Annotated in this window: 38 protein-coding genes and 1 pseudogene (1 of these 39 only partly in view); 20 read left to right on the top strand and 19 right to left on the bottom strand. The window is 71.0% G+C overall.

What is annotated here, in order from left to right:
• Window positions 1–230, bottom strand: a pseudogene (locus OKJ99_RS06840) (hypothetical protein); the annotation flags it as partial.
• On the bottom strand, window positions 211–804 hold the full coding sequence (locus OKJ99_RS06835; RefSeq protein ID WP_326014877.1) for an RNA polymerase sigma factor: 594 nt from the start codon (window positions 802–804) through the stop codon (window positions 211–213). The pseudogene OKJ99_RS06840 and the gene OKJ99_RS06835, both read right to left, overlap by 20 nt.
• 120 nt (window positions 805–924) lie before the next feature.
• On the opposite strand from OKJ99_RS06835, the gene OKJ99_RS06830 reads away from it, so the two are divergent.
• On the top strand, window positions 925–1452 hold the full coding sequence (locus tag OKJ99_RS06830; protein ID WP_326014876.1) for a COG4315 family predicted lipoprotein: 528 nt from the start codon (window positions 925–927) through the stop codon (window positions 1450–1452).
• Window positions 1453–1511: 59 nt separating this feature from the next.
• Here OKJ99_RS06830 and OKJ99_RS06825 read toward each other — a convergent pair whose 3' ends face one another.
• Both OKJ99_RS06825 and OKJ99_RS06820 read right to left on the bottom strand, forming a co-directional pair.
• A complete protein-coding gene (locus OKJ99_RS06825; RefSeq protein ID WP_326014875.1) occupies window positions 1512–3311 on the bottom strand; it encodes an ABC transporter ATP-binding protein in 1800 nt (599 codons plus the stop codon).
• Window positions 3308–5173: an ABC transporter ATP-binding protein gene (locus OKJ99_RS06820; RefSeq protein WP_326014873.1), complete on the bottom strand. Its 1866-nt coding sequence runs from the start codon at window positions 5171–5173 to the stop codon at window positions 3308–3310. The genes OKJ99_RS06825 and OKJ99_RS06820 overlap by 4 nt, the downstream gene beginning before the upstream one ends.
• 190 nt (window positions 5174–5363) lie before the next feature.
• On the opposite strand from OKJ99_RS06820, the gene OKJ99_RS06815 reads away from it, so the two are divergent.
• Entirely contained in the window at window positions 5364–6116 is a 753-nt protein-coding gene (locus OKJ99_RS06815; protein ID WP_326014872.1) for a L,D-transpeptidase family protein, read from the top strand.
• A gap of 66 nt (window positions 6117–6182) precedes the next feature.
• Here OKJ99_RS06815 and OKJ99_RS06810 read toward each other — a convergent pair whose 3' ends face one another.
• The 3 genes from OKJ99_RS06810 to OKJ99_RS06800 all read right to left on the bottom strand — a co-directional run bounded on the left by OKJ99_RS06810 (window position 6183) and on the right by OKJ99_RS06800 (window position 11170).
• Window positions 6183–7640 carry a Gfo/Idh/MocA family protein gene (locus OKJ99_RS06810; protein WP_326014870.1) on the bottom strand — a complete coding sequence of 486 codons (1458 nt, stop codon included), beginning with the start codon at window positions 7638–7640 and terminating at the stop codon, window positions 6183–6185.
• Window positions 7641–7779: 139 nt separating this feature from the next.
• Window positions 7780–10713, bottom strand: a complete 2934-nt coding sequence (locus OKJ99_RS06805; protein WP_326014869.1) for an FAD-binding and (Fe-S)-binding domain-containing protein — start codon at window positions 10711–10713, stop codon at window positions 7780–7782.
• A gap of 13 nt (window positions 10714–10726) precedes the next feature.
• Window positions 10727–11170 carry a MarR family winged helix-turn-helix transcriptional regulator gene (locus OKJ99_RS06800; RefSeq protein ID WP_326014868.1) on the bottom strand — a complete coding sequence of 148 codons (444 nt, stop codon included), beginning with the start codon at window positions 11168–11170 and terminating at the stop codon, window positions 10727–10729.
• Window positions 11171–11223: 53 nt separating this feature from the next.
• Between OKJ99_RS06800 and OKJ99_RS06795 the strand changes: the two genes are divergently transcribed.
• Together OKJ99_RS06795 and mltG are read left to right on the top strand one after the other, a co-directional pair.
• Complete coding sequence (locus OKJ99_RS06795; RefSeq protein WP_407700654.1) at window positions 11224–13089, top strand: ABC transporter ATP-binding protein; 1866 nt, start codon at window positions 11224–11226, stop codon at window positions 13087–13089.
• A gap of 120 nt (window positions 13090–13209) precedes the next feature.
• The gene (mltG, locus tag OKJ99_RS06790; RefSeq protein WP_326014865.1) at window positions 13210–14043 is read left to right on the top strand and encodes an endolytic transglycosylase MltG; all 834 of its coding nucleotides are present in this window, start codon (window positions 13210–13212) and stop codon (window positions 14041–14043) included.
• Between the two features lie 542 nt (window positions 14044–14585).
• On the opposite strand, the gene OKJ99_RS06785 is transcribed toward mltG, so the two are convergent.
• The 6 genes from OKJ99_RS06785 to OKJ99_RS43735 form a co-directional block, all read right to left on the bottom strand.
• Window positions 14586–15719: an NAD(P)-binding domain-containing protein gene (locus OKJ99_RS06785; protein ID WP_407700653.1), complete on the bottom strand. Its 1134-nt coding sequence runs from the start codon at window positions 15717–15719 to the stop codon at window positions 14586–14588.
• 87 nt (window positions 15720–15806) lie between these two features.
• Window positions 15807–16976, bottom strand: coding sequence for an LLM class flavin-dependent oxidoreductase (locus tag OKJ99_RS06780; protein ID WP_326014864.1), 1170 nt, complete (start codon window positions 16974–16976; stop codon window positions 15807–15809).
• 4 nt (window positions 16977–16980) lie between these two features.
• Window positions 16981–18030, bottom strand: a complete 1050-nt coding sequence (locus tag OKJ99_RS06775) for an ABC transporter substrate-binding protein (protein ID WP_326014863.1) — start codon at window positions 18028–18030, stop codon at window positions 16981–16983.
• Window positions 18031–18119: 89 nt separating this feature from the next.
• The gene (locus tag OKJ99_RS06770) at window positions 18120–18914 is read right to left on the bottom strand and encodes an ABC transporter ATP-binding protein (RefSeq protein ID WP_326014862.1); all 795 of its coding nucleotides are present in this window, start codon (window positions 18912–18914) and stop codon (window positions 18120–18122) included.
• Window positions 18887–19795 carry an ABC transporter permease gene (locus OKJ99_RS06765; RefSeq protein ID WP_326014861.1) on the bottom strand — a complete coding sequence of 303 codons (909 nt, stop codon included), beginning with the start codon at window positions 19793–19795 and terminating at the stop codon, window positions 18887–18889. Before OKJ99_RS06765 ends, OKJ99_RS06770 begins: the two co-directional genes overlap by 28 nt.
• A 158-nt stretch (window positions 19796–19953) precedes the next feature.
• Window positions 19954–20037 (bottom strand): putative leader peptide, encoded by an 84-nt coding sequence (locus OKJ99_RS43735; RefSeq protein ID WP_407700656.1) that lies wholly within the window; start codon window positions 20035–20037, stop codon window positions 19954–19956.
• Between the two features lie 134 nt (window positions 20038–20171).
• On the opposite strand from OKJ99_RS43735, the gene OKJ99_RS06760 reads away from it, so the two are divergent.
• Window positions 20172–20594: a YjbQ family protein gene (locus OKJ99_RS06760; RefSeq protein WP_326014860.1), complete on the top strand. Its 423-nt coding sequence runs from the start codon at window positions 20172–20174 to the stop codon at window positions 20592–20594.
• Window positions 20595–20628: 34 nt separating this feature from the next.
• On the opposite strand, the gene OKJ99_RS06755 is transcribed toward OKJ99_RS06760, so the two are convergent.
• The gene (locus OKJ99_RS06755) at window positions 20629–21615 is read right to left on the bottom strand and encodes a helix-turn-helix transcriptional regulator (protein WP_326014859.1); all 987 of its coding nucleotides are present in this window, start codon (window positions 21613–21615) and stop codon (window positions 20629–20631) included.
• A 160-nt stretch (window positions 21616–21775) separates the two neighbouring features.
• Here OKJ99_RS06755 and OKJ99_RS06750 point away from each other — a divergent pair, with 160 nt between their 5' ends.
• Window positions 21776–23197 carry an aminopeptidase P family protein gene (locus OKJ99_RS06750; RefSeq protein ID WP_326014858.1) on the top strand — a complete coding sequence of 474 codons (1422 nt, stop codon included), beginning with the start codon at window positions 21776–21778 and terminating at the stop codon, window positions 23195–23197.
• Between the two features lie 34 nt (window positions 23198–23231).
• Here the strand turns inward: OKJ99_RS06750 and OKJ99_RS06745 are convergent, their stop codons facing one another.
• Window positions 23232–24224: an AraC family transcriptional regulator gene (locus tag OKJ99_RS06745; RefSeq protein ID WP_326014857.1), complete on the bottom strand. Its 993-nt coding sequence runs from the start codon at window positions 24222–24224 to the stop codon at window positions 23232–23234.
• 126 nt (window positions 24225–24350) lie between these two features.
• On the opposite strand from OKJ99_RS06745, the gene OKJ99_RS06740 reads away from it, so the two are divergent.
• The 9 genes from OKJ99_RS06740 (at window position 24351) to OKJ99_RS06700 (ending at window position 33427) form a co-directional block, all read left to right on the top strand.
• A complete protein-coding gene (locus OKJ99_RS06740) occupies window positions 24351–25325 on the top strand; it encodes a quinone oxidoreductase family protein (protein WP_326014856.1) in 975 nt (324 codons plus the stop codon).
• Between the two features lie 26 nt (window positions 25326–25351).
• Window positions 25352–26230 carry a TauD/TfdA dioxygenase family protein gene (locus OKJ99_RS06735; protein WP_326014855.1) on the top strand — a complete coding sequence of 293 codons (879 nt, stop codon included), beginning with the start codon at window positions 25352–25354 and terminating at the stop codon, window positions 26228–26230.
• A gap of 81 nt (window positions 26231–26311) precedes the next feature.
• Window positions 26312–27364, top strand: coding sequence for a BKACE family enzyme (locus OKJ99_RS06730; protein ID WP_326014854.1), 1053 nt, complete (start codon window positions 26312–26314; stop codon window positions 27362–27364).
• Between the two features lie 46 nt (window positions 27365–27410).
• The gene (locus OKJ99_RS06725; RefSeq protein WP_326014853.1) at window positions 27411–28724 is read left to right on the top strand and encodes an MFS transporter; all 1314 of its coding nucleotides are present in this window, start codon (window positions 27411–27413) and stop codon (window positions 28722–28724) included.
• A gap of 99 nt (window positions 28725–28823) precedes the next feature.
• Complete coding sequence (locus tag OKJ99_RS06720; RefSeq protein ID WP_326014852.1) at window positions 28824–29414, top strand: RBBP9/YdeN family alpha/beta hydrolase; 591 nt, start codon at window positions 28824–28826, stop codon at window positions 29412–29414.
• Window positions 29411–30175: a CoA transferase subunit A gene (locus OKJ99_RS06715; protein WP_326014851.1), complete on the top strand. Its 765-nt coding sequence runs from the start codon at window positions 29411–29413 to the stop codon at window positions 30173–30175. The genes OKJ99_RS06720 and OKJ99_RS06715 overlap by 4 nt, the downstream gene beginning before the upstream one ends.
• Entirely contained in the window at window positions 30172–30864 is a 693-nt protein-coding gene (locus OKJ99_RS06710; RefSeq protein WP_326014850.1) for a 3-oxoacid CoA-transferase subunit B, read from the top strand. The genes OKJ99_RS06715 and OKJ99_RS06710 overlap by 4 nt, the downstream gene beginning before the upstream one ends.
• A complete protein-coding gene (locus tag OKJ99_RS06705) occupies window positions 30864–32420 on the top strand; it encodes a long-chain-fatty-acid--CoA ligase (RefSeq protein ID WP_326014849.1) in 1557 nt (518 codons plus the stop codon). The genes OKJ99_RS06710 and OKJ99_RS06705 overlap by 1 nt, the downstream gene beginning before the upstream one ends.
• A gap of 80 nt (window positions 32421–32500) precedes the next feature.
• Window positions 32501–33427 (top strand): LLM class F420-dependent oxidoreductase, encoded by a 927-nt coding sequence (locus tag OKJ99_RS06700; RefSeq protein ID WP_326014848.1) that lies wholly within the window; start codon window positions 32501–32503, stop codon window positions 33425–33427.
• 48 nt (window positions 33428–33475) lie between these two features.
• Here the strand turns inward: OKJ99_RS06700 and OKJ99_RS06695 are convergent, their stop codons facing one another.
• A complete protein-coding gene (locus OKJ99_RS06695) occupies window positions 33476–35086 on the bottom strand; it encodes a serine/threonine protein kinase (RefSeq protein ID WP_326014847.1) in 1611 nt (536 codons plus the stop codon).
• Between the two features lie 175 nt (window positions 35087–35261).
• On the opposite strand from OKJ99_RS06695, the gene OKJ99_RS06690 reads away from it, so the two are divergent.
• Entirely contained in the window at window positions 35262–36065 is an 804-nt protein-coding gene (locus OKJ99_RS06690; protein WP_326014846.1) for an FHA domain-containing protein, read from the top strand.
• A 63-nt stretch (window positions 36066–36128) separates the two neighbouring features.
• On the opposite strand, the gene OKJ99_RS06685 is transcribed toward OKJ99_RS06690, so the two are convergent.
• The 3 genes from OKJ99_RS06685 to OKJ99_RS06675 all read right to left on the bottom strand — a co-directional run bounded on the left by OKJ99_RS06685 (window position 36129) and on the right by OKJ99_RS06675 (window position 39653).
• Window positions 36129–36368 (bottom strand): hypothetical protein, encoded by a 240-nt coding sequence (locus OKJ99_RS06685; RefSeq protein ID WP_326014845.1) that lies wholly within the window; start codon window positions 36366–36368, stop codon window positions 36129–36131.
• Between the two features lie 33 nt (window positions 36369–36401).
• The gene (locus OKJ99_RS06680; protein ID WP_326014843.1) at window positions 36402–38837 is read right to left on the bottom strand and encodes a hypothetical protein; all 2436 of its coding nucleotides are present in this window, start codon (window positions 38835–38837) and stop codon (window positions 36402–36404) included.
• 108 nt (window positions 38838–38945) lie between these two features.
• Window positions 38946–39653 carry a Crp/Fnr family transcriptional regulator gene (locus OKJ99_RS06675; RefSeq protein WP_326014842.1) on the bottom strand — a complete coding sequence of 236 codons (708 nt, stop codon included), beginning with the start codon at window positions 39651–39653 and terminating at the stop codon, window positions 38946–38948.
• Window positions 39654–39837: 184 nt separating this feature from the next.
• Here OKJ99_RS06675 and OKJ99_RS06670 point away from each other — a divergent pair, with 184 nt between their 5' ends.
• The 4 genes in view from OKJ99_RS06670 to OKJ99_RS06655 are tightly spaced (at most 9 nt apart) and all read left to right on the top strand, a layout consistent with a single transcriptional unit that may run on beyond the window.
• On the top strand, window positions 39838–40623 hold the full coding sequence (locus OKJ99_RS06670; protein ID WP_326014840.1) for a hypothetical protein: 786 nt from the start codon (window positions 39838–39840) through the stop codon (window positions 40621–40623).
• A gap of 9 nt (window positions 40624–40632) precedes the next feature.
• Window positions 40633–41049, top strand: coding sequence for a hypothetical protein (locus OKJ99_RS06665; protein ID WP_326014838.1), 417 nt, complete (start codon window positions 40633–40635; stop codon window positions 41047–41049).
• Window positions 41046–42254 (top strand): protein phosphatase 2C domain-containing protein, encoded by a 1209-nt coding sequence (locus OKJ99_RS06660; protein ID WP_326014836.1) that lies wholly within the window; start codon window positions 41046–41048, stop codon window positions 42252–42254. Before OKJ99_RS06665 ends, OKJ99_RS06660 begins: the two co-directional genes overlap by 4 nt.
• Window positions 42251–43056, top strand: partial view of a hypothetical protein gene (locus OKJ99_RS06655; RefSeq protein WP_326014835.1) — the 5' portion only. It continues 343 nt past the right edge of the window; only the first 806 of its 1149 coding nucleotides appear in the window; it begins with the start codon at window positions 42251–42253; its stop codon lies beyond the right edge, outside the window. The genes OKJ99_RS06660 and OKJ99_RS06655 overlap by 4 nt, the downstream gene beginning before the upstream one ends.

Raw genomic sequence — 43056 nt, 5'->3', positions numbered from 1 at the left:
GGCGCGGGCCGGTGCACGTCGAGGCGTTCCAGGACCCGTGCGTCGAACCCCGCCGGGGCGGCGAGCGCGGGCGCCGCGGGCAGCACGCTGTCGACGGCCGCCGCCAGGTCGTCGTATGCCGAGCGGCAGGTCGAGCACAGGGAGAGGTGGCGCAGCAGCTCGTCCTGCCCACCGGGGAGCGTCCCGAGGGCGAGGGCGATCAGCTCGTCCTCATCGGGGTGGCGTGCCATCGCGGCTCTCCTCCTTCGACGCCTCACGCAGCCTCCGCAGGCCGGTCCGGATCCGGGTCTTGGCGGTGCCGAGCGGGATGCCCTCGTGCCGGCCCACCTCCTGCGCCGTGCACCCGCCGAGCACCGCCAGGGCGACCGCGCGGGCCTGCTCGACCGGCAGGGCGCGCAGCCGTCGCACGGCACGTTCGCTCTCGAGCGAGACCAGTGCGAGGCGTTCCGGGCTCTCGCTCTGCAGCGTCACATCGAGCAGCCGCTCCAACGTCTCGGCCAGCATCGGCACGGGCCTGCGGGCGCGTACGGCGTCGATGGCGGCGTTGCGCGTGATCGTCAGCAGCCAGGTGAGGGCCGAGGCGCGGCGGGCGTCGTAGCTGCCCGCGGCCCGCCAGGCCCGGACGAACACCTCCTGGCTCACGTCCTCGGCCAGAGCGGAGTCGCGGGTGACCGACAGGGCGAGGCCGTACACCGCGTCCTGGAAGCGGCGTACGAAGGCGACGGCCGCCTGCTCGTCGCCCAGGGCGAAGCCGGCGACGAGCGAGGCGTCGTCGGCGCGATCCGCCCGCGAGAACAGTTCCACGCCCCCTTATACGTACGAGAGAGGTGAAGGGATTGCACGCAGCGTCCGTGTTCCGTCGGGTGGCGCAATCCATCGGCGTCCCGCGTTCGTACAACCTCCGCGAGAAGGGACGGAGTGACCATGAAGAACTTCAGGATCGGCGTGGCCGGGTTCGCGCTCGTGGCGGCCTTCGGACTGGCGGGCTGCGGGGGTGGTGGCGGCTCGGATGGTGGCGGCAGTTCGGGCGGCGGCACGCCCGCGGCCAAGGACGCCTCCACTTTGAGCACGAGCGACTCGCCGCTGGGCAAGATCCTCGTCGACGGCAAGGGACGCACGCTCTACCTGTTCACCAGCGACGGCAAGAACAGCAACTCCATGAAGTGCGACGCGAAGTGCGTCAAGGAATGGCCGCACATGGAGGGCAAGCCCAAGGCTGGCGCCGGGATCCAGTCGAACCTCATCGCCACGACGAAGGGGAACGGCACAGCGCAGGCGACGTACGCCGGACACCCGCTCTACTACTACGCCGACGATCACAAGGCGGGGGACACGAAGGGGCAGGGCATCGACCAGATCTGGTACGTCCTCGACTCCCACGGCAATGCGATCAAGAAGGCCCCGCCAGGGGGCAGCGGGGAGGACAACGACAGTGGTGGCAACGGCTACTGAGGCGACGCCGGCCGGGAGCCGCGCCTAAGAGAGGGCTCCCGACCGCCGCCGTCGGCACGTCAGCCGTGCCAGGACCGCCACAGCGCCGCGTACGCGCCGTCGGCCGCGACCAGGTCGTCGTGGCTGCCGAGTTCGCGGATCCGGCCGTCCTCGACCACGGCGATCACGTCCGCGTCGTGGGCGGTGTGCAGCCGGTGCGCGATGGCCACGACCGTGCGCCCGTCGAGTACCCGGCTGAGCGAGCGCTCCAGGTTGCGGGCCGCGCGCGGGTCGAGCAGCGAGGTCGCCTCGTCGAGGACCAGCGTGTGCGGGTCGGCGAGCACCAGCCGGGCCAGCGCGATCTGCTGCGCCTGCGCCGGGGTGAGGGCGACCCCGCCCGAGCCGACCTCCGTGTCGAGGCCGTCGGCGAGGCCACCGGCCCACCCGTCGGCGTCGACCGCGCCGAGGGCGGCCCACAGCTCCGCGTCCCCTGCGCCCGTGCGGGCCAGGCGGAGGTTGTCGCGCAGGGAGCCCACGAAGACGTGGTGCTCCTGGTTGACCAGCGCCACATGGGAGCGCACCCGCTCGGCCTGCATCCGCGAGAGTTCCGCGCCGCCCAGCGTGACCTGCCCGGTGCGCGGGGCGTAGATCCCGGCGAGCAGCCGCCCGAGCGTCGACTTGCCCGCGCCCGAGGGACCGACGAGGGCGAGCCGCGTGCCGGGCGCGACCTCCAGCGACACCTCGCGCAGCACGTCGACGCCCTCGCGGTAGCCGAAGTGCACCGCGTCGGCCTGGACATCACGGCCGTCGGGCCGCACGGAGGCGTCGCCCGCGTCCGGCTCGATGTCCCGCACACCCACGAGCCGGGCCAGCGACACCTGGGCGACCTGAAGCTCGTCGTACCAGCGCAGGATCAGGCCGATCGGATCCACCAGCATCTGCGCGATGAGCGCACTCGTGGTCAGCTGCCCCACGCCGATCCAGCCCTGGAGGACGAAGACGCCACCGACCACCAGCACCGACAGCAGCACCAGGACGTGCACGGTGTTGATCACCGGGAAGAAGGCGGAGCGCAGATAGAGGGTGTAGCGCTCCCACGCGGTCCACTCCTTGATGCGCCGTTCCGACAGCTCGATGCGGCGGTCGCCGAGCCGGTGCGCCTCGACGGTGCGCCCGGCGTCCACGGTCTCGGCGAGCGCGGCGGCGACGGCCGCGTACCCGGCGGCCTCCGAGCGGTACGCCGACGGCGCCCGCTTGAAGTACCAGCGGCAGCCGAGCACCAGGACCGGCACCGCGATGAGCAGCGCGGGCGCCAGCGGCGGCGCGGTCACCGCGAGTCCGCCGACGAGCAGCACCACCCACACGACACCGATGGACAGTTGGGGCACGGCCTCCCGCATCGCGTTCGCGAGCCGGTCGATGTCCGTGGTGATCCGGGACAGCAGGTCGCCCGTGCCCGCCCGCTCCAGGACGCCGGGCGGCAGGCCCACGGACCGCACCAGGAAGTCCTCCCGCAGATCCGCCAGCATCCGCTCGCCGAGCATGGCCCCGCGCAGCCGCACCTGCCGGATGAACACGGCCTGGACCACCAGGGCGAGCGCGAACAGGCCGATGGTGCGGGCCAGTTGGGGCCCTTCGACGGAGCCGGCGCCGCCCGGGCCCTCGGAGACGTCCTGGATCAGTCCGCCGAGCAGGTACGGGCCGGCCATCGACGCGATGACGGCGACCGTGTTCACGCCGATGAGCAGGAGGAACTCGCGCCGGTGGCGCTGGTACAGCTCACGCACATAGGCGCGGACCGTGGCCGGGGCGCCGACCGGCAGGGTGTGCGCCGTGGTGGGGGCCGCCGGGTCGTAGGCCGGTGGCGCTACGCCGATCATGCCGTCTCCTCGATCTCGATATCGGTGCTGATGCCGGTGCCGGTGGCGGCGCCGGGGTGCTTGCCGCTCTTGCCGGGGCGCGGTTCGGCGCCGGGGGAGGCCTGCTCCTCGTCGGTCTCGCGGGTGACGACCGCGCGGTACCGGGCCTCGGTACGCACCAGTTCACGATGCTCGCCGACCGCGGCGACCTCGCCCCCGTGGACGAACACCACACGGTCGGCGCGGTCCAGGACCAGCGGCGACGAGGTCAGCACCACGGTCGTGCGGCCGCTGCGCAGCGCGCGCACGCCCTGGGCGATGCGGGCCTCGGTGTGCGAGTCGACGGCGGACGTCGGCTCGTCGAGCACCAGCGTCTCCGGGTCGGTCACCAGCGAGCGGGCCAGGGCGAGGCGCTGGCGCTGGCCACCGGAGAGGGATCGGCCGCGTTCGGTGATGCGGGCGGTCATCGGGTCCTCGTCCGGGGCGCCCTGGGTGAGGGCGCCCAGCACGTCGGAACACTGGGCGGCGGCCAGCGCCTCGTCGGGCGTGACGCCCGCGGAGGCCGGTACGTCGAGGAGCTCGGCGAGGGTGCCGGAGAGCAGCACCGGGTCCTTGTCCTGGACGAGCACGGCCGTCCGGGCGACATCCAGCGGCAGTCCGTCGAGCGGTACGCCGTCGAGCAGGACGGACGGCGCCGCCTCGCCCGCGTCGTCGTCGGTGGCGGAAGCGGGGTGCCCGCCGAGCCGGTCGGCCAGGCGCCCCGCCAGATCCGGGTCGCCGCACACCACGGCGGTGAGCCGCCCCGCGGGCGCCAGCACACCGGTCGCCGGGTCGTACAGGTCGCCGACCGGCGCCTTCGCCTCGCGCAGCCCGCCCTCCGGTTCCGTGATGCGCTCCAGGGCCAGCACCCGGGACGCGCGCTGCGCGGACGGCCGGGAGAACGAGTACGCCATGGCGATCTCTTCGAAGTGGCGCAGCGGGTAATTCAGGAGCATCACCCCGCTGTAGACGGTGACCAGCTCACCGACCGTGATCCGGCCCTCGCGCGCGAGGGCGACGCCGTACCAGACCAGCACGATCGTCAGCAGGCCGGGAAGGAGAACCTGGATCGCGGAGATCAGCGCCCACATACGCGCGCTGCGCACGGCGGCCCGGCGCACATCCTGCGAGGCGCGGCGGTAGCGGTCGAGGAACAGTTCCTCGCCGCCGATGCCGCGCAGCACGCGCAGGCCCGCGACGGTGTCCGAGGCGAGTTCGGTGGCATGGCCCGCCTTCTCCCGCTGGTGGTCCGCGCGCCGGGTGGCGCGGGGGAGCAGCGGCAGCACGGCGAGCGCCAGGACCGGCATGCCGAGCGCGACGACGACACCGAGCGCGGGCTGGTAGATCAGGAGTCCCACGGCGGCGATGACGACGGTGAGTGCGGCGGCGGTGAAGCGGGAGAGCGCCTCGACGAACCAGCCGATCTTCTCCACGTCGCCGGTGGACACCGCGACGACCTCGCCCGCGGCGACCCGCCGGGTGAGGGCGGCGCCGAGCGTCGCGGTCTTGCGGGCGAGGAGCTGCTGGACGCGGGCGGCGGCGGTGATCCAGTTCGTGACGGACGTGCGGTGCAGCATCGTGTCTCCGACCGCGACGCCGATGCCGAGCAGCACGATCAGTGCGCCGGCCTTGGCGAGACCGGAGCCGGAGCGGTCGACGACCGCCTGCACCGCGTAGCCGACCCCGTACGCGAGGCCGGCGACGGAGACGAAGTGGATCAGGCCCCAGACAAGGGACTTGGCCTGCCCACCGAGCTGGTTCCGGCCGAGCCAGAGCAGGAACCGGGGCCCCGAGCGTGCGTCCGGCACACCCGGGTCTGGATACGGAAGGTCGGAGATCTGCATGACGTCCCAGGGCTCGAAGCGGGGTGGATCGAAGAAGCGGACTCAACGGCAGCAAACCGTGAAAGGTTCGCGTCCCGTGGCGAGCCGAGGCAAACGGTTTTACGGCGCCGGGCAAAGAATCGGGCCGGATCGACCGTCGTGATCGGAGTCGGTCCCGCGGTTCGCGACCTGTGGTGCGACCATGGAACGCATGCGGAGTGCGGGTGCGATCAGGGCGGGCGTCGCGATGGCGGCGTGCGGTGTCCTGCTGACGACGGTGGCCGCCTGCGGCGCCGACGGCGGCGACAGCGGGAAGAAGGCCACGGCGGGGGCGAACTCCTCGGGCGGTGAGTCCCGGGGAACCGAGGCGCGCGCGGCAGACCTGGAGCGCATCCCGGGGGTGGGCGGCCGCTACCAGAAGCAGATCCCGGCGAACGCCCGGCAGGTCGTGGCCGTGTACGGCGACGGCAAGGACGCGGCGGGCTCCACCATCGCCCTCTACACCAAGTCCGGCGACACCTGGAAGAAGCAGCGAAGCTGGGCCGGGCACAACGGCAAGAAGGGCTGGACGACGAGCCACCACGAGGGCGACAAGCGCAGCCCCGTCGGTGTCTTCACGCTCAGCGACGCCGGCGGTGTCCTCGCCGACCCGGGGGCGAAGCTGCCGTACACGCAGTCGGCGTCGATCCAGGCCCCGCACTACTGGGCGAAGTCGCACTGGCACGACTTCGACTACGTCATCGCCATCGACTACAACCGCGCCAAGGGCACGCCGCCCAACGACCCGACCCGGCCGCAGGGCCAGTCCAAGGGCGGCAGCATCTGGCTGCACATGGACCACGGCAGCGGCACCTCGGCGTGCGTGAGCCAGTCGAAGGGCGACATGGAGTACCTGCTCAAGACGCTCGACCCGAAGCAGCACCCGGTGGTCGTGATGGGCGACAAGGCCGAGCTCAACTCGTGAGCCGCGCGGCGGCAGCGCCCGGCCGATCGGTGGGGGCACGGTCCGGCCCGCGCCCCCACCGCGTGCTCAGGTCTCGCTCGGCTTCTCCGAGTTGACGCCGCCGCGCGCCTTGCGCCATCCGCCGCGCGTGAAGTCGGGGATCTGCTGCGGCGCGCCCTTCGCCTTGATCGAGAGGTGGCTCAGCGGAACCGGCGAGGTCCAGGTGACGGCGTCGTACACGTCGAAATCCGGGACGAGCCCGAGGCGCATCGTCTGCATCAGGCGGAACACCATGATGTAGTCCATGCCGCCGTGCCCGCCCGGCGGGTTCGCGTGCTCCTTCCACAGCCAGTGGTCCCAGTCGGCGTACTTCGCGAAGTCGCCCCAGGCGTCGTTCGTGTGGTCGGGCTCTATGTAGATCCGCGCCGGGTAGTCCTCGAACACACCCTTCGTACCGCCGAGTTGGTTGATCCGCGAGTACGGGTGCGGGGTGCTGACGTCGTGCTCCAGGCGGATCACACGGCCCTTCGCCGTCTGGACCAGGCTGATGGTCCGGTCCGACTCGATGTACGTCTCCTTCCAGCTCGGATCGCCCTTGGGCATGTGCTCCTCGCGGTACTCGGCCAGGCCGAGGGCGGGGGTGCCGAAGCTGGAGATGTGGGTGACGCGGTCGCCGCGGTTGATGTCCATGTAGTTCGCGACCGGACCGAAGCCGTGGTTCGGGTAGAGGTCGCCGCGCAGCCGCGTGTGCCACAGCCGGCGCCACGGACCCTCGTAGTAGTCCGGGTCGAACATCAGGCCGCGCAGGTCGTGGTTGTACGCGCCGGCGCCGTGCAGCAGCTCACCGAACTTGCCCGCGTGGGCCATCCGCAGGACGCGCATCTCGTTGCGCCCGTAGCAGCAGTTCTCCAGCTGCATACAGTGTCTTCGGGTGCGCTCGGACAGGTCCACCAGCTCCCACAGCTGGTCCAGTTGGAGCGAGACGGGACACTCGACGCCGACGTGCTTTCCGTTCAGCATCGCCGTCTTCGCCATCTCGAAGTGCCAGTCCCACGGCGTCGCCACGTACACGAAGTCGATGTCCCCGCGCTTGCACAGGTTCTCGAAGTCGTGATCGCCCTTGACGTAGGTGGCGGGCGCGGGCTGGCCCGCCGCCGTCACCTTCGCCGCCGCCTTGGCGGTCTTGTCCTTGACCGGGTCGCACACGGCGACGACCTGGACGCCCGGGATCGCCAGGAAGAGGTCGATCATGCTGCCGCCGCGGTTGCCGAGGCCGACGATGCCGACCCGGACCGTGGACCGGCGCTCGAACGGTACCCCGATCATCGTGTCGCCCTGCCGGGCAGGTGCCGCCGCGGTGGTGGCCTCGGCCGCCCCGGAGCCACCGGCGCCGGAAGCCTCCGCGGCCTGTGCCGGCACGCTCGACCCCAGCGCGACGAGCCCGAGGCCGGCGGCGCCGGCGGCACCCGCGTTGCGCAGCACCTCGCGGCGGGAGTGGCCATCGGGTTCGGGAGAGTCGAGAGGGCTGCGCTCGTTGTCGTGCATCGGACCTCCAACAGGGTGGGTGCGGTGCCGGGGCAAACGCAAGCCACCCTGCTGGGAGTGAGAGCAGGGGCGCAAGAGGTCGAAGCGGACGGGTGGTTGGACTTCTGTCATCGGGCCTTTGGACTCATGTGACGAGCCCTCACGCGCGGGCCGCGCCGGGGCGCGTCGCCCGCTCCAGCTCGACCAGCACCGAGTAGTACGAGCGGCCCGTCGCATGGTCCATGCCGACCTCGCACATTCGGTTCGCCGACAGATGGGCGTCGTACGCGCGGGACGTGACCTCCGCGGCTTCCTTCGCCGTGGCGGACTCGGTCAGCTCCTTGTGGAGCATGCCGCGGTCGCCCGCGAAGCCGCAGCAGCCCGCGTCGTCAGGCAGCACCACCTCGTCGGCGCACGCCTCGGCCACGGCTCTCAACTGGCCCACGTCGCCCAGGTGTTCCATGGAGCACGTCGGGTGCAGCACGGCGGAGCCGATCGTGCGCTCGACGGTGAGCCGCGGCAGCAGCTCCTCCGCGGCCCACACCAGGGAGTCCACGATGGTCAGCTCCGCGTGCAACTCCCGGTTGTCGTCGGTGAGATACGGCACCACCTCGTGCGCGATGCCCAGCGTGCACGAGGAGGCGTCCACCACGAGGGGCAGCCGGCCGCCCCCGGTCCAGGCCCAGGCCGCTTCGACGATCCGGTTCGCCATCACGGTGTTGCCCTCGTCGTAGCCCTTGGAGTGCCAGATCGTGGCGCAGCACGTCCCGGCCACATTGTCCGGGATCCACACCGGCTGGCCCGCGCGCGCGGAGACCGCGACAACGGCCTGAGGCAGCGATACGTCGCCGGGGGTGCCGAAAATGCGGTTCACGCAGGCCGGGTAGTAGACGGCCGTGGCCCCCACGCGCGCGGTGCGCGGTAGTTTCCGGGCCGCCGCGGCAGGTACCTCCGGCAGCCACTCGGGCACCAGGTCCGGCCGGATCGCCTTGCGCGCGGCCCCCGTCACGGCAGTGAGGAGACGGTCGCCGATCTTGTCGGCCGCCGCCACGGCGAGCCGCGCCGAGGCCTCCACCGCCTTGAAGTTCTTCGCGACGAGCGCGGCCGTCCGCTCCTCGCGCGGCGAGTGCCGGGCGCGCCGGAACGTCTTCATGAACGCCCCCGTGTCGATGCCGACCGGGCAGGCCAGCTTGCACGTGGAGTCACCGGCGCAGGTGTCCACGGCGTCGTACCCGTAGGCGTCGATCAGCTCGTCCTCGACCGGTGAACCGGACGGCTGGCGCATCATCTCGCGGCGCAGCACGATCCGCTGGCGCGGCGTGGTCGTCAAGTCCTCACTGGGGCACGTGGGTTCGCAGAAGCCGCACTCGATGCACGGGTCGGCGATCAGCTCCACCTTGGGGATCGTCTTGAGGCCCCGCAGATGGGCCTTCGGGTCGCGGTCGAGCACGATGCGCGGCGCGAGCACCCCGTCCGGGTCGATGACCTGCTTGGTGCGCCACATCAACTCCGTGGCCTTGGCGCCCCATTCGAGCTCCAGGAAGGGGGCGATATTGCGGCCCGTCGCGTGCTCCGCCTTCAGGGAGCCGTCGAACCGCTCGACCGTGAGGCGGCAGAACTCGTCCATGAACGCCGCGTACCGGTCGACGTCCTCCGGCTTGCCCGCGTCGAACGCCAGGAGGAAGTGCAGATTGCCGTGCGCCGCGTGGCCCGCCACCGCGGCGTCGAAACCGTGCCGCGTCTGTAGTTCGAGCAGTTCCTCGCACGCCTCCGCGAGCCGTGAGGGCGGCACCGCGAAGTCCTCCGTGATCAGCGTCGTGCCCGAAGGGCGCGAGCCGCCGACCGCCGTCACGAACGCCTTGCGCGCCTTCCAGTAGCCCCCGATCGTCTTCGCGTCCCGCGTGAACTCATTGGTCACCGAGGCGACGGGCGCGACGAGTTCGAGGCCTTCGAGGGCCTTCGCGGCCGCCTGCTCGAAGGCGGCCTGCGCGGCCTCGTCCGGGGCGCGGAACTCCACGAGCAGCGCCGCCGTCTCCTTGGGCAGCGCCGCCCAGTCCTGCGGCACGCCCTGCACGCTGACCGAGGCGCGCAGCGTATTGCCGTCCATCAGCTCCACGGCCAGGGCGCCGGCCTCGTTGAACACCGGCACCGCCGCGGCGGCCGCGGGCAGGGAGGGGAAGAACAGCAGCGCCGTCGACACGTTCCGGTCCAACGGCAGGGTGTCGAAGACGACTTCGGAGATGAACCCGAAGGTGCCCTCCGAGCCCACCATCAGGCCGCGCATGATCTGCACCGGCGTCCCGCCGTCGAGGAAGGCGTCCAGACGGTACCCGTTCGTGTTCTTGATCTCGTACTTGGCGCGGATCCTGCGGGCGAGCTCCGCGTCCTCCTCGATCTCCCGCTTGATCGCCAACAGGGCCTCGCAGAGCGCCGGTTCGGCATGCGTCAGATCCTCGTCCGCGCGCGGGTCGCCGGTGTCGACGACGGTGCCGGACGGCAGTACGAAGGTGAGGGAGGAGACCGTCCGGTACGAGTTCCGCGTCGTGCCCGCCGTCATCCCCGACGCGTTGTTCGCCACCACGCCGCCCACCGTGCAGGCGATCGCGCTCGCGGGGTCGGGGCCGAGCACGCGCCCGTGCCGCGCGAGCGTGGCGTTCGCGCGCACGATCGTGGTGCCGGGGGCGATCCGCGCGCGCGAACCGTCGTCGAGCACCTCGATGCCCGCCCAGAACTTGCGGACGTCGACGAGGATGTCCTCGCCCTGCGCCTGCCCGTTCAGCGACGTGCCCGCCGCGCGGAAGACGACCTCGCGGCCCTTGCCGTGCGCGTAGGAGAGCACCGCCGACACGTCGTCGATGTCCTCGGCGACCACCACGACCTGCGGCACGAAGCGGTAGGGGCTGGCGTCCGACGCGTAGCGCACCAGGTCCGAGATCTTGGTGAGCACCTTGTCCGCGCCGAGCAGCCGCGTCAGCTCCGAGCGCAGCGGCTCCTGGGTGCCACCGGCCTGCCGGTCCGCGACCCGGTCGGGCGCCGGTCCCGACGAGCGGGATCCGGGACGCAGGGCTTCCGGCTTCGGCTCCAGCAGCGGCATGGCCTCTCCTCGCTCAGCAGTCGCGGTCGTGCGGGGACCCGAACAGCGTGTTGAGCAACACCGTCAGCTGCGCTCGCTGCTCCTTGTCCAATGGGGCCAGGATCTCCTCTGCCGCCGCGCGGCGCGCGCTGCGCAGCTCCCGCAGAGCGGCCCGCCCCTTGTCGGTGAGCTCGATCCGGATCACCCGGCGGTTCGTAGGGTCGGGCGCGCGGCGCACCAGATCGGCCGCCTCCAGGCCGTCCACCGTCGTCGTCACGGCGCGGGGGACCACCTCGAGGCGCTCCGCCAGATCGGCCATGCGCGGCGGCGTCTCGTAGTGCACCAGCATGCGCAGCAGCCGGGACTGTGCGGGCGTGATCCCGACGGGCTCCAGCTGGCGCCGCTGTATGCGCTGCAGGCGGCGGGTGAGCCGCAGCAGCTGCTCGGCGAGGAAACCGTCGGCGTCCGGTGTCTTCATGCCGGGAACATTAGCAGGACTTTGTGCATTGTGAATAGAGGTAACAATGCACTATGCTCCTCGAAGTCGAATCCCAGAAATGCCTAGGAGGCCCATTGCCCCGCGACGAAATCCGCTGGACGCCGCCCCCCGATGCCAACGCGCCGGGTCAGCCGCGGCAGATCCGCCGCATCCTGTCCCTCTTCCGTCCCTACCGCGGCCGGCTCGCCCTCGTCGGGCTGCTGGTCGGAGCCGCGTCCCTGGTCACGGTCGCGACGCCGTTCCTGCTCAAGGAGATCCTCGACGTCGCCATCCCGCAGGGCCGCACCGGGCTGCTCGGCCTGCTCGCCCTCGGCATGATCGTCAGCGCCGTCGTGACGAGCATCTTCGGCGTCCTGCAGACGCTGATCTCGACGACGGTCGGCCAGCGCGTCATGCACGACCTGCGCACCGCCGTCTACGGCCGGCTGCAGAGCATGTCCCTCGCCTTCTTCACCAAGACCCGCACCGGCGAGGTCCAGTCCCGCATCGCCAACGACATCGGCGGCATGCAGGCGACCGTGACCTCCACCGCGACCTCCCTCGTCTCGAACCTGACGAGCGTCATCGCCACGATCGTCGCGATGCTCGCCCTCGACTGGCGCCTGACGGTCGTCTCCCTGCTTCTGCTGCCGGTCTTCGTGTGGATCAGTCGCCGGGTCGGCCGTGAGCGCAAGAAGATCGCCACGCAGCGCCAGAAGCAGATGGCGGCGATGGCCGCCACGGTCACCGAGTCGCTCTCCGTCAGCGGCATCCTGCTCGGCCGCACCATGGGCCGTGCCGACTCCCTCACCAAGTCCTTCGCCGACGAGTCGGACGAACTGGTCGACCTGGAGGTCAGGTCGAACATGGCGGGGCGCTGGCGGATGGCCGTCATCAGCATCGTCATGGCCGCCATGCCCGCGGTCATCTACTGGGCGGCCGGCATCGCCCTGCACTTCGGCGGCCCCACCGTCTCCATCGGCACCCTCGTCGCGTTCGTCTCCCTGCAACAGGGCCTGTTCCGGCCGACCGTGAGCCTGCTGCAGACCGGCGTCCAGATCCAGACCTCGCTCGCCCTGTTCCAGCGCATCTTCGAGTACCTGGACCTGCCGGTCGACATCACCGAGCGAGAGGACGCGGTCCGCCTCGACACCGTCAAGGGCGAGGTCCGCTTCGAGAACGTCGAGTTCCGCTATGCCGCCGAAGATGCCGCCGACAAGCGGCAGGGCGCGATCCTCGACGGCATCGACCTCACCGTCCCCGCGGGCGGCAGCCTCGCCGTCGTGGGCCCCACCGGCTCCGGCAAGTCCACGCTCAGCTATCTGGTGCCGCGGCTCTACGACGTCACGGGCGGCCGCGTCACCCTCGACGGCGTGGACGTACGCGATCTGGACTTCGACACCCTCGCGCGCGCGATCGGCGTGGTCTCCCAGGAGACGTACCTGTTCCATGCCTCGGTGGCCGAGAACCTGCGGTTCGCCAAGCCCGACGCCTCCGACGAGGAGCTGCACGCGGCGGCCCGCGCGGCCCAGATCCACGAGCACATAGCCTCCCTGCCGGATGGCTACGACACCGTGGTCGGCGAGCGCGGTCACCGCTTCTCCGGAGGCGAGAAGCAGCGCCTGGCCATCGCCCGCACGATTCTGCGGGACCCGCCGGTGCTCATTCTCGACGAGGCGACCAGCGCGCTCGACACCCGCACCGAGCGCGCCGTGCAGGAAGCCATCGACGCGCTCTCGGCCAACCGCACGACGCTCACGATCGCGCACCGCCTCTCCACGGTCCGCGGCGCCGAGCAGATCGTGGTCCTGGACTCCGGGCGCATAGCCGAGCGCGGCACGCACGAGGAACTGCTCGATCGGGATGGCCGCTACGCGGCGCTCGTGCGGCGGGACGCGCGCGTGGAAGCGGCGGCGTGACAGGGGTCGTGCCCGGTCCGCCATGACACCGGAGCGAACAGCGGGGAGAGAGACCGTGAGGGAGTCGAGGAGGGCGGAGATATGTCAGGGATGCTCTGACGCACGCGTTACCGTTCCGGCATGCAGACCGAGACTCCGCGACGGAGCACGACGCGACTCACGCGCCGAGGACGCGTCGCCATGACGGTGACCGGGGCGGTCGTGGCGGCAACGGCCGTCGCGGTGCCGCTGGCCCTGGCGGGTGAGGACGAGGCGAACCAGGTTCTGACCATCCCGGAGGGCTGGCGTTCGGGCCAGGTGTACGAGGCCGTCGACAAGGCGCTCGACGTCCCGGCCGGCACCACGAAGAAGGCCGCACCCAAGGCGCACCTCAAGCTTCCGGGCGACGCGGGTGGCAACGCCGAGGGCTATCTCTTCCCGGCCACGTATCCCTTGAGCGACGAGTCGACTCCGCAGTCGGTCCTTTCGTACATGGTCGGCACGGCCAACAAGAGGTTCGGCGGCAGCGGCACCACCGCGGGCGCCGAGCGCAAGACCGTCAACCCGTACCAGCGGGTCATCATCGCGAGCATCGTGCAGGCCGAGGCGGACAACAAGGAGGACATGGGCAGGGTCGCCCGCGTCATATACAACCGGCTCGATCACGGCATGCCGCTGCAGATGGACTCCACCATCAACTACGCGCTCGGCCGCTCCACGTTGGACACCACGCACGACGACACCAAGATCAACAACCCGTACAACACCTACGCGCGCAAGGGGCTGCCGCCCACCCCGATCGGTAATCCGGGGGAGCAGGCGATGCGGGCGGCGACCAGTCCGACGTCGGGCGACTGGCTGTACTTCGTGACGGTCAAGCCGGGGGACACGCGCTTCACCGCGGACCTGGGCGAGCAGGAGAAGAACGTGGCGGAGTTCAACAAGAACCAGGCGAAGGCCAAGAAGGACGGTTGACGGGTCCCTCCGGGGGGCCGGGTCGTGTGGGGCGGTGCTGGGCTCCCGGGGGTGGAGCGGGCGTTCGGCCGGCGGGACCGGGGTCGGTCGGGGGCGGTCGGGGGCGGGACCGAGGCGGGATCGAGGCTGGAGCTGGAGCTGGAGCTGGAGCTGGAGCTGGAGCTGGAGCTGGAGCTGGAGCCGGGTCCGAGCCCGAGCCCGAGCCGGAGCCCGAGCCCGAGCCGAAGCCCGAGCCGGAGCCGGAGCCCGAGCCCGAGCCGGAGCCCGAGCCCGAGCCGGGGCCGGGCAGAAGGGCGGCCCACCGGTTCGATTCGGATCACCCGACCGCGCCGCCCGGCTGTGTCGCCCGGCCGCGTCGACGGACCGTGTCGCCTGGCCGTGTCGCCCGGCCGAGCCACCCGGCCGCGTCGCCCGACCGTGTCGACGGGCCGCGTCGCCCGGCGGCGTCACCTGGCTGTGTCGCCTGACCGCGCCACCTGACCGCGCCACCCGGCCGCGCCACCCGGCCGCGTCGCCCGGCCGTGCCGCCCGATCCTGTCGCCTCAGACCGCTACCGGCGTCGGCGCTCTCCGCCCCAGTAGCCGCTCGATGTCGCGCACCGCCGCGCGCCCCGCGCGGTTCGCGCCGATCGTGCTTGCCGAAGGGCCGTAGCCGACCAGGTGGACCCGGGGGTCGAGGGCCGCGTGCGTGTCGTCCATCCGGATCCCACCGCCCGGCTCCCTCAGCTTCAGCGGCGCCAGATGCTCGATGGAGGCACGGAAACCGGTGGCCCAGAGGATGGCGTCGGCCGCCACCTCCTGCCCGTCGTCCCAGGCCACGCCGGTCGGCGTGACCCGGTCGAACATGGGGTGCCGGTCGAGGACGCCGTTCGCGCGGGCCTCGCGGATCGCGTCGTTCACCGGAAGCCCGGTCACCGACACCACGCTCAGCGGTGCGAGCCCCTGGCGTACCCGCTCCTCGACCATCGCCACGGCGGCCCGCCCCTGGTCCTCCCCGAAGGGGCCGTCGCGGAAGACGGGCGGCCTGCGGGTCACCCAGGTCGTCGATGCGGCGTACGGAGCGATCTCCATCAGGTGCTGCGTTCCGGAGGCCCCGCCGCCCACCACCACGACACGCTGACCTGCGAACTCCTCGGGCCCCTGGTACTGAGCGGTGTGCAACTGCCGCCCGTGGAAGGTCTCCTGCCCCGGATAGCGCGGCCAGAACGGCCGGTCCCAAGTGCCCGTCGCGTTGATCAGGGCGCGCGCCGACCACACCCCGTCCGAGGTCTCGACGAGCAGCCGTCCGCCCTCCCCCTCGCGTACCGCCCGCACGTCGACCGGGCGCCGCACGCGCAGATCGAAGGCCTCTTCGTACGAGGTGAAGTACCCGGAGATGACCTCCGAGGACGGTCGCGCGGGGTCGGCGCCGGTCAGCTCCATGCCGGGCAGCGCGTGCATGCCGTGCACCTTGCCGTACGTCAGTGAGGGCCACCGGAACTGCCAGGCGCCGCCCGGGCGGGGCGCGTGGTCGAGGACGACGAAGTCCTGCTCGGGCTCGAAGCCCACGCGGCGCAGGTGATAGGCGGCGGACAGACCGGCCTGGCCGGCGCCGATGACGACGACGTCGACCCGGCGCGGGCCATCGGCGGAGGCGGCGTCTCGTATCCCGGTGTCGTGTACCCCGATGTCGTTCACGTTTCTACTAACTCCATCGGGGCGCGAGATCTTCCCTCACCGGAGACACCGACCGCACCCGCCGCACCGGCGGCCGCGCCAAGCGGCTCAGCGTCCCCCCGCGACCGCCAGCGGCGCACCGGACCGGCGTGCGACCGGCGCCACGAGCCCGCGTGCGGCCAGTTCGGGAATGACACCCTCCCCGAACCAGTACGCCTCCTCCAGATGCGGATACCCGGAGAGCACGAAGTGCTCGATGCCGAGCGCGTGGTACTCCTCGATCCGGTCGGCGACCTCCGTGTGGCTGCCGACGAGCGCCGTCCCGGCGCCCCCTCGCACCAGACCGACCCCGGCCCACAGATTGGGAGAGATCTCCAGGCCCTCCCGCTCACCGCCGTGCAGCGCCAGCATCCGCTGCTGCCCGACCGACTCGCTGCGACCGAGCGCGGCCTGCGCGGCGGCGACGGCCTCGGGGGAGAGGTCGTCGAGCAGCCGGTCCGCGGTGGCCCACGCGTCCCGCGCCGAGTCGCGCGAGATCGTGTGCAGCCGGATCCCGAACCGCACCGTGCGCCCCTCACGCTCGGCCAGCTCGCGAATCCAGTCGATCTTCTGCTTCACCTGCTGCGGCGGCTCGCCCCACGTCAGATACACGTCGGAGTGGCGCGCCGCGACGGGCCCCGCGGCGGCCGACGAACCACCGAAGAAGATCTCCGGCTGGGGGTCCGGCGCAAGCGCCGTGTAGCCGCCGTCGATCCGGTAGTGCTCCCCGGCGAAGTCGAACGGCGCCCGCGAGCTGCCGCCCCACACACCACGCACCACCGAAAGGAACTCATCGGTGCGGGCATAGCGCTGATCGTGGTCGAGCTGGTCGCCGAAGCGCCGCTGCTCGGCCGAGTCACCACCGGTGACGACGTTGAGCAACAGCCGCCCGTTCGTGAGGCGTTGATACGTCGACGCCATCTGCGCGGCGAGCGTCGGCGAGATCACCCCGGGCCGGAACGCCACGAGGAACTTCAGGCGCTCGGTGTGCTGGGCGAGCGCGACCGTCGTCAGCCACGCGTCCTCGCACCACGTACCGGTCGGCGTCAGCACGGCCTCGAAGCCCAACTGCTCCGCCGCCTTGGCGATTTGGACGAGATAGTCGAGGTCGGGCGCGCGCACTCCGGAGATCGGCCCGCCCGGCGAGCGTTCGAGTGCCCCACCACTGAAGGCGTGCCGGTCGACGAGGGTGCGTCCGTCGCCGCCGGTCGGCAGGAACCAGTGCAGGGATACGTTCATGGGTTCAGGACTCCTTGCCGTACGTGCGCGGAGCGGTGGAGGAGGGCGGCAGCTTGCCGTTGAACCGTGTGTCGACGTACTTCGAGAAGTCGACCTTGCGCGGAATCAGCTTCAACTGGGTGAAGGTGTCGGCGATTTGCTGCTCGGAGGCGATCACCTTCTTGTCGACGGCGACCGTGACACGTGTGCCGTTCGTACGCTTCACGGCGTCGTACGCCGCCCCGTACGGCAGTCCGGTGTCCTTGGCCCACACCTTCGCCCACGCCTGCGGATGCTTGTAGACCCAGTTCTGGGCGCGCCGCAGCCGGTCCAGATAGTCCTTGATCGCGGCGGACTTCTTCTTGTCGTCGAGGGCGATGGGGGAGGCGACCTGGAAGGCGAGCCCGTTGGTGACCCCGTCGCCGTCGGTCAGCACGCGGCCGAGCTTCGCGCGCAGCGCCTGTGAGGTGTACGGGTCCCAGACGGCCCACGCGTCGACCTTGCCCGCGGTGAACGCGGCCAGGGCGTCGGCCGGTTGAAGATACTTGACCTTCACGTCCTTCAGCGCGAGCCCGACCTTCTTGAGCGAGGCGACGAGCTGGTAGTGCGCCGAGGAACCCTGGGCCACGGCGATCGACTTGCCCTTGAGCCCCGCCGGACTCTTCAGCTTGGAGTCCTTCGGGACAAGGATGGAGTCACCCTTGGCGGTCCCATGACTGGCGGACACCACCTTGATCTTCGAGTCGGCACCGGCAGCGAAGACGGGCGGTGTGTTGCCGACGCCGCCGATGTCAACGGCCTTGGCGTTGATGGCTTCGAGGAGCGGCGGCCCCGAGGTGAACGTGGACCAGCGAATCTTGTAGTCCAGGTCGTCAAGTTCACCGGCGGCCCTCAGTACCGCCTCCGAACCACCCTTCTGGTCACCGACGTTGAGGGTGAGCGACCCCTTCCCGTCGATGCCGCCGCCGCTGCCACCGCTGCCGGCGGATGTGCCGGCGGTGGAGGCGCCGGAGCAGGCGGCGAGCAGGAGGGCGAGGGGAGTGACGAGGGCGCCGGCGATGAGAGGGCGTCGCATGACAGGTCCGTTCAGGAATAGGGGAGCGAGCGGAAAGTCGAGATGAGGGATGAGAAGTGAGAGGTGAGGGGTGAGAGGTGAGGGGGGGATCAGTGGGAGGACTCGTCCACGCCCAGCCGGTTCAGCAGCTCGGCGCGCAGCTCGGCGAAGCGCGGATCGGTGAGATCGCGCGGCCGGTCCAGATCGATACGGGTCTCGTGGGCGATGACACCGTCGTCCATGACGAGCACGCGGTCGGCGAGCAGTACCGCCTCCTCGACATCGTGTGTCACCAACAGCACTGCGCAGCCCCGCTGTTGCCACAACTCGCCGACCAGGCGTTGGGCCGTGATCCGGGTCAGCGCGTCGAGCGCGCCGAACGGCTCGTCGAGCAGCAGCAGATCGGGTTCGCGCACGAGGGCACGGGCGAGCGAGGCACGCTGGGCCTCGCCGCCGGAGAGCGTCTTGGGCCAGGCGTCCGTACGGTGCCCGAGTCCGACCTCCTCCAACGCCCGCTCGGCAACGCCCCGTTCGGGCTTGCCCGGCAGGCCGAGCAGTACGTTGCGCCACACCCGCTTCCACGGCATGAGCCGCGGCGCCTGGAACGCGACGGCCTTGCGCCGGGGCACGAGTACGGTGCCCTCGATGTCGCGGTCGAGCCCGGCGAGGATGCGCAGCAACGTGGACTTGCCGCACCCGCTGCGCCCGAGGAGAGCGACGAACTCCCCTGGTTGGACGTCCAGTTGAAGGTTGTCAATGACGGGACGCCCGTCAAAGGACCGGCTGAGCCCTTCGACGCGCACGGCTGAACCGGCATCGACGGTGGTCTCGGGAGAATCGGGAGAATCGGGGGACGCGGGTGACACGGGAGAAGGGGTCACCGGCCGGTGAACGTCGGTCGCCATTGCAGCAGCAGCCTTTCGAGGGAACGGACGACGAAGTCGGCGATCAGGCCGAGGAACGCGTAGACGATCAGGCAGACGACGATGACGTCGGTGCGCAGGAAGTCCCGCGCCTGCACCATCAGGAATCCGATGCCGGCATCGGCGTTGATCTGCTCGGCGAAGACGAGCGCCAGCCACGCGATGCCGAGCGAATAGCGCAGCCCGGTCATGGCCCCGGGCAGCGCACCCGGCAGCACGACATGACGTACGAGCCCCCACCGGCCGAGCCCCAACGACTCCCCTGCCTCGATGAGTTGGGAGTCGACACCGCGAATCCCGGCGTACACATTCAGGTACAGCGGGAACGACACACCAAGCGTGATGATGGCGACCTTCGGCGCCTCACCGATCCCGAACCAGATGATGAACAGCGGGATCAGCCCGACGAACGGCACGGTCCGCAGCATCTGCACACTCGCGTCGACGAGATCCTCGCCGACCCGGAACAGGCCGGACAGCAGCGCGAGCCCGGTCCCGACGACGACACCGCACAGCAGCCCGACGGCGACGCGTTGCAGCGAGACACCCATGGCCGCGGGCAGCGACCCGTCCGAGACGAGGTCCGCCCCGACACGCGCGATGGTGCCAGGTGACGCCAGCACCTCGGGCGTCAACACCCCTACAGACGTGAGGAGTTGCCACAGTACGAGGAGCAGCAGCGGCCCACTGGTGCGGCGCAGCCAACGCGGGATGCGGGTGCGGCGGGTGGAGGAGGGGACGAGCGGAACGAGTTCGGGCGAAGGGACGGATGTCCGGCCCTCGGGCACCTTGTCGGCGGCCTGCCCGGACTCCTTCTCGGGCGGTCGGTCGGACGGAACGGGTGGGGCATGACTGATGCTCATGGCACTCCATGGCAGGCGAGGGCACGCCTCGGCGCCAGCGGGCGCGCGTCAGCGGCGCGCCGTCACGGACGAACACCGAAGCGGCAACGAGAAGAGGGGGAGCGCAGAAACGCGAAGAGAAGAAGAAGCGCGGCAGCGCGGAAAAGCGGGAGAAGGCGTCAGCGGCCGGATCGACACGCGGCAGAGGCCACCCGCAGCAGGTCGATGTGACCGCGCGTGGTGAGCATGACTGAACGCAACATGCGGCAGAACGTATCCAGTCGTCGACACATGGTCAATGACGTCTCAACGTATGGACCAGGCGACTGGACCAGCATCCCCGGAGCCGGTCCTCCCCGTCGGGCGCCCGACGGTCCTCCTGGGCGACAATGTCCCCATGTCAGACGTCTTCACGACCCGAGTCCTGGACCTCACCACCGGCTCCGCCGAGCGCGTCGTCGACCTGACGCGCGACTGCGAGTCCTTCCTGCGCGAGGTCGCCCAAGGCCGCGACGGCCTGCTCAACCTCTTCGTCCCGCACGCCACGGCGGGCATCGCCATCATCGAAACGGGCGCCGGCAGCGACGACGACCTCCTCGCCGCCCTCCACACCCTCCTCCCCGCGGACGACCGCTGGCAGCACAGCCACGGCTCCCCGGGCCACGGCCGCGACCACGTCCTCCCAGCCCTCGTGCCGCCGCATGCGACGTTGCCGGTGGTGGGGGGTGGGTTGGAGCTCGGGACGTGGCAGTCGGTGTGTTTGGTGGACACCAACAAGGACAACGCCCACCGTCACGTCCGGTTGAGCTTCCTCGGGTGACGTGCCGCAGATCCGAGTGCGGCACGCGGATCCTTCACAGCCACCCGTTGCGCTGCGCGTGCAGTGCCAGTTGGAAGCGGTTCGCGGCGCCGAGGCGGGTCATCAGGATCTGTAGGCGGCGGAAGAGGGTGCGTCGGCTGATGTCCAGTTCGCGGGCGATGGTCTCGTCGCTCGCGCCGCCCGCGAGGAGCCACAGCAGGCGGCGGTCGGCGGGTGGTGGGCCGCCCGGGGTCGTGGTGCGGCCGTGGAACGGCAGGGCCTGGCGCCAGCACTGCTCGAACAGGGCCACCAGCGCGGACAGCAGGCCGCAGGGCTGCACGACCAGCGTCGTGTGGTTCACGTCGGCCTCTTCGATGGCCAGCGACACCAGGGCGTACGCGTCGTCGATGATCACGAGCTTGACCGGTACCGAGGGGAGCACCCTGGCCTGCTCGCCGGCGTTGACGCACGGTTCGATGGACTCCCGCAGGCGGCCCGGGTGCTCCAGCGACTCGCGTGAGTAGACGACCCGTTGGGTGACGCCGCGGGCGAGTGTGGCCAGTGCGTCGTCCGTGGACTCGGGCAAGGGGGAGTACGGCGGGGACTCCAGCTGGCGGATCTGCTCGCGCGCGCTCGCCCAGGCCTGCCGCGTCCGGGGGCCGACGGCGTCACCGGTGACGACCTCGACGAGCGTGTCCCGGTGGGTGGCGAGCCGGCGGCGCCGGAACGACTCGAAGGCACCGCCGACAGCGACCCGTGACTCCTCGAGCTCCGCCGTCCGGTGCCGGGCGAGCACCTCCAGCGCGGCGGCCGGCGGCACCGGCGCCACGGGATCCCCGTCCGGTCCGGTGGCCACGGCAAGACCCGCGTCGACGAGCACGCCGTACGCCGCCTGCGGGTCGTCGGTGCGGCCCAGGCCCGCCGCCGCGGCGATCTCGCCCAGCGGCGCGGGAGCCAGGTCGAGCAGCGCCGGATAGAGCCGGGCCGCCGCGTCGTCGAGGCCGAGCAGCTGGAGGGCCGCACCGAGTTTCGCGTTCGTCATGAAGCGCATTATCGGCTGCCTCCCGAGCTCGCGCGTGGCCGATCCGTGCCAGTGGCACTACTGGGCGCCAGAGGGCCGCCGAGTGGACTACGGTGCGCCAGGTCGCCGCCGACCTGCGGCGACGCACCCCGAGCACCCACAGGATTGGAAGGCGTACGTCATGGCGGAAGGCCGCAGGAACGGGCTCTACTCCGGGATCTCCGACGAACTGTCCGCCCTGATGCGCACGCGCTGGGCGGACACCGAGCGGCGTGACCTGACCCCCGACGAGCAGGCCCCGTACGCGGCCGCCCGGCGCACCGCGCTCTCCGCGCGCTTCCCCGGAGAGCGCCTCGTGATCCCCTCGGGGAACCTCAAGGTGCGCTCGAACGACGACACCTACCCGTTCCGGCCGTACTCGGCATACGTGCATCTGACCGGGGACCAGGCCCGTGACGGCGCGCTCGTGCTCGAACCGCGCGCGGAGGGCGGCCACGACGCGTACTGCTACCAGCTTCCGCGCGACAGCCGCGACGACGACGGGTTCTGGACCGGTGCCACCGCGGAGCTCTGGATGGGCCGCCGCCGTTCCCTCGCGGAGGCACGGAGCGCACTCGGCCTCGAGTGCCGGGACGTGCGCACGGCCGCCGCCGACCTGGCTTCCGCCTGCGCCACTGGCGGTGCACCCACCCGCATCGTCCGCGGTGTGGACCCGGCCCTGGAGGCCGCCGTCACCACGGACGCCGACCGCGACGCCGAACTGGTGGCGGCGCTCGACGACCTGCGCGTCGTCAAGGACACGTGGGAGATCGCCGAGATCCGCGGCGCGGTCGACTCCACCGTGCGCGGATTCACCGATGTGGTCGGGGAGTTGTCGAAGGCGGTCGCCTCGTCCGAGCGGTGGATCGAGGGAACCTTCTTCCGCCGCGCGCGACTTGAAGGTAACGCCGTGGGCTACGGCAGCATCTGCGCGGCGGGCGAGCACGCGACGATCATGCACTGGACCGACAACGACGGCCCGGTGCGCCCCGGCGACCTGCTGCTCCTCGACGCCGGTGTCGAATCGCGCACTCTGTACACCGCCGACGTCACCCGCACCCTGCCGATCAACGGCACCTTCACGCCCGTCCAGCGCCGGGTCTACGACGCGGTGTACGAGGCCCAGGAGGCGGGCTTCGCGGCCGTGAAGCCGGGCGCCGCGTACCGGGACTTCCACGAGGCCGCCCAGCGTCATCTGGCGGTCCGGCTCGTCGAGTGGGGCTTCATCGAGGGCCCGGCCGAGCGCGCCTACGAACTCGGCCTCCAGCGGCGCTTCACCATGGCGGGCACCGGCCACATGCTGGGCCTCGACGTCCACGACTGCGCGCAGGCCCACACGGAGGGATATGTCGACGGTGCCCTTGAGCCGGGCATGGTGCTCACCGTCGAGCCCGGCCTGTACTTCCAGGCCGACGACCTGAGTGTGCCCGAGGAGTGGCGCGGCATCGGCGTACGGATCGAGGACGACCTGCTGGTCACCGCCGAAGGACACGAGAACCTGTCGGCGGGCCTCCCGCGCTCGGCGGACGAGGTCGAGGCGTGGATGGCCCGGCACGCGGGCTGACCCGGCGGCATGGGCCGACCGGAGGGCGTCGGCCCTACCGCGTCGGCCAGTGACTGGGCGCGCAGCCGAAACGGGCGCGGAACCAGCGGGAGAAGTTGCTCGGCGCGGAGAAGGAGAGGAGTCCGGCGATCTCGGTCTGCGAGTATCGCCGGCTCTCCAGCAACCGGACCGCGAGCTCGGCCCTCGTATCGTTCAGGACGGTCGTGAACGTCTCGCCGTGCTCGGCCAGTTGGCGGTGGACGGTTCTGCGGTCGACGCCGAGGCTGCGGGCGACCTGCTCCATCGAGCAGCGCCCGGTGGGCAGCAGGAGTTCGATCAGCTCGCGAACGCGCTCGATCACGGTCGTGTCCCTCGCGGGCTCGATGCCGTCCAGGAACTGCAGGGCGTAGGCGAGGAGTTGAGGGTCCGACATCCGGTTCGGCGCGCTCAGATCCGCCGCGTCGAACGCGATGCCCGTGAAGTCGTGGTCGAAGGAGACGGCCGGGCCGAAGATCCGTTGGTGGGTGGTCGGGTCGTCGGGCGGGCGATGGGCGAAACACACGGCCAGCGGCTGCCAGTTGGGCCCGAGGAACCCGCGCAGCAGCCGGTGCAGCACGCTCACCACGAGCTCGACCGACTGCTTCGTCTCCATCGGTTCGCCCGGTTCCAGGCGGACCCGGACGGTGGCGGACCCGTTCGCCTCGGACAGGTGCAGGCGCAACGCCTCGTTGTAGACGTGCTCGTAGCGGATGAGGAGCTGTACGGCGCTGCGTACGTCGGGCTCCTCCCGGATCACCAGGCTCAGCGGTCCGAGGTTGGAGAAGCGGCGCAACTCCCCGAGCCGCAGCCCGAAGTCCTGGCGCCCCGACTCCGACGCCGACTGCTCCAGGAGCTGGATCACCGCGGCCGAGGGCAGCCAGCGGTCCTGAAGGCTCAGGCTCGCCGGGTCGAGTCCGTTCGCCCGCATGAGCCGCCCCGGATCGATGCCGAACGAGCGGCTCAGGTCGAGGTAGCCGCTGAGGGAAGCGTATCGGGACTGCGGTTTCAACGAGCCTCCGATGTCCCCAGAAGATAAATCTGATGTCTGTTGAGGATAAGCGCGTTTCGGCTGCCACGCCTAGCGTTTTCTGCGTCAAACCCCGGTTCGACCAGAACACAGCGCAAGGAGAACACCGTGGCGCACGCCATCCGCTTCTACGAACCCGGCGCCCCAGAAGTGCTGCGGTGGGAGTCCGCCGAGGTCGGTGGGCCCGGCCCGGGAGAGGTCCGGGTGCGGCACTCCGCGGTCGGGCTCAACTTCGCCGACACCTACTTCCGCACCGGTCTGTACCCGGCCGCCCTGCCCGCAGGACTCGGCGTGGAGGGCGCGGGCGTCATCGAGGCCGTGGGCCCGGGAGTCACGGACTTCGCCGCAGGAGACCGTGTCACGTACACCGGCAGTCCCCTCGGCGCGTACAGCACGGAGCGGGTGATGCCGACCGCATCGCTGATCAAACTGCCGGAGGCCATCGCCTTCGACACCGCGGCGGCGATGACGATGCGCGGACTGACGACCGCCTACCTGCTGCGTCGCATCCATCCGTTGAAGGCCGGGGACACCGTGCTGCTGCACGCCGCGGCGGGAGGCGTGGGGCTGATCTTCTGCCAGTGGGCGAAGCTGCTCGGCATCCGTGTCATCGGCACCGTATCCACCGAGGAGAAGGCCGAGGTCGCCCGGGCGCACGGCTGCGACGAGGTCGTCCTGTACCGGCGGGAGAAGGTGGCGGACCGTGTGCGCGAGCTGACGGACGGCGCGGGCGTCCCCGTGGTGTTCGACAGCGTCGGCGCCGACACGTACGCGACATCGCTGGACTCGCTGGCCCCGCGCGGACTGCTTGTCTGCTTCGGCACCTCCTCAGGACCCGTCCCGCCGATCGAAGCCGTGCAACTCGCCGTCAAGGGCTCGCTGTTCGTGACCCGGCCGGCGCTGGCCGACTACATCGCCAACCCCGAAGAGCGCGCCCGGCTGTCCGGTGAGCTGTTCGACCACGTCGGTTCGGGGCGCATCCGTATCGAGATCAACCAGCGGTACGCCCTTGACGACGCCGTCCAGGCGCACCGCGACCTGGAGGCCGGCCGGACCACCGGCTCCTCGGTCTTCTCGCTCTGAGAGCACCCCGACGAGAGGAGAGAGTGATGAGCACATCTGCCCGTGCCGCTTCCACGATCACGGCACAGCCCCTCACCTGCCACATCGGAGCCGAGCTGTTCGATGTGGACCTCGGTGAAGTCGCCCGCGACGACGCGCTGTTCGCGGAGCTGAGGACGCTGCTGCTGAAGTACAAGGTGCTGTTCCTGCGTGATCAGCAGTTCACCCGTGCCGAACACGTGGCACTGGCCGAGCGGTTCGGACCGCTCGAGGACCACCCGGTGGTGGGAAGCGATCCCGACCACCCCGGACTCGTCCGGATCCACAAGGACCTGGACAGTCCGCCGGAGCACTACGAGAACGCGTACCACTGCGACGCCACCTGGCGGGAGAACCCGCCCATGGGCAGCGTGCTGAGGAATGTGGAGGCACCTCCTGTCGGGGGCGACACCATCTGGGTCGACATGGCCACGGCGTACGAGAAGCTGCCGGCCGAGGTCAAGGCGCGGATCGACGGACTGCGGGCCCGGCACAGCATCGAGGCGTCCTTCGGCGCCGCACTGCCGCAAGAGCAGCGCCACGAACTGAAGCGACGGTTTCCCGACGCCGAGCACCCCGTCGTGCGCACCCACCCGGAGACCGGGGAGCGGGTCCTCTTCGTCAACGCGTTCACCACACACTTCGTCAACTACCACACCCCGGAGAACATCCGGTGCGGCATCGACTACGCCCCCGGTGCGGGCAACCTGCTCAGCTATCTGATCGCTCAGGCCACCATCCCGGAGTACCAGGTGAGGTGGAGGTGGACGCCGAACAGCGTCGCCATCTGGGACAACCGCTCCACGCAGCACTACGCCGTCCAGGACTACTGGCCCGCCGTCCGCAAGATGGAGCGCGCCGGGATCGTCGGCGACCGCCCCTTCTGAGCGGCTCGAACCTCCTCCTTGCCCACTCGCTTGCCCACTCGCTTGCCCACCCGCGCGAACACCCGTGATCGGAGTACCCCCATGCATTTCCACGACGACGCACTCTTCCCCGAGAACCAGGACAAGCTGGTCATCACCAGCGCGCCCTACGGCCCGGAATGGGAGCCGGACGACTTCCGTGAGGACCTGCCGCTGACCATGGACGAGCACGTCCAGCAGGCGGTGGACTGCTTCGAGGCGGGCGCCACCGTCCTCCACATCCACGTGCGGGAACTGGACGGCAAGGGCTCGAAGCGGCTGTCGAAGTTCAACGAACTGCTCGGGCGGCTGCGTGAGGCGGTTCCGGAGATGATCCTCCAGGTCGGCGGGTCGATCTCGTTCGCGCCCGAGGGCTCGGGCGCCGATGCCAAGTGGCTGTCCGACGACACCCGCCACATGCTGGCCGAGCTCGACCCCAAGCCCGACCAGGTGACCATCGCGATCAACACGAGCCAGATGAACATCATGGAGCTGATGACCCCCGAGGACATCGCGGGTACCTCCATGACGCGTCCCGAACTCGCCGAGGCGTACCGGGAGATGACCGTTCCGGCCGGACCCGCCTGGGTCGAGGAGCACCTGCGCAGGCTGCAAGCGGCGGGCATCCAGCCGCACTTCCAGCTGTCGAGCATCCCGCAGCTGGAGACCGTCGAGCGGCTGATCCGGCGGGGCGTCTACACCGGCCCGCTGAACGTCACCTGGGTGGGTATCGGCGGTGGCTTCGACGGCCCCAACCCGTACAACATCATGCAGTTCATCAACCGGGTGCCGGACGGGGCGATCCTCACCCTGGAGACCCTCATGCGCAGCGTCCTGCCGGTCAACGCGATGGCGATCGCCATGGGGCTGCACACCCGGTGCGGCAACGAGGACACCCTGTGGGGCCGCAAGGGCACCAAGGCCACCTCCGTCGAGCAGATCAGGCAGCTGGTCCGGATCGCCGGTGAGCTCGGCCGCGAGGTCGCCACCGCCAAGGACGCCCACGAGATCTACAAGATCGGTACCAGCTACGCGGACGCGGACGAGACGCTGGCCAAGCTCGGTTACGCGCCGAACCGCAGGCCCGGTCAGGTCGGGTTCACCCACCACGCCTGACCGGTCGACAGCGATTGTCACCCGCGCCCGGCTCTGAGGAGTGATCGTGACACTGCGCGAAACCGTGGGGCGGGCGCCGGCGCCGCCCACCGGATCCGGAACCCGAAGAACGTACCCCTGGCTCGTCTTCGCCCTGGCCTTCGGACTGCTGCTCTCGGACTACATGTCCCGGCAGGTGCTCAGCGCCGTCTTCCCGGTCCTGAAGGCCGAGTGGTCGCTGTCGGACGCCCAACTGGCCTCGCTGAGCAGCGTCGTGGCGCTGATGGTCGGGCTGCTCACCCTGCCGCTCTCGCTCGTGGCCGACCGCTGGGGCCGGGTCAGGAGCCTGGTGGTGATGGCGGTGGTGTGGAGCCTGGCCACGCTGCTGTGCGCGGTCGCGGGGAACTTCCACGAGCTGCTCGCCGCGCGGTTCCTGGTCGGGGTGGGCGAGGCGGCCTACGGCAGCGTGGGAATCGCGGTGGTGCTCGGCATCTTCGCCCCACGCGTCCACGCGGCGCTCGGCGGGGCGTTCATGGCCGGCGGGTCGTTCGGCTCGGTGGTCGGCGTCGCCGTCGGCGGCAGCCTCGCCGTGCACGTGGGCTGGCGCTGGTCCTTCGCGGCCATGGCGGCCTTCGGACTGTTGCTGGTCGCCGTGTTCCGGGCGGTGGTCAGTGAGCGGAAGCTGGACGAGTACGCGGTCGAGCCGCGATCGCCCGCGGCGTCGGCCGGAGGCCGGGCACCGTTCACGAGCCTGTTCACCAGCCCGGCGCTCCTGTGCACCTATGTCGGCAGTGGGCTGCACATGTTCACCCCGGCCGTGCTGCTCTCCTGGACACCGAGCTACTTCAACCGCTACTACCACCTCCGGGCGGACGAGGCCGCCGTGATCGCCGCGGCCTTCGTCCTGCTCATCGGCAGCGGCATGGTGATCTGCGGGATCATCTCCGACCGGTTCACGCGCTCTCGCGCCGACGCCTCCGGCCAGTGGACCGCGGGAGTGGCGTTCTGCGTCGTATCGCTGGTCTGCCTGTCGGCCGGCTTCGGCCTGGCGTCCGGTCCGACGTCGCTGATCCTCATCGGCTGCGGGGCGTTCTTCGCCGCCGGCTCCTCGGGGCCCACCGCGGCGATCGCCGCCGAACTGTCCCACAGCTCCGTACGGGCGACCGGGCTCGGGGCGCTCACGGTCGCCAACAACGTGCTGGGCCTAGCACTTGGCCCCTTCGTCGTCGGGATGGTCGCCGATCACCTCGGGCTGCTCGGGGCCCTGCGCCTCGCCCCGCTGGTGTACCTGGCCGCCATCGCCGCCCTGCTGCTCGGCAGGCGGCTCCACCCCGCGGGGAAGCTCCGCCTCGACCGGCTCGCCCTGTCCACCGCCCGCTGAACCCGCAATCCGCAAATCCGCAATCCGCTGCCCCCCGAATCACCCGATCCAGCCGATCCACTCGATCCAGCCGATCCAGCCGATCCATCAGGGACGAACATGACAGCCACCCCGACACCGACCGTGGTGATCGTGCCCGGACTGCGAGACCACGTCTCCGACCACTGGCAGACCCACCTGGCCGAACGGTTCGACGGCGCACGCACCGTCGCCCCGCTCGCACACGACAGGCTCAGCCGGGCCGCCCGCGTCGCCGCTCTCGACGAGGTGCTCGCCTCGGTCGCGGGCCCCGTCGTACTCGTCGCCCACAGCGCCGGGGTCGTCACCACCGTGCACTGGGCCCGCAATCCGACCCGGCAGATCCACGGTGCGCTCCTTGCGACCCCCGCGGATCTGGAACGACCGCTGCCCGAGGGCCACCCCTCCGCACAGGAGCTGCAACGCGGAGGCTGGCTGCCCGTACCGCGCTTTCGACTGCCCTTCCCCAGCATCCTCGGCATCAGCAGCAACGATCCGCTCGCCACCCGTCGGTACGTCGCCGGCCTCGGGGAGGTGTGGGGCAGCCGCCCGGTCGACCTCGGTCCTGTCGGACACCTCAACCCGGCCTCCGGGCACGGGTACTGGCCGCGTGCGGAGGAGCTGGTGCGACAGCTGCTCGGCAGCCGGGAGACCGAAGGGGCGGCCTCGTGACCCAGGTCTGCGCGACACCGGCCGAGGCGGTCGCCGACATCCCGGACGGCGCCTCACTCGCCGTCGGCGGCTTCGGCCTCTGCGGTGTCCCGGACGCCCTGATCGCGGCCGTCGCCGCCGGGTCGGCCACCGGGCTCCACGTGATCTCCAACAACTGCGGGACGGACGGCCACGGGCTCGGGCAACTGCTGCGGCGAAGGCGAGTCCGGCGGGTGACGGCCTCGTACGTCGGCGAGAACGCGGAGTTCGCCCGGCAGTACCTGGCGGGCGAGTTGGAGGTCGAGCTGACTCCCCAGGGCACTCTGGCCGAGAAGCTCCGCGCCGGCGGGGCGGGCATCCCCGCGTTCTTCACTCCGGCCGGGGTCGGTACACCCGTCTCCGACGGGGGACTGCCCTGGCGCTACGACGCCGACGGCTCAGTGGCGGTGGCCTCCCCGCCCAAGGAGATACGCGAGTACGGAGGGCGGCGCCACGTCCTGGAGGAGTCGCTCACCGCCGACTTCGCCCTCGTGCACGCCCTGATCGGGGACACCGAGGGGAACCTGCAGTTCAACCAGGCCGCAGGGAACTTCAACCCGCTCGCCGCTATGGCCGGGCGGATCTGCGTCGCCCAGGTCGAACACCTGGTGCGTCCGGGCGAGTTGGACCCCAGGCACGTACACCTGCCCGGAATCTTCGTCGACCGGGTCGTCCACACGGGCGTCCAGGACAAGCAGATCGAAAAACGCACGGTGACCGTGGCAAGGGAGAACGGCGCATGAGCGCGACAACGGCCGCGCCGACGAGCGCGGCACCCGGCAGGACACCGGGCTGGACCCGGGACCAGATGGCGGCGAGGGCCGCCGCCGAACTCGCACCCGGCGAGTACGTCAACCTCGGCATCGGACTGCCGACGCTCGTCCCCGGCCAGTTGCCGCCCGGCCTCGGCATCGTCCTGCACAGCGAGAACGGGATCCTGGGCACGGGCGCCTACCCCGACGAGGACTCCGTGGACCCGGACCTGATCAATGCGGGCAAGGAGACCGTGACCGTCCGTCCGGGCGCCGCGTTCTTCGACTCCGCGCTGTCCTTCGCGATGATCCGCGGCGGCCACATCGACACCGCGGTCCTCGGCGGCATGCAGGTCTCCGCGGCCGGCGACCTGGCGAACTGGATGGTGCCCGGCGCGATGGTGAAGGGGATGGGCGGGGCGATGGACCTCGTCCACGGCGCCCGCCGGGTGCTCGTGCTCATGGAACACACCAACAGGTCGGGGGCGTCGAAGATCGTGCGCCGGTGCACCTTGCCGTTGACCGGGCAGGGTGTGGTCGATCGGATCATCACCGACCTCGCCGTCATCGATGTCACCCGTGAGGGGCTCGTGCTGCGTGAATGCGCGCCCGGGGTGAGCGAGGACACCGTACGTGCCGCCACCGACGCTCCGTTGGCACGGTCGAAGGCGGGTTCCTGATGCTGAACCTGTCCGTCCTCCTGGAGGACTCGGCGCGGCGCCACCCCCGTCGCGTGGCACTGGTCGCCGGTGACCGCCGCCTCGACTACGCCGAGGTCGACGCCCGGGCCTCCCAGGTCGCGCGGCTGCTGACAGCGCGCGGCGTCGGGCCGGGGGACCGGGTGGCCCTCTCCTGCCCCAACCTGCCCGAGTTCCCCGTCGTCTACTACGGCATCCTCAAGGCCGGTGCGGTGGTCGTACCGCTGAACATCCTGCTCAAGCCACGTGAGATCGCCTACCACTTGGCGGACTCCGGCGCCGTCCTGTACTTCTGCCACGAAGGCACGGCGGACCTGCCGACGGGGGAGTACGGGCGGGAGGGCTTCGAGAAGACCGCCGGTTGCCGGGAGATGTTCCTGATCACGGACGGCATGTTCCCGGACACGTCCGAAACCTTCGAGTCCGTGCCCCGCGAGCCCACGGACACGGCAGTGATCCTCTACACCAGCGGGACCACCGGACAGCCCAAGGGCGCCGAACTGTCGCACGCCAACATGGTGCTCAACGCCCTGACCGCCACCCGGCTCTTCGACAGTTCTCCGGCCCGGCCCGACACCCATCTGCTGACACTTCCGCTGTTCCACTCCTTCGGACAGACCGTGAACATGAACGCGGGCCTGTCGGCCGGTGCCACGCTGGTGCTGATGCCGCGCTTCGAACCACAGGCGGCGCTACGGCTGATGCGCGAGGAGCGGGTCACCGCGTTTGCCGGTGTTCCCACCATGTACTGGGGGCTGCTCGGCGCGCTCGACCACGACACCGAAGGCGCCGACCACCTCGCCCGCAATCTCCGCCTGGCCATCTCCGGTGGATCCGCGCTTCCCGTGGAGATCCATACCCGGTTCGCCGAGCGGTTCGGCATCCGGATCCGCGAGGGCTACGGCCTGTCCGAAACCTCGCCACTGGCCCTGTTCACGGACCCGGAGGGAGAGCCGAGACCCGGCTCGATCGGGGTGCCCGTCTGGGGCGTCGAGGCCCGGCTCGTCGACCGGCACGGCGAGACGATCACCGGCGAAGGACAGGTCGGCGAGCTCGTGCTGCGCGGGCACAACGTCATGAAGGGATACCTCAACCGCCCCGAGGAGACCGCTCGCACACTGCGCGACGGCTGGTTCCGCACCGGCGATCTCGCACGCGTCGACGGGGACGGCCACTACTACATCGTCGACCGCGCGAAGGACCTGATCATCCGAGGCGGGTACAACGTCTACCCGCGCGAGGTCGAGGAGGTGTTGATGAGTCACCCCGACGTGTCCCTGGCATCCGTCATCGGCGTCCCGGACGCACGTAACGGCGAGGAGGTCAAAGCCTTCGTCATCCTCGAACCGACCGCCCTGATCACCGAGACGGAGCTGATCGCCTGGTGCAAGGAGCAGATGGCGGGCTACAAGTACCCGAGGTCCGTCGTCTTCAGCACCTCGTTGCCGATGACCGCCACGGGCAAGATCCTCAAACGGGAACTGAGCGGCTTCCCGCTCCCCGCCCCCGCTTCGAGCCGCGCCTCGTCTCCTGGTTAGCCTGGCGTTTCCGACCAGCAAATACGGCGTGGGCTCGCCACATCGGTGCTGCCGTGCGCCCGTCGAGAGGAGACCCGTCGGTGAAGTTCGGGATCAATGTGCTCAATTACGGGCCGGGCACCACCCCCGCGTCCATGGAGGACTGGGTTCTCCGCGCCGAGGGGCTGGGGTTCCACCTGGCGATGATCTCGGACCATGTGACGCTCCCGCAGGAGGCCCTGCCGGTCTTCCCGCCGCCGTTCTACGACCCGTTCACCACCCTCGCGTACCTGGCCGGCCGCACCTCGACCATCGAGCTGGGCACCACGGTCATCGTCCTCCCGTACCGGCACCCGCTGCAGACGGCCCGGGTCACGGCCAACATCGACCAGATGAGCAACGGCCGGTTCGTGTTCGGCGTGGGCGTCGGCTGGTCGGAGCAGGAATTCAAGGCGCTGGGCGTCGACTTCGCCGCCCGCGGCAGGATCAGCGACGAGTACCTGGAGTCCATCAAGGACCACTGGACCAAGCCGCTGATCTCCTTCCACGGCGAGCACCTGGACTACACGGACATCACCACCGGCCCTGCTCCGGTCCGTGACCCGCATCCGCCGGTGTGGGTCGGCGGGCTCAACGGGCCCGCCATGCGGCGGGCCGCGCGCTTCGGTGACGCCTGGCACCCGTTCGGTCTCGGCCCGGCCGAGATCCGGGAGCGGCTGCCCAAGCTCAAGGCCGCTGCCGAGGAGGCCGGGCGCCCGACGCCCGCCCTCGCGCCGCGCATCCCGCTGCACATCACCGAGCAGCCGGTTCCGGAGGAGGGGCGCCTCACCGGGCACGGCACCGTCGCTCAGGTGCGGCGCGACCTGGAGGAGCTGGCCGAGCTCGAGCCCGACTGGATCGTCCTCGACACCTTCCTCACCTTCTACCTCGGTGCCGTCTCGGCGGAGGAGGTCCCCCGCCACGACCCGGCCCAGCTGGAGATCGCGGCGGCGGAGCTGCTCGACCTCAAGGGCGAGACCCTGCGCTGACGTGCCGTCAGGCCCAGGCGGCGGGGCGGGGGTTCAGTGCCGTGGGAGTCACTGCTTGACCGGGGTGTTCCCGTTCATGGCGAAGTGGGCGGAGCACTGCTCGTCGGACCGGTCGCTCGCGTTCCAGACGCAGATCCACATCGTGTGGCCGACGTCTGAGATGAAGTTCGTCTTCGCGGCGCCCCAGGAGGCGCGGAAGGTGTGAGCGATGCCGTCGCTGCGGTGGAGTTCGGCGCCGCAGCTCTGGTTCAGGGAGGTGTTGAGCACGCCGGCGAGCTCGCCGGAGCCGTTGTCGTCCAGCCAGGCGGAGCAGGTGGCGTTGTCGCCGACCCAGGAGGTGTCCGCCTCGGATCCCTCGACCTGTGCCGGGTCGTCGCCACCGTTGATGCCGTCGATGGACCGCGACGTGACGCGGGTGGCGGCCGGTGGGGACGCGGTGGTCGCGGCGGGGCGGGACGGCGAACGCGCGCTCGACGTGCTCGGCGGGGCGGCCGTGTCCCTGCCGGCCGGGGCGGTCGGGGTCGGGCGTCCGGGCCCGGTGGTGGGCGAGGCCGAGCGACTCGGGCTCGCGGAGGGCGTCCGTGTCGCCCCGGCCACGGGTTTGCGGTCGGACGGATGCGCGGCGTCGTCCTGCCGGGAAGCGGACGGAAAGAGTACGAACGCCGCGACGGCGCCGAGGGCGAGCACCGCGGCGGCCGGGAGCAGCAGCCGGCGTGCGCGCGGGTGGCGGGGTAACGCGGTGGACGGGGGAGCGGTCCCGGGTGTCGGATCCGCGTCCTGGTCCGGCGGCGGGACGGTCTCCAGCTTGCCGACCGGCGTCGCGGCGAAGGCACGTCGCGAGGTGATGCGTGACATGACCTCGGAAGGCCAGACGGGAGGGGGAACGGGCAGGTGCGCGCGGGCCGCCTCCGCCACCTCGCCCGCGGTGGGGCGTGCTTCGGGGCCGGTCGCGAGACAGGACCCGACGACGGCGGCGAGGCCGGCGTCCACGGCGCGCAGCGGCTCCACGTCGGGGACGACACCAGGCGTGCGGCCCGAAGCCGCGTAGAGCACGAGCGCCCCGAGCGCGTAGACGTCCGCGGGAGCGTCCACGTCCCCGTCCCCGGCCTGCTGTTCCGGTGCCGAGAATCCCTGCGTGCCGTAGCTGCCACCGCTCTTGGTGAGCCTCGCCTGGTCCGCGGCGCGCGCGATACCGAAGTCGATCAGCTTCACGCCGTCCCGTACCAGCATGACGTTGCCGGGCTTGATGTCACGGTGCACGATCTCGGACGTGTGCACGGCCGACAGGTGAGTGGCCGCCTCGGCCAGCAGCAGCCACAGCGCATCGGCGGGCAGCGGGCCGCGCAGCCGGACCGCCTCGTCCACGGTGAGTCCGGGCACGTACTCGGTGGCGAACCAAGGGCGTTCCGCGGTGCCGTCGCTCGCCAGCACCCGCGGGGCGACCCCGGCCGGCGCACGGTAGAGGATGCCGACCTCGCGCTCGAAGCGCTCGCTGGAGACCAGTCGTGGCCGGACCCGCTTGACGGCGGCGTAGCCCTTGTCGGACGCCCCGAGGTAGACCTCGCCCATGCCGCCGACACCGAGGAGGCCGATGATCTTGAAGCTGCCGATGTCCTGCGGATCGTCTGCGCCGAGCGGTTCGGCGATCGCGCCATCCATCATCAACAGGTCCCCCGACCGCTTGCGCTCACGGCGGGCAGGCTATCGATCAAGTCGGGGCAAGGCAACACGAGTTGGCGGCAAACACACCCATGCCCATCGTCCACATCTGTGCGGGGACCGGTCCCCGCGGTGCGCTCCTACACTGACGCGAGCCGAGGCGGAGGTATGTGACATGGCGTACGGAAACTTTCCACCCCAGATGCTGCCGCCGGGCAGTCCCGCCGACAGGGTGCCGGCGGCTCCGCCGGGGACGATCTTCGTACTGGGTCCTGAAGGCGGCTACGCCGTGCCGCCGCGCCGGTACACGCTGCTGTTCGGGCGGGACCGCGAGGACGTGCATGTGCCGGTCGGCATCGACGACCCGACCGTCAGCCGTCGGCACGGCGTGTTCACCTGCACGGCCACGGACGGCGACTGGTGGCTGGTCAACACCGGCAATCTGCCGATCGAACTGCCCGACGGCGTGCTGATACTGAACGGCCACAAGCGGCTCATCGAGTCCGGGTACACCCCGCTGGTGATCAACTCGTCCAAACGGCGTTCCCATCTGGTGGAGGTCCGCGTCGTGGACGAGGACGACCGGAACCCTCGCTCCACGAGCGGTGCGGAGACCGTGGATCCCGAGACGGTCTACGAACTCTCCCCGCAGGAGCGGCTGGTGCTCACCGCGCTCGCTCGGCGCTACCTGGAGGGCCACGACGCCTTCCCGCTCCCGCTGGCCTGGGAGGACACGGCCCGTCTCGCCAACTCCTCCCCGTACGTGACCAAGTCCTGGACCCACAAGTCGGTTGCGAACACGGTCGAGGACGTGCGCGACCGGTTGCACCGCCGTGGCGTGCGCGGACTGCTGCGCGACGAGGTCGGCGAGCCGGTCGGCTCGACGCTCAGTGTCAACCTGATCAGGGAACTGCTGAAGACGGCGACGCTGAGTGCTCAGGACCTGGAGTTGCTGGCCGACAAGGACTACAAGGACTAATGGTCCGAGCGGATCGCTGCGTACGTGCCCCGGCCGGTCGTCGGCCGGGGCACGTGACGTTTCTCAGTCTTCCCCCTCGGAAGCTTCCGCCTCGGGTGCGGCGGCGTTGTACGTGACGTGCATGTCGCCGTGCTGGACCGCGAAGGCGGCTGCCTGGTCCTCCGCCGCGTTCCGCTGTTCCTGCCGGGGCCGGGGTTGCTCAGCAGGATGCGTCGTGGTCGTCATGTGGTTGTTGTCGCCGACGATGAAGGTGCCGGAGACGTCCCCGGTGTGGATGTCTCCGTGGGTGGATTTCTCGGGCATGGCCCGCCCTTCTTGTTGGTCCGGCACGGTGGGTCACGCGCCGCAGTCGCTCTGCAGGCTGTCCGACGCCGAGTTCATCGCCGCGGCCTGACCCGACGGGTCGACCTGGGAGTTCTCCGGGTCGCTCTCGTACGACCGGTACATGCTCTCCAGCTCCTGAGTGGCGGTCAGCATGTCGTCGAGGTCCGACTCCACGGAGCTGTCCTCGGCCTGCGAGATGGCCCCCTGCAACGTGGACTCGACGGACTGGAGGTCGCTGATGACGGTGCCGACCTGGGAGCGGATCGTGCTGTCGTCGGGAGGCGTGGACGAGGCGCCGGAGTTGTAGGAGTCCATGGCGCTGTTGTACGAGTCGATCGAGTCGGACGCGATGGCGGCGTCGGTGGAGTACTGCTGGAGGTCCGACGACAGCTCGGGGATCACGGTCGCGCACACGGGGTCGACACTGGGCGAGGTGGCCTCGTCGGGCACGGTGTCGTCGGCGGGAACGGTGTCGTCGCTCAGGTCTGGCGTACTGACCGAGCTCGCCCCGGCCGCTGGAGACGGGTTCGGCTGCTCGTTCGCGTAGACGATGGCACCCACGCCCAGTACGGCCGCGATGCCGATCGTGCAGGCGACGGCGAGTGCCGACATTCCGCCCTTGACGCCCGCCGCACCGGCCGCGGCGGTCGCCGAGTGGCCCGTGCTCGTCGCGGACGTGGTCGCGGCGGGCGTCGGGTGGGCGGCGGAAGAGTGCGCCCCCGAGAGGTCGATCCGTGGTGGTGTCGGTGCGGCGGCCGAGTGTGCGGCGGCCGAATGTGTACCGGCTCCTTGGGCGGCGACGTGCGGCTGTGCGGCCTGCGAGGACAGGTCGACCACCGGCCTCGTCGCCCCGTGGGCGGTCGCGGCTGTGTGCCCGGGAGCCGAGGCGGCGGATGTGGCGGCGGCCGAGTGCGGGACGGCCGCCGTCGTGTGGACCGCGCCGTGCGTGGAGGTGACCGAGTGGACCGCGCCGTGCGCGGCGGCGGCCGAGTGCGGCAGTGCGCCGGTCGATGCCGCGCCGGCCGCGTGCTGGGCCGCCGACTGCGCGTGCAGAACGGTGAGTTCGCGAAACAGCACCCCCGCCTCTAGCGCCAGGGCCGCCGTCATCGCGCCCCGCCCGAGCGCCTTCCGCCGGGTGCGGGCCTCGTGCAGGAAGAACTCCTCGTCCTCCCTGACCCCCGCGCTCCTCGCCGCCGCCCAGCCGACTCCGAGCAGGCTGCCCCACGCGTCGAACTGCCGGGACAGCGCCAGCTTCGGCGAGGCGGCGCGGGCCAGCGCCGAGCCGAGCTGCGCATGTCCGCTCCGCTCCGCTCGCAGCACCGCGACGTCCAGCGCCTGGAAGTGCACCGCGACATCGTCCGCGGTGGTGTCCCGCGCCTCCACCCACGCGGTGAGCGTCCGGCAGAGCCGATCGGCGGGAAACTCCGTCCGGCGCATGTCCAGCACGCACTCGGCGACATCCGGGGGACAGCTGTAGCCGGTCTCCGAGGCGAGCAGCAGACCGTGTCGCACCAGGCCGTCGGCGAGCGCGGCGGCGTCCGTCCGCTCCAGCAGATCATTGAGATGCCGGGGAGCCAGCTCGGCGCCGGACAGCGAACCGAGCAGGCACAGCAGATCGCGCTCCTGCGGCCCGAGCTTGTTCAGCAGCGCGGGAAGCAATTCGGGGAGCTCGGCGATGCCCGGCAGCCGGCCCCTGCCGGTCGCGGCCGACAAGGCGATGCGCCGCAGCCGGAGCGGGTTGCCGTCCACCTGTGCGCACAGCGCGCCGACGATCGGCACTTCATCGGGCCGTAGCTCGCGGGAGAGCAGCGCCGCCACCAGTTCCACCGCCGCCGAGGCCCCCAGGCCCTTGAGCTGGATCGCGTGCACACCGTCGAGCGCGCACCGCTGCTGCGAGGTGAAGACGAAGGTGGACCGCTCGGCCATGTCGAAGAGCCGGCGCAGCTCCTTGTCGTCGAGCCCCGCGTCGTCCAGGTAGATCCGTAGCCGCAGGGTCTTCAGATGCTCCTTGAGCACTTCCCACGACGGTTTGTAGTTCGGCGCGTCGAAGCTGATGTCGAAGATCGCCTGCGCGATGTCATCGGCGGTGCGTCCGCCGGCCTCGATGTAGGCGGCGCCGTCCGGATTCGCCGCGCCGTCCGGCACCCGTGCCATCGTGCACGCGAGGTGGCGCAGGAGCGCACTCTTGCCGACCCCGGACGCGCCCCAGACCTGCACCAACTGGTGTGCCTCTGTGGCCTCTTGCAGCACCTGGACGTCCCGGTCCCGGCCGATCAGCGGCTCGGCGGCGGACCGCGGCAGTTGGGAGATCGACGGGCGTTTGACCGGATCCGGCGGTGTTCCCTCCAGGATGCTCACGGTGTTGTTGTTGCCGATGACCACCGTGCCGGACACATCGCCGGTCCGGATCCCCCCGGAGCCGTCCGGAGCGCCGTTGTTCTGTGACATCTGTTTCCCTCGTTCTCTCCCACGCCTGGGTCTTGGTACTTGGGCAGGCTGGCGCCGACCCGTCGTACGAACCCGGTGCTTTTACGTGTTCGGCGAGATCGCCGGTGATCAGTCGGGCCCGGCCGCGACGGCGATCCGGGCGAGGTGATCCAGGTCGAGGATCGTGATCCTGCGGTAGCCGGTCATGACCGCGCCGGACTCCCGCAGCGCCCGCAGGGCCTTGTGGATCGACGACTCCGCCGCGCCGACCAGGGTGGCCATCTCCGGCTGTGAGAACGGGAGTTGGGCCATGTGCCGGCCGGGAGGCCCGTAGATGACGGCCAGGTGGTGCAGGATCCTGGCCAGCCGTCCGAGCACATCGCAACCGGTGAAGTCGACGATGCGGCCGGTCGCCGTGCGCAGCTTGGCCACCACGCTCGCGCTGAGCGCGAGTCCGATGGCGGGGTGCCGTTCGGCGCACTCCAGCAGCTCGGAACGGAGTATGTAGCGGGCGAGCACCCTGCCGCACGCGGTCACGGTGCCGACGCGCGGCCGACCGTCGATCCCGGCGAACTCCCCGACCAGGTCCCCGGCCATCCGCACGGCCAGCAGCGCCTCGCGGCCGTCCTGTGCGAGCGCGGTGACCTTCACCATGCCGCCGAGCAGGAGCAGCGCGAAGTCCGAGGTGTCGGCCTCGCGGATGGTGATCTGGCCGGCCGGGTAGGCCACGCCGTGGCCGAGTCCCATGAGGATCGCGCGGTCGGCCTCGTCGACGCGGCCGAGCAGTCCGGCGGGCGGCCAGTAGGCCCCGGCCCCGCGAACACGTGTGGCGCCCATCGCCCCACCTCTCTTCCTCGTGCAGCCGAAGCGGCACAAGCCGTATTAGTAGCCGTTCTGCTCGGGGACCCCTCCTCTACGGTCTCGTCAATCATCTTGTCCACACCGGACGGCCCGGACGCCCCGGACGACGGCAACTCGACCTCGAGTCGCCCGAGTTCGCTGTGATCGCGGAGGAACAGGGATGCCGAGATACGAATACCGAGCCCTGCTGGCATGCGACATCGCGCGTTCCGCGGGCCGCGGCGAGCGGCGGCTGCAGGAGATCCGCAGCGCGTTGCGTTCCGCACTGGCCGAGGCCCTGGGCGCGGCCGCACTGGACGTACGGGACTTCACCCGCGTCGACACCGGCGACGGCAGCCTGCTCGTCGCCCCGGCCGGACTGCCCAAGGCGGGACTGCTGTTTCCGCTGCTCCCGGAGCTGCAGTCACGGATCCGTGCGCACAACCGCGAGGCCGGCGCGGACACCCGGCTGCGGGTGCGGGCCGCGGTGCACGCGGGCGAGATCCGGTTCGATCCGGACGGCACCGCATCCGGCGCGCCCTTCGAGGCGTTGGCACGGCTGCTCGACTCGGCCCCGCTCCGGCACGCGACCCTGGCCGGCACCGGCGGCACCCCACTGGCCGCGATCCTCTCGCAGCACTTCTACGAGGAAACCGTCGGGCACGGCTATGAGGGGCTCGAGGCCGACGCGTTCACCGCGGCCGACGTCCGGGTCAAGGAGTACGCCGCGCGGGCCTGGCTCTGGTATCCGGGCAGCCCGATCGGGCCGCGGGCCGGTTCCGGCCAGGACTCCGGTTCCGGCCGGGACCCCGGCTCCGGTGAGCAGCCCGCACAGCCCGCACAGCCCGCACAGCCCGCACCGTCCGCACCGCGGGCCGTGGAGCAACTCGTCCGGGCCACGGGAAACGGCACGGCCTTCGCCGTGCACCGGGGCAACCAGTACATCCGCCACAACGACCGGGGTTGAAACGCGCCGATGAACGAGGAACTCACCGCGCTGGCCGCGAGCGGCGCCACCGCTCTGGTCTCCGCCATGGGCACCGACCTCTGGCAGGAGGCGAAGAGGCGGATGAGCAGCGTCCTCGCGCGGGCTCGCGGCAGCCGCCACAACGAGCTGTCCGTCGCGCTCGACCGGCAGTCGACCGCCACGAGGGGAGCGGTCGAAGCCGGTGCCGTGGACTACTGGACCGAGGCCCTGGCCCAGCTGCTCGACCGCACTCCGGAGCTCGCCCAGGACGTCATGGCCCTGGCATCGCTGCGCACTCCAGAAAGGCCGGACACCGTGATCCAGGTCAATTCAGCCACCAACTCGGGTGAGGTGTTCGCGGTGCAGCACGGCACTCAGCACTTCGCCTCCGGACCGCGATCCCACGACGGCGGGGAACGGCCGTGAGCCGGGACTACGGCCGGCGGGACGGTCCCATGGGCGGGCGGTGGCGGGCGGCGCTGTTCGTGGCCGTCGTCATCGGGGCCTTCGTCGAGATCAGCACGCCGCATCACCGGTACGGCCCCCTGGTGGACGTGTTCGCCCTCGCGGCAGTGGGTGTCGTCGGCGCGGCGGCCGCGCTGGGGTTCGACTCCGCCGCGACATCGCCAGGGCAGCGGGACCGGCTCGCACCGGAACCCAAGCCCGGCACGGCGCCTACGATCTGCCGCTACGTCACCGGACCGGCGGCGCCGCAGCCTCCGGCCCAGGCCCCCAAACCCCGGCCGTTCCTGCGTGAACGGCCGACCGACCTGGGTGTGCCCCGCTTCGGCGACGGCGCCCGGGCCCAGGGCTACCCCTGGCTGCTGCCGGAGCGCACCGTGCAGAACGGGATCGCCGCCGACGAAGCCACGGTCGGAGCCTTCACCCTCCGCGCGGCCTCCGTCATCGGACCAGGCCACCGCTGCGCCCAACCCGCCGAACCGCGCCAGGACTCGTACCGGATCGGGCGGAGCCGGGACAGCCGGCACGCGATCGTGGCGGTGGCCGACGGCCTGTCCAGCGCGGCCCGGTCCGACGCCGGGGCCACCACGGCCTCCAGCCAGGCCGTCACCCTGCTGCGCGAGCAGCTCGGGACGGTGGGTTTCGACGGGCTCGACGTCAAGGAGCTGTACGGGCGGATCGCGGACGCGGTCGCCGCGCAGGCGACCGGCCGCGGCGTCGACACCTCGCACCTGGCCACCGTGCTGATCACCGCGGTGCTCGCCGAGCCCGATGCGAACGGCGTCGCGCGCGCTTGGGTCGGATGGCTCGGAGACAGTTCGGCCTGGACGCTCGACCCGCGTGACGCGCTGTGGCGGTTCTCCGGCGGAGAGGCCAAGGACCGCGCGGCCGCGGTGGTCTCGAACGAGGTCGCCGGGCGGCTGCCGGACACACCGCAACTGGCCAGGGACGACTACGTCATGCTGGCTCCCGGCGCCGCCCTCGCCCTGGTCACGGACGGCATCGGCGACGCGTGGGCGGACCAGGCGGGCAACATCAACGAGTACTTCGCGAACTCCTGGCGCTCGCCGGTTCCGGCCACCCGGTTCACCGCCGACGTCGGCTTCGACGCACCGCAATGCCTCGACGACCGCACCGCGGTCGTGATCTGGAACGGTGGCCGGGCATGACAGAACCCTCTCTCGTCGACGGCGCGGACGACGGAGCCGGCGGCTCGACGGCGGATCCGCGGGGCTGGGTCCTGCCGCGGACCGTGAGCGTCAGCGATCTCGGCCCGTTCGCCGAACCCATCTCCGAGCACAACGGCCAGGCCGTCGCCGTACGGCCGCTGACGGACCATCCGGGCTGGCTGGCCAAGCTCTACCGGCCTGACCAGCACCCTGAGGACGCCCGCCGGCTCGACCTGCTGATCTCGGCTCCGGGCACGCTCCCGGAGGCGGATCGTGCGCTCCTGTACGCCGGCACGTGCTGGCCCGCGGCCCGGATCGAGGGGCCGGGCAACCCGGCCGTGGGCTGCGTGATCCCGATGGCGCCCGAGCAGTTCCGCGGTGAGCTGCGGCGCGGGGGGTTCAGCGAGCGCCGTTTCGTGGAGATCGACTGGCTGGCGAAGTCCGACAAGTCGATCCGGGGCATCGGGCTGCCGGCGCCAGGAGCCGAGGGCAGGCTGGCCGCCTGTCGCCAACTGACGCGGCTCGCCGCGATCTTGGAGGGCCTTGGCCTGGTCTATTCGGACTGGTCGTTCTCCAACGCCTTCTGGAGCCCGTCCCAGCGCTCCGTCTATCTCATCGACGTCGACGGATGTCAGCCCAAGAAGATGCCCGACATCCACCAGCCGAACTGGGCCGACCCACTCACACCACCGGGCACCGACGCGGACGAGTACACCGACCGCTACCGGCTCGGACTGCTCGTCGCCAAGTGCATGACGGGCCAGCGTGACGCGCACACCTTTCACACCGTCGCCGCGTCCCC

Source organism: Streptomyces endophyticus (genome assembly GCF_035798155.1).
GTDB lineage: Bacteria > Actinomycetota > Actinomycetes > Streptomycetales > Streptomycetaceae > Streptomyces > Streptomyces endophyticus.
The sequence above is the reverse complement of the archived record's forward strand: the minus strand, read 5'-3'. Positions and strand labels throughout refer to the sequence as shown.

Bases quoted from the DNA above. Each gene is read 5' to 3' on its own strand.
- OKJ99_RS06760 (WP_326014860.1), top strand. From the start codon at position 20,172: ATGTCAGACGTCTTCACGACCCGAGTCCTGGACCTCACCACCGGCTCC.
- OKJ99_RS43735 (WP_407700656.1), bottom strand. From the start codon at position 20,037: ATGTTGCGTTCAGTCATGCTCACCACGCGCGGTCACATCGACCTGCTG.
- OKJ99_RS06685 (WP_326014845.1), bottom strand. From the start codon at position 36,368: ATGCCCGAGAAATCCACCCACGGAGACATCCACACCGGGGACGTCTCC.
- OKJ99_RS06680 (WP_326014843.1), bottom strand. From the start codon at position 38,837: ATGTCACAGAACAACGGCGCTCCGGACGGCTCCGGGGGGATCCGGACC.
- OKJ99_RS06670 (WP_326014840.1), top strand. From the start codon at position 39,838: ATGCCGAGATACGAATACCGAGCCCTGCTGGCATGCGACATCGCGCGT.
- OKJ99_RS06665 (WP_326014838.1), top strand. From the start codon at position 40,633: ATGAACGAGGAACTCACCGCGCTGGCCGCGAGCGGCGCCACCGCTCTG.
- OKJ99_RS06800 (WP_326014868.1), bottom strand. From the start codon at position 11,170: ATGAAGACACCGGACGCCGACGGTTTCCTCGCCGAGCAGCTGCTGCGG.
- OKJ99_RS06830 (WP_326014876.1), top strand. From the start codon at position 925: ATGAAGAACTTCAGGATCGGCGTGGCCGGGTTCGCGCTCGTGGCGGCC.
- OKJ99_RS06710 (WP_326014850.1), top strand. From the start codon at position 30,172: ATGAGCGCGACAACGGCCGCGCCGACGAGCGCGGCACCCGGCAGGACA.
- OKJ99_RS06690 (WP_326014846.1), top strand. From the start codon at position 35,262: ATGGCGTACGGAAACTTTCCACCCCAGATGCTGCCGCCGGGCAGTCCC.
- OKJ99_RS06730 (WP_326014854.1), top strand. From the start codon at position 26,312: ATGCATTTCCACGACGACGCACTCTTCCCCGAGAACCAGGACAAGCTG.
- OKJ99_RS06765 (WP_326014861.1), bottom strand. From the start codon at position 19,795: ATGAGCATCAGTCATGCCCCACCCGTTCCGTCCGACCGACCGCCCGAG.
- OKJ99_RS06805 (WP_326014869.1), bottom strand. From the start codon at position 10,713: ATGCCGCTGCTGGAGCCGAAGCCGGAAGCCCTGCGTCCCGGATCCCGC.
- OKJ99_RS06750 (WP_326014858.1), top strand. From the start codon at position 21,776: ATGGCGGAAGGCCGCAGGAACGGGCTCTACTCCGGGATCTCCGACGAA.
- OKJ99_RS06755 (WP_326014859.1), bottom strand. From the start codon at position 21,615: ATGACGAACGCGAAACTCGGTGCGGCCCTCCAGCTGCTCGGCCTCGAC.
- mltG (WP_326014865.1), top strand. From the start codon at position 13,210: ATGCAGACCGAGACTCCGCGACGGAGCACGACGCGACTCACGCGCCGA.
- OKJ99_RS06815 (WP_326014872.1), top strand. From the start codon at position 5,364: ATGCGGAGTGCGGGTGCGATCAGGGCGGGCGTCGCGATGGCGGCGTGC.
- OKJ99_RS06695 (WP_326014847.1), bottom strand. From the start codon at position 35,086: ATGGATGGCGCGATCGCCGAACCGCTCGGCGCAGACGATCCGCAGGAC.
- OKJ99_RS06675 (WP_326014842.1), bottom strand. From the start codon at position 39,653: ATGGGCGCCACACGTGTTCGCGGGGCCGGGGCCTACTGGCCGCCCGCC.
- OKJ99_RS06795 (WP_407700654.1), top strand. From the start codon at position 11,224: ATGCTCCTCGAAGTCGAATCCCAGAAATGCCTAGGAGGCCCATTGCCC.
- OKJ99_RS06770 (WP_326014862.1), bottom strand. From the start codon at position 18,914: ATGGCGACCGACGTTCACCGGCCGGTGACCCCTTCTCCCGTGTCACCC.
- OKJ99_RS06810 (WP_326014870.1), bottom strand. From the start codon at position 7,640: ATGCACGACAACGAGCGCAGCCCTCTCGACTCTCCCGAACCCGATGGC.
- OKJ99_RS06775 (WP_326014863.1), bottom strand. From the start codon at position 18,030: ATGCGACGCCCTCTCATCGCCGGCGCCCTCGTCACTCCCCTCGCCCTC.
- OKJ99_RS06705 (WP_326014849.1), top strand. From the start codon at position 30,864: ATGCTGAACCTGTCCGTCCTCCTGGAGGACTCGGCGCGGCGCCACCCC.
- OKJ99_RS06820 (WP_326014873.1), bottom strand. From the start codon at position 5,173: ATGCAGATCTCCGACCTTCCGTATCCAGACCCGGGTGTGCCGGACGCA.
- OKJ99_RS06780 (WP_326014864.1), bottom strand. From the start codon at position 16,976: ATGAACGTATCCCTGCACTGGTTCCTGCCGACCGGCGGCGACGGACGC.
- OKJ99_RS06735 (WP_326014855.1), top strand. From the start codon at position 25,352: ATGAGCACATCTGCCCGTGCCGCTTCCACGATCACGGCACAGCCCCTC.
- OKJ99_RS06720 (WP_326014852.1), top strand. From the start codon at position 28,824: ATGACAGCCACCCCGACACCGACCGTGGTGATCGTGCCCGGACTGCGA.
- OKJ99_RS06825 (WP_326014875.1), bottom strand. From the start codon at position 3,311: ATGATCGGCGTAGCGCCACCGGCCTACGACCCGGCGGCCCCCACCACG.